51 protein-coding genes (2 of these 51 cut by a window edge) are annotated in these 57671 nt (G+C 64.6%); 36 read left to right on the top strand and 15 right to left on the bottom strand.

Features of this window, described 5'->3' with window-relative positions; translation table 11 throughout:
* Both O3299_RS11055 and O3299_RS11050 read left to right on the top strand, forming a co-directional pair.
* Nucleotides 1-2206, top strand: partial view of a hypothetical protein gene (locus O3299_RS11055; protein ID WP_305062327.1) — the 3' portion only. Its footprint begins 1100 nt before the window's first position; the window shows 2206 of its 3306 coding nt (coding positions 1101-3306); its start codon lies off the left edge, out of view; its stop codon occupies nucleotides 2204-2206.
* Between the two features lie 8 nt (nucleotides 2207-2214).
* Nucleotides 2215-3309, top strand: coding sequence for an OmpA family protein (locus tag O3299_RS11050; protein ID WP_305062326.1), 1095 nt, complete (start codon nucleotides 2215-2217; stop codon nucleotides 3307-3309).
* Between the two features lie 480 nt (nucleotides 3310-3789).
* Here O3299_RS11050 and O3299_RS11045 read toward each other — a convergent pair whose 3' ends face one another.
* Complete coding sequence (locus tag O3299_RS11045; RefSeq protein ID WP_305062325.1) at nucleotides 3790-6483, bottom strand: M1 family metallopeptidase; 2694 nt, start codon at nucleotides 6481-6483, stop codon at nucleotides 3790-3792.
* 252 nt (nucleotides 6484-6735) lie between these two features.
* On the opposite strand from O3299_RS11045, the gene O3299_RS11040 reads away from it, so the two are divergent.
* The gene (locus tag O3299_RS11040) at nucleotides 6736-7359 is read left to right on the top strand and encodes a glutathione S-transferase family protein (protein WP_305062324.1); all 624 of its coding nucleotides are present in this window, start codon (nucleotides 6736-6738) and stop codon (nucleotides 7357-7359) included.
* An 84-nt stretch (nucleotides 7360-7443) separates the two neighbouring features.
* On the opposite strand, the gene O3299_RS11035 is transcribed toward O3299_RS11040, so the two are convergent.
* The 4 genes from O3299_RS11035 to O3299_RS11020 all read right to left on the bottom strand — a co-directional run bounded on the left by O3299_RS11035 (nucleotide 7444) and on the right by O3299_RS11020 (nucleotide 11576).
* Nucleotides 7444-9549 (bottom strand): prolyl oligopeptidase family protein, encoded by a 2106-nt coding sequence (locus O3299_RS11035; RefSeq protein WP_305062323.1) that lies wholly within the window; start codon nucleotides 9547-9549, stop codon nucleotides 7444-7446.
* A gap of 179 nt (nucleotides 9550-9728) precedes the next feature.
* Nucleotides 9729-10388: a hypothetical protein gene (locus O3299_RS11030; protein WP_305062322.1), complete on the bottom strand. Its 660-nt coding sequence runs from the start codon at nucleotides 10386-10388 to the stop codon at nucleotides 9729-9731.
* A gap of 12 nt (nucleotides 10389-10400) precedes the next feature.
* Nucleotides 10401-11030 carry a DUF4304 domain-containing protein gene (locus O3299_RS11025; RefSeq protein ID WP_305062321.1) on the bottom strand — a complete coding sequence of 210 codons (630 nt, stop codon included), beginning with the start codon at nucleotides 11028-11030 and terminating at the stop codon, nucleotides 10401-10403.
* A 117-nt stretch (nucleotides 11031-11147) separates the two neighbouring features.
* Nucleotides 11148-11576, bottom strand: coding sequence for a RidA family protein (locus O3299_RS11020; RefSeq protein ID WP_305062965.1), 429 nt, complete (start codon nucleotides 11574-11576; stop codon nucleotides 11148-11150).
* 128 nt (nucleotides 11577-11704) lie between these two features.
* Between O3299_RS11020 and O3299_RS11015 the strand changes: the two genes are divergently transcribed.
* Nucleotides 11705-12643 carry a LysR family transcriptional regulator gene (locus O3299_RS11015; RefSeq protein WP_305062320.1) on the top strand — a complete coding sequence of 313 codons (939 nt, stop codon included), beginning with the start codon at nucleotides 11705-11707 and terminating at the stop codon, nucleotides 12641-12643.
* Here O3299_RS11015 and O3299_RS11010 read toward each other — a convergent pair.
* The gene (locus O3299_RS11010; RefSeq protein WP_305062319.1) at nucleotides 12627-14324 is read right to left on the bottom strand and encodes a CehA/McbA family metallohydrolase; all 1698 of its coding nucleotides are present in this window, start codon (nucleotides 14322-14324) and stop codon (nucleotides 12627-12629) included. The genes O3299_RS11015 and O3299_RS11010 overlap by 17 nt on opposite strands.
* Before the next feature lie 323 nt (nucleotides 14325-14647).
* On the opposite strand from O3299_RS11010, the gene O3299_RS11005 reads away from it, so the two are divergent.
* The 7 genes from O3299_RS11005 to O3299_RS10975 all read left to right on the top strand — a co-directional run bounded on the left by O3299_RS11005 (nucleotide 14648) and on the right by O3299_RS10975 (nucleotide 25419).
* On the top strand, nucleotides 14648-15958 hold the full coding sequence (locus O3299_RS11005; protein ID WP_305062318.1) for an MFS transporter: 1311 nt from the start codon (nucleotides 14648-14650) through the stop codon (nucleotides 15956-15958).
* Between the two features lie 10 nt (nucleotides 15959-15968).
* Nucleotides 15969-18533, top strand: a complete 2565-nt coding sequence (gene nirB, locus O3299_RS11000; protein ID WP_305062317.1) for a nitrite reductase large subunit NirB — start codon at nucleotides 15969-15971, stop codon at nucleotides 18531-18533.
* 12 nt (nucleotides 18534-18545) lie between these two features.
* Nucleotides 18546-18899 carry a nitrite reductase small subunit NirD gene (gene nirD / locus O3299_RS10995; protein ID WP_046684027.1) on the top strand — a complete coding sequence of 118 codons (354 nt, stop codon included), beginning with the start codon at nucleotides 18546-18548 and terminating at the stop codon, nucleotides 18897-18899.
* On the top strand, nucleotides 18896-20134 hold the full coding sequence (locus O3299_RS10990) for an NAD(P)/FAD-dependent oxidoreductase (RefSeq protein ID WP_305062316.1): 1239 nt from the start codon (nucleotides 18896-18898) through the stop codon (nucleotides 20132-20134). The genes nirD and O3299_RS10990 overlap by 4 nt, the downstream gene beginning before the upstream one ends.
* A 22-nt stretch (nucleotides 20135-20156) precedes the next feature.
* Entirely contained in the window at nucleotides 20157-22826 is a 2670-nt protein-coding gene (locus O3299_RS10985) for a nitrate reductase (protein ID WP_305062315.1), read from the top strand.
* A 62-nt stretch (nucleotides 22827-22888) separates the two neighbouring features.
* Nucleotides 22889-23419, top strand: a complete 531-nt coding sequence (cysC, locus tag O3299_RS10980) for an adenylyl-sulfate kinase (RefSeq protein WP_305062314.1) — start codon at nucleotides 22889-22891, stop codon at nucleotides 23417-23419.
* A complete protein-coding gene (locus tag O3299_RS10975) occupies nucleotides 23416-25419 on the top strand; it encodes a diguanylate cyclase domain-containing protein (protein ID WP_305062313.1) in 2004 nt (667 codons plus the stop codon). Before cysC ends, O3299_RS10975 begins: the two co-directional genes overlap by 4 nt.
* Nucleotides 25420-25426: 7 nt before the next feature.
* Here the strand turns inward: O3299_RS10975 and O3299_RS10970 are convergent, their stop codons facing one another.
* From O3299_RS10970 to O3299_RS10960, 3 genes are all read right to left on the bottom strand, one after another.
* Nucleotides 25427-26344, bottom strand: coding sequence for a pyridoxal-phosphate dependent enzyme (locus O3299_RS10970; protein WP_305062312.1), 918 nt, complete (start codon nucleotides 26342-26344; stop codon nucleotides 25427-25429).
* 84 nt (nucleotides 26345-26428) lie between these two features.
* On the bottom strand, nucleotides 26429-26932 hold the full coding sequence (locus tag O3299_RS10965) for a MarR family winged helix-turn-helix transcriptional regulator (RefSeq protein WP_077406479.1): 504 nt from the start codon (nucleotides 26930-26932) through the stop codon (nucleotides 26429-26431).
* Between the two features lie 355 nt (nucleotides 26933-27287).
* Nucleotides 27288-28046 (bottom strand): DeoR/GlpR family DNA-binding transcription regulator, encoded by a 759-nt coding sequence (locus tag O3299_RS10960; protein WP_180278743.1) that lies wholly within the window; start codon nucleotides 28044-28046, stop codon nucleotides 27288-27290.
* Nucleotides 28047-28271: 225 nt separating this feature from the next.
* Between O3299_RS10960 and glpD the strand changes: the two genes are divergently transcribed.
* The 8 genes from glpD to glpK all read left to right on the top strand — a co-directional run bounded on the left by glpD (nucleotide 28272) and on the right by glpK (nucleotide 37430).
* Nucleotides 28272-29795 carry a glycerol-3-phosphate dehydrogenase gene (glpD, locus tag O3299_RS10955; RefSeq protein WP_305052600.1) on the top strand — a complete coding sequence of 508 codons (1524 nt, stop codon included), beginning with the start codon at nucleotides 28272-28274 and terminating at the stop codon, nucleotides 29793-29795.
* 74 nt (nucleotides 29796-29869) lie between these two features.
* On the top strand, nucleotides 29870-30964 hold the full coding sequence (locus O3299_RS10950) for an ABC transporter ATP-binding protein (RefSeq protein WP_099667328.1): 1095 nt from the start codon (nucleotides 29870-29872) through the stop codon (nucleotides 30962-30964).
* Between the two features lies 1 nt (nucleotide 30965).
* Nucleotides 30966-32066 (top strand): ABC transporter ATP-binding protein, encoded by a 1101-nt coding sequence (locus O3299_RS10945; protein WP_305062311.1) that lies wholly within the window; start codon nucleotides 30966-30968, stop codon nucleotides 32064-32066.
* Complete coding sequence (locus tag O3299_RS10940) at nucleotides 32066-32950, top strand: carbohydrate ABC transporter permease (RefSeq protein ID WP_099667330.1); 885 nt, start codon at nucleotides 32066-32068, stop codon at nucleotides 32948-32950. Before O3299_RS10945 ends, O3299_RS10940 begins: the two co-directional genes overlap by 1 nt.
* On the top strand, nucleotides 32947-33753 hold the full coding sequence (locus O3299_RS10935) for a carbohydrate ABC transporter permease (RefSeq protein ID WP_099667331.1): 807 nt from the start codon (nucleotides 32947-32949) through the stop codon (nucleotides 33751-33753). The genes O3299_RS10940 and O3299_RS10935 overlap by 4 nt, the downstream gene beginning before the upstream one ends.
* A 1-nt stretch (nucleotide 33754) precedes the next feature.
* A complete protein-coding gene (locus tag O3299_RS10930) occupies nucleotides 33755-34057 on the top strand; it encodes a DUF2160 domain-containing protein (RefSeq protein ID WP_370385273.1) in 303 nt (100 codons plus the stop codon).
* Nucleotides 34058-34120: 63 nt separating this feature from the next.
* Nucleotides 34121-35848, top strand: a complete 1728-nt coding sequence (locus O3299_RS10925) for an ABC transporter substrate-binding protein (RefSeq protein ID WP_034779106.1) — start codon at nucleotides 34121-34123, stop codon at nucleotides 35846-35848.
* A gap of 88 nt (nucleotides 35849-35936) precedes the next feature.
* Nucleotides 35937-37430 (top strand): glycerol kinase GlpK, encoded by a 1494-nt coding sequence (gene glpK / locus O3299_RS10920; RefSeq protein ID WP_305062310.1) that lies wholly within the window; start codon nucleotides 35937-35939, stop codon nucleotides 37428-37430.
* Nucleotides 37431-37440: 10 nt separating this feature from the next.
* Here glpK and O3299_RS10915 read toward each other — a convergent pair whose 3' ends face one another.
* Nucleotides 37441-38001, bottom strand: a complete 561-nt coding sequence (locus O3299_RS10915) for a YdcF family protein (protein ID WP_305062309.1) — start codon at nucleotides 37999-38001, stop codon at nucleotides 37441-37443.
* 54 nt (nucleotides 38002-38055) lie between these two features.
* Nucleotides 38056-38700: a cysteine hydrolase family protein gene (locus tag O3299_RS10910; RefSeq protein WP_305062308.1), complete on the bottom strand. Its 645-nt coding sequence runs from the start codon at nucleotides 38698-38700 to the stop codon at nucleotides 38056-38058.
* Between the two features lie 112 nt (nucleotides 38701-38812).
* On the opposite strand from O3299_RS10910, the gene O3299_RS10905 reads away from it, so the two are divergent.
* A complete protein-coding gene (locus O3299_RS10905) occupies nucleotides 38813-39805 on the top strand; it encodes a GlxA family transcriptional regulator (protein WP_305062307.1) in 993 nt (330 codons plus the stop codon).
* Here O3299_RS10905 and O3299_RS10900 read toward each other — a convergent pair.
* The 4 genes from O3299_RS10900 to O3299_RS10885 form a co-directional block, all read right to left on the bottom strand.
* Complete coding sequence (locus O3299_RS10900) at nucleotides 39788-40669, bottom strand: tetratricopeptide repeat protein (protein WP_305062306.1); 882 nt, start codon at nucleotides 40667-40669, stop codon at nucleotides 39788-39790. The genes O3299_RS10905 and O3299_RS10900 overlap by 18 nt on opposite strands.
* A gap of 135 nt (nucleotides 40670-40804) precedes the next feature.
* Nucleotides 40805-41371: a carboxymuconolactone decarboxylase family protein gene (locus tag O3299_RS10895; RefSeq protein ID WP_289897335.1), complete on the bottom strand. Its 567-nt coding sequence runs from the start codon at nucleotides 41369-41371 to the stop codon at nucleotides 40805-40807.
* 108 nt (nucleotides 41372-41479) lie between these two features.
* A complete protein-coding gene (locus O3299_RS10890; protein ID WP_099667338.1) occupies nucleotides 41480-41827 on the bottom strand; it encodes a hypothetical protein in 348 nt (115 codons plus the stop codon).
* Between the two features lie 147 nt (nucleotides 41828-41974).
* Nucleotides 41975-42475 (bottom strand): Lrp/AsnC ligand binding domain-containing protein, encoded by a 501-nt coding sequence (locus O3299_RS10885; RefSeq protein ID WP_070222192.1) that lies wholly within the window; start codon nucleotides 42473-42475, stop codon nucleotides 41975-41977.
* Nucleotides 42476-42581: 106 nt separating this feature from the next.
* Between O3299_RS10885 and O3299_RS10880 the strand changes: the two genes are divergently transcribed.
* The 16 genes from O3299_RS10880 to O3299_RS10805 all read left to right on the top strand — a co-directional run.
* On the top strand, nucleotides 42582-43871 hold the full coding sequence (locus O3299_RS10880) for a D-amino acid dehydrogenase (RefSeq protein WP_305062305.1): 1290 nt from the start codon (nucleotides 42582-42584) through the stop codon (nucleotides 43869-43871).
* 13 nt (nucleotides 43872-43884) lie between these two features.
* Nucleotides 43885-45003 (top strand): alanine racemase, encoded by a 1119-nt coding sequence (gene alr / locus O3299_RS10875; protein WP_305062304.1) that lies wholly within the window; start codon nucleotides 43885-43887, stop codon nucleotides 45001-45003.
* Between the two features lie 88 nt (nucleotides 45004-45091).
* Nucleotides 45092-45649 carry an NADPH-dependent FMN reductase gene (locus tag O3299_RS10870; RefSeq protein WP_099667341.1) on the top strand — a complete coding sequence of 186 codons (558 nt, stop codon included), beginning with the start codon at nucleotides 45092-45094 and terminating at the stop codon, nucleotides 45647-45649.
* Nucleotides 45650-45801: 152 nt separating this feature from the next.
* Nucleotides 45802-47376: a sensor domain-containing diguanylate cyclase gene (locus O3299_RS10865; RefSeq protein ID WP_305062303.1), complete on the top strand. Its 1575-nt coding sequence runs from the start codon at nucleotides 45802-45804 to the stop codon at nucleotides 47374-47376.
* Nucleotides 47377-47530: 154 nt separating this feature from the next.
* On the top strand, nucleotides 47531-48964 hold the full coding sequence (locus O3299_RS10860) for a cytochrome ubiquinol oxidase subunit I (RefSeq protein ID WP_305062302.1): 1434 nt from the start codon (nucleotides 47531-47533) through the stop codon (nucleotides 48962-48964).
* Nucleotides 48954-49961, top strand: a complete 1008-nt coding sequence (gene cydB, locus O3299_RS10855) for a cytochrome d ubiquinol oxidase subunit II (protein WP_289904447.1) — start codon at nucleotides 48954-48956, stop codon at nucleotides 49959-49961. Before O3299_RS10860 ends, cydB begins: the two co-directional genes overlap by 11 nt.
* The gene (locus O3299_RS10850; protein WP_099667345.1) at nucleotides 49961-50098 is read left to right on the top strand and encodes a DUF2474 domain-containing protein; all 138 of its coding nucleotides are present in this window, start codon (nucleotides 49961-49963) and stop codon (nucleotides 50096-50098) included. The genes cydB and O3299_RS10850 overlap by 1 nt, the downstream gene beginning before the upstream one ends.
* Nucleotides 50098-50631 (top strand): hypothetical protein, encoded by a 534-nt coding sequence (locus O3299_RS10845; RefSeq protein WP_305062301.1) that lies wholly within the window; start codon nucleotides 50098-50100, stop codon nucleotides 50629-50631. Before O3299_RS10850 ends, O3299_RS10845 begins: the two co-directional genes overlap by 1 nt.
* A 45-nt stretch (nucleotides 50632-50676) precedes the next feature.
* Nucleotides 50677-51102, top strand: a complete 426-nt coding sequence (locus tag O3299_RS10840) for a hypothetical protein (RefSeq protein ID WP_305062300.1) — start codon at nucleotides 50677-50679, stop codon at nucleotides 51100-51102.
* 127 nt (nucleotides 51103-51229) lie between these two features.
* Nucleotides 51230-51571 carry a hypothetical protein gene (locus tag O3299_RS10835; RefSeq protein WP_305062299.1) on the top strand — a complete coding sequence of 114 codons (342 nt, stop codon included), beginning with the start codon at nucleotides 51230-51232 and terminating at the stop codon, nucleotides 51569-51571.
* A gap of 1 nt (nucleotide 51572) precedes the next feature.
* On the top strand, nucleotides 51573-52931 hold the full coding sequence (locus tag O3299_RS10830; protein WP_305062298.1) for a TolC family protein: 1359 nt from the start codon (nucleotides 51573-51575) through the stop codon (nucleotides 52929-52931).
* A gap of 2 nt (nucleotides 52932-52933) precedes the next feature.
* Nucleotides 52934-54316 carry a multicopper oxidase family protein gene (locus tag O3299_RS10825; protein ID WP_305052584.1) on the top strand — a complete coding sequence of 461 codons (1383 nt, stop codon included), beginning with the start codon at nucleotides 52934-52936 and terminating at the stop codon, nucleotides 54314-54316.
* 184 nt (nucleotides 54317-54500) lie between these two features.
* Nucleotides 54501-56156, top strand: coding sequence for a methyl-accepting chemotaxis protein (locus O3299_RS10820; protein ID WP_289914186.1), 1656 nt, complete (start codon nucleotides 54501-54503; stop codon nucleotides 56154-56156).
* A 78-nt stretch (nucleotides 56157-56234) separates the two neighbouring features.
* Nucleotides 56235-57008, top strand: a complete 774-nt coding sequence (locus tag O3299_RS10815) for a transporter (protein ID WP_289897345.1) — start codon at nucleotides 56235-56237, stop codon at nucleotides 57006-57008.
* A gap of 93 nt (nucleotides 57009-57101) precedes the next feature.
* A complete protein-coding gene (locus O3299_RS10810; RefSeq protein ID WP_305062297.1) occupies nucleotides 57102-57638 on the top strand; it encodes a hypothetical protein in 537 nt (178 codons plus the stop codon).
* A gap of 15 nt (nucleotides 57639-57653) precedes the next feature.
* On the top strand, nucleotides 57654-57671 hold the 5' end (the start) of the coding sequence (locus O3299_RS10805) for an NAD(P)/FAD-dependent oxidoreductase (RefSeq protein ID WP_251348150.1). 1281 nt of this gene lie beyond the right edge of the window; only the first 18 of its 1299 coding nucleotides appear in the window; its start codon is at nucleotides 57654-57656; its stop codon lies beyond the right edge, outside the window.

Below are 57671 nucleotides of genomic sequence, written 5' to 3'. Positions count from 1 at the left end.
CACGTCGGGGCCGTTCGCCGTGCGCAACAACAACGCCATCGAAAACTCGGAAAAGATCGAGATCGTCGTGCGCGACAAGAATCAGAACGGCAATATCGTGCAAGTGACGCAGCTGCGCCGCTTCGAGGATTACAGCTTCGAGCCGTTCAGCGGGCGCATCCTGTTCAAGCAGGCGATCCCCGCGCTGACGCCGAATGGCGACCCGCAATCGATACGCATCAGCTATGAGGTGGACCAGGGCGGCGAGAAATTCTGGACCGTGGGCGTGGATGGGCAAGTGCAGCTGGGCAAGATGGTGTCGCTCGGCGGCTCGGCCGTGGAAGACAGGAATCCCTTGTCGCCGTACAAATTGCATAGTGTCAATGCGGGTGTGCGCCTGGGCGAGCACAGCCTGCTGGTGGTCGAAGTGGCGCGCACCACGTCCACCGGCTACAGCGCGGGCGGCAGCATCTACACGACGCCGTCGGGCCAGGCGGGCGAGTTGCGCGATGAAGTCAGCGGCAATGCGGCGCGGATCGAGTTGCAGCACAAGGATGAGAAGCTGGAAGCGAAAGCCTTCTGGAGCCGTTCCGACCAGGATTTCAATAACACGGCGGCCGGCATCACGGGCGGGCGGGGCGAGGCGGGGCTGAAAGCGGGCTACAAGCTCAGTCCCTCCGTTACCGTGTATGGCGAGGCCATCCGTAGCGACGAGCGCAGCACGGATGCGCGCCGCGATGCGCAGCGCCTGGGCGTGGCGTGGAATGCCAGCGAGCGCTGGCTGCTCGACGTGTCCGTGCAGCACATGAAGGAGAGCGGCGGCATGCCGTCGACGGCCGGCATCGCGCCGAACACGTCGCCGCTGGGCACGGGCTTGAATCCCACGGGCGGCTTCTTCGGCAACGGCACGGCGAACACGGCCATCGACCCCGTCACGGGCGGCAGCATCACCACGTTTGCGCCGATCAATCCCGGCGTGGGCGCGGGCGCGACGGTGCCGCTGGACGCCACCACCGTGCGCCTGGGCGCGCAATACAAGGCCACGGACCGCTGGACCCTGAATGGCGACGTGGAAAAAAGCATAGCCGACGCGGACCAGCACCGCTACGGCCTGGGCGCGCAATACCAGCTGGCCGAACGCAGCCGGCTGTATGCGCGCTATGAAAACCAGACGGGGCTGGCGTCCGCGTATTCGCTCAATCCGGCCGACCGCAGCACCAGCTTTGTCGCCGGCGCCGATACGGGCTACATGCCGGGCGGCACCGTGTTCGGCGAGTACCGCATGCGCGACGCCATGGATTACAGCCTCAGCAACCAGCGCGACTTGCAGCTGGCGTCCGGCTTGCGCAACACGTGGAACCTGGGCGAAGGGCTGGCGGCGAACACGAATGTGGAATACCTGAAAGTCATGAACGGCCAGCAACAGCAAGCCGTGGCTGTGGCGGCAGGCTTCGACTATGCCGTCAATCCCCTGTGGCGCGGTTCCGTCAAGCTCGAGTACCGGCGCCTGTTCGACAGCGAGATCGCGCCGGGCAACCAGCGCCAGGATCAATGGCTCAATACCATCGCCTGGGCGCGCAAGCTGAGCCGCGACTGGACTTTGCTTGCACGCAACTACCTGCTGTACACGCGCAACAACGACGACGCCAGCGGCGCGCCCGTGGGCAACGTGCTGCAGGATAGGGCGCAACTGGGCTTTGCGTGGCGTCCCGTGGACGACAACCGTTTCAACGGCCTGGCCCGCTATGAGTACAAGACGGTGCGCGACCAGTCGCAGATCGATGGCGACAATTACCGTGCGCATATCGTTTCCACGCACCTCGATTACCACCCCAGCCGTCCGTGGTGGTTCACGGGCAGGGTTGCCGCCAAGCACAATAACGACAGGAACCTGCCCGCCGGGCAAGAGAAATACACGGCGTGGCTGTTTTCCGGGCGCACCGTGTACGACATCAGCAAGAACTGGGACATCGGCGTGCTGGCGGCCGTGATGGGCAGCCCGCAAGGGGGCAGCCGCCAGTGGGCCAACGGCGTCGAAGTGGGCTATCTGCTGGCGCAAAACCTGTGGCTGTCGGCCGGCCACAACTGGTCGGGCTTTTCCGACCGCGAACTGACGGGCGCCGACTACACGGCCCGCGGCCCCTATTTGCGCCTGCGCTTCAAGTTCGATGAAAACTTGTTCAAAGGCAAAGACGCCACCATCAACCGTACCCTGGCCCGGCCATGAAAGCTACCATGACTCCCTCACTGATACCGACGATGACACCGATGATGACCACGACGATGAAACTGCTGCCGCTGGCCGGCCTGTTGGCCATGGGCCTGGCCCAGGCGGCCACGCCGACCCTGCCGGCGGCGCCGCTGGCCATGCCCCAGCTGCGCATCAGCGACCAGGCCGTTTCTGCCGACCAGCAGGCGTACCGGCTGCTGCAGGAGCGCATCAAGAAGCTCAACGACGGCGGCGTGCGCGTGGGCGACTATTACCTGTCCAAGGCGCAATGCTGGCTCGACGTATCATTCCACGAATACACGCGCAACGACCGCTCGGACTTTCCCCTGCAGGCGCTGCAGGAATCGGCGAAGATTGTTGCCGCGCTGGAAGACGGCAGCACGCCCAATCCCGGCGATGCGACGCCGCTGGTGAACGACGCCACGCGCTTGCGCGACGACCTGTGGGCCGGCTTCGGCAAGTTGCGCGCCTCGCCGGGCTTTGCCTGCGCGGCGCAAAAGGTGGCGTGCGGCGAAGTGGAGCTGGCGCATGCGGGCAATGAATACAAGCAGCAGGGCTGGCGCCACGCGAACCCGTACGTGCAACTGGCCGAGGATGCGCAGGCGGCCGCCCAGTCCGCCGCGGCATCCTGTCCTGCCGACCAGCCGAAGCGGGTAACGCCGCCGGACATCTTGCCGCCGCGCATCGAGCATGAACGCATCACCCTGGACATGGACGCCCTGTTCCGCTTCGACAAGGCGGGCGCGGCGGACGTGCTGCCGCAGGGCATCGAGAAAATCCGCGACCTGGCGGCGCGCCTGAAGCAGGGTTATGTGCAGATCGATACGCTGTCCGTGACGGGGCATACTGACCGCCTGGGCTCGGACAGCTATAACCAGGCCTTGTCCGAGCGGCGCGCCTTGACGGTGAAACAGTTGCTGCGCGAACAGGGCATCGCCAATGTCATCAGCGCGTATGGCAAGGGCAAGGCGGAACCCGTCGCCGCTTGCGAGAAGGTGGCGCCGGGCGCGGCCCTGATCGCCTGTCTGCAGCCGAACCGCCGCGTGGAGATCGAGTTGACGGGCATCAAGAGTTCCGCAAAGGAGGGCGGCGCACCTTAGCGCTACGTCATAAGGCGGTCATATGCCGCTGTTATGATGCTTTTGTTGGCACACAGCATGCGGTGCGCAAATCACTACGTTCCGGGAGCGATAGGATGCAGGCATGACTCAACAGCTTAGCCGGTGAGCTCAACCATCGGCACCAGACAGGCCGGCGCAGCGTGAAATTGCTGCGATGGCAAGGCATGCAGGGTGAAAGCGGGAAAATGAAGGGGCTTTAATGAAGTCCTAAGCCTGACTTAGTGAAGGGCTGGCATAGTGGATACATGGCGCACGGAAACCCCGGGCGCAAGGTTGCCGGACACCTCAATGACCGGCACGATTTCCACTTTTTCATGTGTTTTCCGTTTTATCCCTGCGCTCTGAAACAGCGTTTCAACCGGCTGCCGCGACTTGCGAAGCCGGTTTTTTTTGCCCGGATTTTCGTGCAGGGCCGGAAAACGCCCGGCGCCGCCATACTGCGGCGCCGGGCGCGGGCGCTTAGCCCGTTTGCTTGGCCAGCCATGCATCGACGGCCGGCAGGCGCTCGGTACGCACCTTGATGCGGTACTTGATGCCGGCCACGGAACTGTCGGCGTCGCCGCGCGCGCTGGCCGGCAGGTTGGCCTGCGCATACGCTTCCAGCTTGGCGATCATTTCCGGCTGCGCCGAGCCGGCGGCCAGGCGGGGGAAGTAGCGGCTGCGCGAACTGGCGTCGATGCGCGCATTGACTTGCTCCAGGTGGGCCAGCGCGAAGTCGAACGCCAGTTCCGGATGCCTGCGCGACACGCGCGAAATCATGGCCGGGCTGTTGGTCACGCCAGGTTCATCCGTCAGCGCCAGCGCCAGCGCGCGCTGCGCCAGGGCCGCGTCGTCGGTCGAGGCCAGCAAGTCGTACAGCTGGTTCTTGACCAGCGGCGTCTTTTCCTGCTGCGCCCTGGCGTGCAGCTGTTCCCAGGTGGCGGCGTCCGCATGCTGGGCCACGACACCCAGGATGGTGCGGCGCAGCGGCGCGGGCATGGCGGACGGATCCTGTTCGCTGGCCGCGTAGCGGCGGCGCGCTTCCGCGATCACGCCGGGCTCGCCCATGTCGCCGAGGATGGCAATCAGGCGGCCGCGCAGGGTCGCCACGCTCGATGCTTCTCCCGCGCGCGCTTCCCAGCCCGTCTGCGCCATCATCGGCGCCAGGCGCGCCATGGCAAAGCGGCCGAAAGCCTGCTGGCGCGCCGTGTCGCCCGCATACTGTTCATACAGGCCGTTCAGCGCGCCGGCCACGCGGCCCAGCACTTGCGGGTCGGCCGACAGCGGCGTGGCCTTCACCAGTTCCAGGAAAGCGGCCGGGTCTTGCAAGCCCGCCATGCCCAGCGACTGGCTGTCCGCCAGCAAGCCCAGCTGGTCGATCGGCGCCAGGCGCGCGAAGCTGCCCGCCAGCGCGTGCGTGCCGGCCGGCGCATACAGGGTGCGGTAGTAGCCGCTCTGGCCCGCGTTCACCAGCAGGGCGCCGCAACCGGGCACGTTCAGGGTGGCCTTGCCATTCTTGACCAGCACGCGGGCCAGCTTGCCGTTGCCGACCGTCGACGCGATGACGGGCACTTTCCACGACAGCGGTTTCTTGTCCGGCTGGTCCTTGGAAAATTCCGTCTGCGTCAGGGTCACGCGCGTATTGCCCTTCCTGCACACGGCGTCGCCCACGGTGATCATGGGCACGCCCGGCTGCAGGGTGAAATCATGGGCGATGGCGCTGACAGGCTTGCCCGCGGCCGCGTCGACTTCGCGCCACAGGTCGTCGGATACCGTATTGCCATACGCATGCTTGCGCATGTAGCTGCGCACGGCCGTGCGCCACGTGTCGGCGCCCACGTACGCTTCGAGCATGCTGATCACGGCCTTGCCCTTCTGGTAGGTGATGCCGTCGAAGGCCTGGCTGGCCTGTTCCACGGTGGCGATGCGCTGCACCACCGGATGCGTGGTGCGCAGCGCATCCTGGCTCATGGCCGATTCGCGCCCGCCCACCTTGGACAGGGTCGTGTTCCATTCCGGGTGCAAACGCTCCGTGGTGCGGCTTTCCATCCACGAGGCAAAGCCTTCGTTGAGCCACAGGTCGTCCCACCAGCGCATGGTGACCAGGTCGCCGAACCACTGGTGCGCCATTTCATGCGACAAGGTGGTGTAGATGTTTTCCTTGTCCGACTGGGTCGAGATGGCCGGGTCGAGCAGCAAGCCGTATTCGAAGGTGAACACGGCGCCCCAGTTTTCCATGGCGCCGAAGAACTGGCTGCGGCCCGGCGCGGCGATGTTGTCGAGCTTGGGCAGCGGGTAGCGCACGCCGAAATAATCGTTGTATTCGCGCAGCAGGGCGGCCGACTCGTCGAGCGCGAAGCGGCTTTGCGCCAGCGCGCCCTTCTTCGTGATGACGCCCAGTTCCGTGCCGTCGGCCATCTTTGTCGCCCGCTCGAAGTCGCCCAGGCCGAAGAACAGCAAATACGTCGACATGCGCGGCGTGGTGGCGAAATACACGTGTTTCATGCCATTGCCCAGTTCTTCGCTGCTGGCGATCGGCATGTTGCCGACGGCCATCTGGCTGCTCGGGACGACCACGTCCAGCGCGAAGGTGGCCTTGTAGTCCGGTTCATCCCACGACGGCAGCATGCTGCGCGCGTCCGAATTCTCGAACTGCGTGTACAGCGCGCGCTGGCGTCCTTGCGGCGTGTCGTAGTCGAGCGAGAACAGTCCCGTGGCCTGCGTGCCGATCTTGCCGGTGTAGTCGATGCGCAACAGGTACTCACCCTTGGCCAGCGGCTCGGCGAAATGCACGGTGGCCGTCTGCTTGTCCGCGTCGATATCGATCTTGCGCGTCACCTGCTTGCTGTCGCCCGCGCCTTCGATGGCGGCGGCGGCAAACGCCAGGTTCAGGGCATTGAAAGTGATGCTGGCCGTCGGCGTGTCGACGGCCACCTTGATGGCGGCTGCGCCCTTGAAGGTGGAGGAGGCGGCGTCCGGCGTGATCGACAGGGTGTAGTGCAGGGGCGTGACGCCGCGCGGCAGCTGCGTGGTGGTGCCAGGGGAGTGGCTGGCCGAGGCGTATTTGGCGGCGGGTGCGGCGTGGCCCGGGGTAAAGGCCGTGACGGCGGCCAGGGCCAGGACGGCGGCGGCCAGTTGGCTGCGGCGGAAACGCGGAGTCGGTGTGCGATGCATGGTATGCCCTTCGTTCATGGGTAAAACGCCCGCCGGCCGGGTAGGCTGCGAGCGTTGATGGCGGTTGGGGGACATCGCTGGAACTGGAAGCCAGCGTTCCCGTACAGCAATCTAAGTGGAAACGGGGGCAAAGTCAACGCGCCAGGAGCGCCGCACCATCACGGTGCGCTGGTATGATGGGCGCCTGACCGCCTTGCCACAGGCCGGTGCCGCACCTGATTGTCAACCACCCTAACGAGACGAGACTTGCACATGAAACTGTATATCAGCCCCCGCACGCCGAATCCACGCCGTGTCACCATGTTCATCGCCGAAAAAGGCATCACCGGCATCGAGGAAGTGGCGCTCGACCTGATGGCGGGCCAGCACCGCGACCCCGCCTTCCTGGCGAAAAACCCGCTGGGCCGCGTGCCCGTGCTGGAATTGGCGGACGGACGCGTGCTGACCGAGACGCGCGCCATTTGCACTTACCTGGAAGGCTTGCAGCCGCAGCCGAACCTGATGGGCGAAGGTTTCGAGGAGCGCGCGTTCATCGAAATGGCCGACCGCCGCGTGGAACTGCATTTGTTCAGCGCCGCCGCCAACTGGGTGCGCCACGGCCATCCGGCCCTGGTGGCGCTGGAAAACCCGCAGTTTCCCGATTTCGCCACGGCGCAGGCGGGCAAGCTGCGCGAGACGGCGCAATGGCTGGACCAGGTGCTGGCGCAGCAGCCGTACGTCGCCGGCGAGCGCTTCACCATTGCCGACATCACGGCCTTCTGCGCGCTGGAGTTTGCGCGCGGCCTGATGAAATACCGTCCCGGCGCGGAAGGTTTGCAGCACCTGCAGGCCTACCGCGACCGCATCGCCGAACGCCCCAGCGCGCAGGCGAAGTAAGCGCCAAAAGCAGAACGCCTGCGCCGGAATCCGGTGCAGGCGTTTTGTCTTGCGGGGGCCGTCAGGCCGGGTTTATCGACTTCCTTACTTCAGCTGCTCCAGCAGGAAGGTGTAGGTCAGCGCCCACATCAGCGCCTGCTGGTCGTTATTGGCGGCACCCGCATGGCCGCCTTCCGTGTTTTCCCAGTACAGCACGTCGTGGCCTTGCTCTTCCATCTTCGCCACCATCTTGCGCGCATGGCCAGGGTGGACCCGGTCGTCGCGCGTCGAGGTGGTAAACAGCACGCGCGGATATTTCTTGTCCTTGAAGACGTTCTGGTACGGCGAGTACTTGCTGATGTACGCCCATTGTTCCTGCACGTCCGGGTCGCCGTACTCTCCCATCCACGAGGCGCCCGCCAGCATCTTGTTATAGCGGCGCATGTCGAGCAGCGGCACCTGGCTGACGACGGCGTTGAACAGGTCGGGACGCTGCACCAGCACGGCGCCCGTCAGCAGGCCGCCATTGCTGCCGCCCATGATGCCCAGGTGGCGCGGACTGGTGACCTTGCGCTGGATCAAATCCTGCGCCACCGAGATGAAATCGTCATACGCGCGCTGGCGGTTTTCCTTCAGCGCCGCCTGGTGCCAGCGGGGGCCGAATTCGCCGCCGCCGCGGATATTGGCCAGCACATACACGCCGCCTTTTTCCAGCCACGCGACGCCCGTGGTGCCGCTGTAGCTCGGTTTCAGCGACACTTCGAAGCCGCCGTAGCCATACAGCACGGTGGGGTTGCTGCCGTCGAACTTCGTCTTCTTGCCCATGATGGCGAAATACGGCACCTTCGTGCCATCCTTCGACGTCGATTCGAACTGCTCCACCTTGTACGGCGCCGCGTCGTAGTAGGCGGGCAGCGACTTGATCTTGCTCCGCTTGTCGCTCTGCGCCGTGGCCAGGTACAGGGTGGTGGGGTTGAGGAAGTCGGTCACCGTCAGGAAGTACTGGTCCGAGTCGACGGGATCGAGCGCGCTGACGGCCAGGGTGCCCAGCTTCGGCGCATCGACGGCGCGGCGCTGCCACTTGCCGTTCACGTGGCGCAGTTCCGTCAGGCGGTTCTTGACCTTGTCCAGGGTGGTGACGAGGATGGCCGATTTCGTCGCCGTGACATTGTCCAGCGACGACGTGGCCGTGGGCGCGTACAGCACTTCCAGCACCTGCTTGCCCTGCATGAAGGATTTGAAGTCGGTCGCCAGCAATGAGCCTTGCACATAGGTCTTGCCGTTGACTTTCCAGTCCGAGCGCAGGGTGATGACCAGCTGGTCGCGCACCGTGAAGGCCGTCGCATCGTCCGGTTTCGGCACCTTCTTCAAGTCGGCGCCGTCGCGCAGGAACATTTCGCCGCTGTAGAAATCGATTTGCCGCTCGATGAACTGGTGTTCGTGGCCGGGCGTGAAATCCTTGTAGGCGCCCGCGCTCAGGTCGTCGGCTTTGGCTTCATACAGCGTTTGCGCCTGCGCCAGCGGCGTGCCGCGCTGCCACTGCTTGATGATGCGCGGGTAGCCGGAGCTGGTCATCGAGCCGGGGCCGAAATCCGTGGAGACGAACAGGGTGTCCTGGTCGATCCAGCTGGCGCTGCCCTTCGCTTCGGGCAGGGTGAAGCCGCCGTCGACGAAGGCGCGCTTGGCCACATCGTATTCGCGCACCACCTTGGCGTCGCCGCCGCCGCGCGACAGGGAAATGAGGCAGCGTTCGCCCTTTGGATACAGGCAGGAAGCGCCGCCCCAGACCCAGTTTTCACTCTCGCCGGCGGCCAGCTGGTCGAGGTCGATCACGGTTTCCCACGCGGGTTCGGCCTGCTGGTACTGCGCCAGCGTGGTGCGGCGCCAGATGCCGCGCACGTGCTGGGCGTCGCGCCAGAAGTTGTAGTAATACTCGCCTTCCTTGCTGACGTAGGGAATGCGTTCCTTGGAATTGAGGATGGTTTTCAGGCGCGCCTGCAGGGCGGAAAATCCGGGCTGGGCTTCCAGTTCCTTGGTGGTGACGGCATTGTGCTGCTTGACCCAGGCCAGCGGCTTGTCGCCGAGGACGTCTTCCAGCCACAGGTGGGGATCGGTGTTGGCGGCGGCGGGCGCGGGGGCTTGTGCATGGGCAATGCCCGCTGCGGCCAGGCCGAGCAGCATGCTGCTGGCGAGAATGCGATATGACGACATGTAGGGTTCCTGGTTGGTCCGATGGAGGCCGCGTTGCAGGCAAAACGGCGCAGCCATGGTGCCATGGATTGCTGTGAGGAACCAGTGTCTATGGGCGACTACTTAAAAAATAGCATGCTTTTCCAATATTGTTTGCTGGAATGGACGCCGGCCGCAGAATCTGCGGCGTGTCGCGCCTTTCAGCATACGCCAGGCCCGATCAGCGAGGTCAAGGTGAGCCGCGTCGGTTCGACATCGCCGCCGTCGCAGTGATAGATCCACAATGCCTCTTTGTCGCGGCTGTCGATGAACAGGATGCGCGTATTTTCCTCGCCGATGGCCAGGCACGCCGCCAGTTCGGCAAGGCTGAACGGTGCTGCCTGCTTCGACCCGATTCCCGCCGCTTGCGCCAGGGCCTGCGCAAAGCCGGTCAGTTGCCTGACTGCCAGGTAGCTGGTTCCATCCACATCGACGTCCTGGCACAGCGCGTCCAGGCTGTACAAGGTGAAGGGCTCTTCGTCCTTGAAAATCGCCACGCCGGGTAGTGACTTTGCGCTACGGAGGTGCGCGAGATAGGCCCGGGGCACGGTCACTTGTTCCCTGGCCAGCAATTTGTCCAGCTGCTTGCCGCTTTTCTTCGCTACCCTGGCAGCTTTGGGTGCGGCGGCTTCGCAAGCCTGCGCTGTCCAGGCGACCGGATTGAACTGGAACATCCTTGCACATGCGGGGCAGTGCAGGAACATGAACGTCATTTTCTTGCCGATGGCCGTGTTTAAAAACGCAGCATCCGGGGCATCCATGGCGCTGCTGTCGAAGCGGCGCCCGCAGTCGCCGTCGTAGGGACAAGTAATCTCGGTCATGGCGTAGCGTGTTTAGGCATTGAAGTCTTTCTCCATCCGTAAAGCGATTGCTTCTTTTTCTTCGGGAAAAGAGGCGCCGGGATTTTTCTTCCAATAGGCAAGGCCCTCGTTCAGTGCCCACAGGGCTTTTTCCTGCTGGCCCGCCATCAGATAAAAATCGCAGGCCCTGGCATGCGCGTCTTGCGCTTCGACCAGGCTCAGGGCGGCATTTTCCCAATTGGACAGACGCTCAAGCCAGGGCAGGGCCAATGTGTGCAGATTGTGCCGCAGGCGGTGCATGACTGTCGCACTCCGGGCCGGATCGACGAGCTGGTGATGCGCTTCGCCGTCCACGCTCGCGCATTGCCAGTGCGGAATATTCCAGTCCGCCACGGCGCCAACGATGGGATTGGCAGGTTCATGACCGTAGCGCGCCTTGTGCCATGAGGCGTAGGATCTGGACGAAACCTGATAGTGGCTCCAGAATGCCACGCAGACATGCTCTTCATTATGGCGGTTGGCCTGGAAATGGATGGTCTGGACGAATTCGTTCCGCGCGCGCTTGAAGGTCAGCTGGCCTGGCGAGAACTTGAAGCCCGCTGCGGTCAGCGGTTCCAGCAAGAACGCTTCAATATTGGCGATGATCAGCGCTTTTGGCTTCATTCCGTTTCCTGCCATTCGTCGGTTGCGCCGCCTGCGGTCAAAACGGCGCTGCCATGTTGCCATAGATCAGCGCCAGCGCACCTTGCGGCGGGCAATCGTGCGAGGGAAAACCTGCCGCTATTTTTCCTGCACGCTTCCGGGGGCAGTGTGGAGGTCAGGCAGCCTGGCCACCACCTTGATCTCGAACTGGAAACCATACAGCCACGTTACGCCAACGGCCGTGACGGTGGGGTGGGGAGCTTCGCCCCAGTAACCGGCTTGCACGATATCCCAGATGCGCTGGAAGTTGGCCTGCGGGTCGACGATAAAGATGGTCACGTCCTGCACGTCGTCGAACGAGCAGCCGGCGGCATGCAAGATGGCATTCAGGTTGTCGAAGGCGCGCCGGACCTGGGCTTCGAGCCCGGGTTCGGGCGAACCGTCTTCGCGGCTGCCGACCTGTCCCGACACGAACAGCAGGCCGTTGGCGCGCACGGCGGGCGAATAGCGGTTCTGCTCATACAGGGCTTGGCGGCCCGGAGGGAATACGACGTCGCGTTTCATCAGCTTTCCTTTGTCGATGCAGCGAAGTTGCTGCCTGGAGAACACTTTATCTGCTGCCAGTCTGCTGATAAAGCGGCCAGTTTTGTCTGCACTATTTGTATAATCCAAACAATCGGGTGGCGGAGGTGTGGATGGACAAGTTGGATACGATGCGGGCATTCGTGCGGGTGGTCGAGACGGGCAGTTTTACGCGGGCGGCCGCGACCTTGCATATGAGCCGCACCACGGTGACGCAGCTGGTGCAGCAGCTCGAGGCACGGCTGCGCCTGAAGTTGCTGAACCGCACCACGCGCAAGGTCAATGTAACGGCCGATGGCGCCGTCTACTACGAGCGCATCGTGCAGGTGCTCGACACCCTGGAAGAAATCGAAACGAGCTTGCCGCATGCCGCTGCCTTGCCGCGGGGCCAGTTGCGCGTGGACGTGCCCAGTCCGCTCGCCGCCTTGCTGCTGGTGCCGGCGCTGCCCGGGTTTCATGCGCGGTATCCCGATATTGTGCTCGACATGGGCGCCAGCGACCGCATGGTCGACGTGATCGGCGACAATGTCGATTGCGTGATACGTGGCGGTGACATCACCGACCAGTCGCTGATGGCGCGCAAGCTGGCCGACTTGCCGCTGGGCGTGTATGCGGCGCCTGCCTACCTGCAACGGGTGGGCACGCCCTTGCATCCGCTTGAATTGCAGGGCAGCGCGCACCGCATCGTGCGCTTTCGCTGGGGACGCAGCGGCAACGGCTTTCCGTACGTGATGCACCGCGAGGGCAAGAGCGTGAAGATCCATGGCCAGTACGTGCTGTCGATCGACGATGGCAATGCCTACCTGGCGGCTGGGGTGGCGGGGCTGGGCGTGCTGTGGCTGCCCGATTATATGGCGCGGCCGCACGTGGCCAGGGGCGAGCTGCTGCCGCTGTTCCCTGCATGGACGGTCGACGCCATGCCGCTCTATCTCGCCTACCCGCCGAACCGTCATGTCAGCAAGAAACTGCGCGTCTTCATCGACTGGGTGGCCGAACTGATGGCCCGGCATTCCGCCCCCGCTGTCACCGTCGCCGTCACGGCAACTGATTGACCCACACGGGCGCCGACCAGACGATATTGCCGTCGTCCTGCGTCAGCCGCGCGTAATAGAAGTGGGGGCCGGGCGCCGGCGTAAGGGTGAGCTCGGCCTGGTCCGATACCTGTGTGACGGAGCCATTGCTTCCCGGCACGCCGTGGAAGATGGCGACGACGGCCGCTTGCCGCCCCGCGCTGTTGCTGAAGCTGATGGCCAGATGCAAGGGGCCGTGGTTGTCGAAGCGCTCGCCCATCAGCTTGCCGTTGGCCGTGAACAGCAGTTGCGCGTGCTTGTCCATGGTGGCAAACACGCGGCGCGCGCGCAGCGCTTCGAGGAAGCCGTCGCGTGACACGGGCGTGCCGGCGGCCGGGCTGGCCACCAGCACGGCCGTGCGGTTGCCGTAAGCCGCGCCCCAGTTGGCGCAGTGGTTGTCCTGGTTGCTGCTGAAGGCCACGTGGTAGCCGGCCGCCAGGGCCCGGTTGCAGGCCGCCTCGTAATTGCTGCGCCGCGTCTCCGTTTCCTCGTCGTTGGTGGAAAAAGCGGACGTGTTCATGACTTCGCACAATACCATGGCCGCGTCGCCATCCGGCGTGTAGCCCAGCGGCTGGCCATCGACGAGAAACTGGCCCGCATAGGCAGGGTGGTTGAACTGCCCGATCCAGCCCCGTTCGCGCATCAGCGCGTACAGGCCAGCGTAATCGCTTTTCGGCGTTTCCACGTCGGCCAGCAGCTCGCCCAGGGCATTCCTTTCCCAGCCCAGCAGCTGGTCGCTATTGAAGATGTTCAAGTGGCCGCCCTTGTTGATGACGCCCCATTCCATGCCGTACAGGGCCAGGAAGCCGGGATGGGCGGCCGTATACGCGGCCGCTTCGGCCAGCCCCGTCTGGTACAGGGCTGTCGCTTCGGCAGGGATGGCAGCGGCGTTGGTGCCATCGGAACCGTCATACATATGGTTGTGCTCGGATGTCAGCAGGGCGTCGAGTCCATGTTGCTGCGCATATTTGTAGGCATCGATGGGACCGAAGGGCGCCGTTTGCGGTTCCTGCGCGCCATGACAGGCATCGAGCGCCGCGCCGCCGTCGCTGTGGCGCGTCTGGCTGTGCAGGTTGGCGTAGACGATGCGGTACGCAAGCTGACCATCCAGGCTGGGCAGTTGCTGCAAGCCCGCCTGGAAGGCGGGTACCCTGGGCGGCGCGCCGGCCCCCCGCTGCACCTGGATGTGCCATTGCTGTTCCACCTGCGCTTCCTGCGGCGTGCCGGCATCGGCCACGGCCAGCAGGCGCAGTTCATATAAACCGTCCGGGACCGGCACGCGCCGTGCGCGCGCATCGGCGTCGGCGCGGCCATCCCAGGGCAGGGTGACGCTCTTGCCACCGGCCCCCACCTGTTCCGTGCCCGACCAGTGCCGCAGCACGGCGCCTTGCGGCCCCGGGCCGGACAGTGTCAAGGTCCAGCGCACCGCATGCGCGCGCCCCGCGTCGGGATAGGCGAGGCGGACCAGAAAGGTGCGCGCCTGCGTTGTCCGTGCACCGAGCGCGGCGCGGAAGGGTGCGACGACAGTGGCGTCGAGTTCGCTGTGTTCCTTCGGCTCTTGCGCGGCGGCACTGTTGCTCCACGTTATGAGCAACACGCCGGCGCACATGCAAGCGAGCCAGGGCGGCCAGGGCGGCCGCCAGCGGCGCAGTGTCTTGAACATCGTGGCCTCCCGCAACTGCTTCAGATGGTAAGTTAGACAAGAGTTGCCACGTGCCGGTTCCCGCATGCACCAGCAAGTGGCGTGCTTGCACCGTGATTGGCCATGATCTGGCGCAAAGCCAGTGCAAATGGTGCCGCGTACCCCTGCAAAAGCTGGCACGGCGCTTGCTACACAAGAGATACGGATCAACGGCGATCCCCTGAATAAACGCACAACGGTCCAACGACGGACCACATGGACAACGGCGTCCGCCCAGGCTGATTTTTTTGATCGGCGGGGCGGGCGCCGTTTTGTTTTATCAACGGGATACTTCGGGAACCATCATGGCCAGCCAAAAAGCAACGCGCATCGCGCTCTTCTCCCTCGCCACGCCGCCCATGCGCGCATTCCACCTGACGTGGATGGCATTTTTCGTGTGTTTCTTCGCCTGGTTCGCCTGCGCACCCCTGATGCCTGTCATCAAGGGCGAGTTCGGCCTTTCCTTGGCGCAAGTGGCAAATATCAATATCGCGGCCGTCGCCATCACCATCCTCGTGCGCCTGATCGTGGGGCCCTTGTGCGACCGCTACGGCCCGCGCAAGACCTACACGGGCTTGCTGCTGCTGGGCGCCATACCCGTGCTGGGCGTGGCCGCGTCGCAAAGCTATGAAAGCTTCCTGTTCTTCCGCCTGGGCATCGGCGCCGTCGGCGCCAGCTTTGTCATTACGCAATATCACACCTCCGTGATGTTTGCGCCCCGCGTGGTCGGCACGGCGAATGCGGCTGCCGCCGGCTGGGGCAATGCGGGCGGCGGCGCGGCGCAGGCGCTGATGCCGCTGTTGCTGGGCGCCGTGCTGATGCTGGGCGTGTCCGAATCGATGGGCTGGCGCATCGCGCTGCTGGTGCCAGGCGTGCTGATGCTGGTGATGGCCGCCCTCTACTGGCGCTTTACGCAGGATTGCCCGGAAGGCAATTACGCGGACTTGCGCAAGGCTGGCGTGGCTATCGAGGGTGGAAAGGCCGGACATGCTCCGGCCGGTGGCTGGGCCAGCTTCAAGGCCGCCAGCAGCAATTATCGCGTGTGGCTGCTGTTCGTCACCTACGGCGCCTGCTTCGGCATCGAAATCTTCATCCACAACATCGCCGCCGTGTACTACGTCGACCATTTCGGCCTGTCCTTGAAATCGGCCGGCCTGGCCGCCGGCAGCTTCGGCTTGCTGGCCCTGTTTGCCCGGGCTTTGGGGGGCTGGATGTCGGATAAATTGGCCCTGCGCGGCAATTTGAACAGCCGCGTGACCCTGCTGTTCATGCTGATGATCGGCGAAGGCGTGGGCTTGCTGTGGTTTGCCAAGGTCGACAGCGTCACGTACGCCGTCATCGCCATGCTGGTGTTCGGCCTGTTCACCCACATGGCGTGCGGCGCGACCTATGCGCTGGTGCCCTTTATCGACAGCCGCGCGCTGGGCGGCGTGGCCGGCATCATCGGCGCGGGCGGCAACGTGGGCGCCGTGGCGGCCGGTTTCCTGATGAAGGGCACGGGCGATATCCGCCAGACCTTGATCATCCTCAGCGCGCTGGTGGTGATCTCGGCCCTGTGCGCCATCGCCGTGCGCTTTACCCGCGAAGCGGCCGAACCGAACATGGCCGCGGCCTGAGGAGACAGCAATGAATCACCCCTTGAACATCGTCGTCCTTGGCCATGGCATGGTCGGGCATAAATTCCTCGAACGCCTGGCCCTGGAAAACGCGCCGCACCTGCACGTCACCGTACTGTGCGAAGAGCCGCGCCCCGCCTACGACAGGGTGCACCTGTCGGAATTTTTCAGCGGCAAATCGGCCGACGACCTCTCCTTGGTGGCGCCCGGCTTCTTCGACAAGGGCAACGTCGTGCTGAAGCTCAATGCGCGTGCCGTGTCCATCGACCGCGCGGCGAAAACCGTCACGGCCAGCACGGGCGAAGTCTTGATCTACGACAAACTCGTGTTCGCCACCGGCTCGACGCCGTTCGTGCCGCCGCTGCCGGGCAAGGAGCGCGACGGCTGCTTCGTCTACCGCACCATCGAAGACCTGGAAGCCATGCTGGCCTGGGGCGGCAAGTCCCGCACGGGCGTGGTGATCGGCGGCGGGCTGTTGGGCCTCGAATGCGCGAAGGCCTTGCGCGATCTGAAGCTGGACACCCACGTGGTGGAATTCGCGCCGCGCCTGATGGCCGTGCAGGTCGATGAAGGCGGCGCGCGCGTCCTGCGCCGCAAGATCGAGGAGCTGGGCGTGACCGTGCACACGCAAAAGAATACCCTGGCCATCGTCGACGGCGAAGCGGCCACGCACCGCATGCAGTTCGCCGACGGCAGCCACCTGGAAGCGGACATGATCGTCTTCTCGGCCGGCATCCGCCCCCGTGACGAGCTGGCGCGCGCCTGCGGCCTGGAGGTGGGGCCACGGGGCGGCATCGCCATCGACGACAGCTGCGTCACCTCCGACCCCGATATCTACGCCATCGGCGAATGTGCGCTGTGGGGCGGGCTGGTGTTCGGCCTGGTGGCGCCCGGCTATGAAATGGCGCGCATCGCGGCGCGCCACGTGCTGCAGGAGGAAGAAGGAGAAGCGGGCGAAGCATCGTTCAAGGGCGCCGACATGAGCACCAAGCTCAAATTGATGGGCGTGGACGTCGCCAGCCTGGGCGACCCGCACGGCAATGCGCCGGGCAGCCGCTCCTACCAGTTCATGGACGAGCGCAAGCAGATCTACAAGAAGATCGTCGTTTCCGATTGCGGCAAGTACCTGCTGGGCGGCGTGATGGTGGGCGACGCCAGCGAATACGGCACCTTGCTGCAGATGATGCTCAACAAGATAGAGCTGCCGGCATCGCCCGAATTCCTGATCCTGCCGCAGGCGGACGGCCAGCAAAAGGTGGGCCTGGGCGTGGACGCCTTGCCCGAATCGGCGCAAATCTGCTCGTGCAACGACGTGTCAAAGGGCGCGCTGTGCGCGGCCGTCGCCGGGGGCGCCACCAGCATCGGCGCTTTGAAAAGCTGCACGAAAGCGGGGACGGCTTGCGGCGGCTGCGTGCCGCTCGTGACGCAGATCATGAAGGCGGAAATGCAAAAGCAGGGCCTGGCAGTCAACAACCACGTGTGCGAACACTTTGCGTACTCGCGCCAGGAGCTGCACCACTTGGTGCGCGTGGGCAAGATCCGCAGCTTCGGCGCGCTCCTGGGCGCGCATGGCCAGGGTTTGGGGTGCGACGTGTGCAAGCCCGTGGCGGCGAATATCCTCGCCTCTTGCTGGAACGATTTCGTGCTCTCTCCTGTGCACGCCAGCTTGCAGGATAGTAACGATTATTTCCTTGGCAATATCCAGAAGGATGGCACGTATTCCGTCGTACCCCGCATGCCGGGCGGCGAAGTGACGGCCGACGGCTTGATCGCCGTGGGCATGGTGGCGAAAAAATACGGTCTCTACACGAAAATCACGGGCGGCCAGCGGGTCGACCTGTTCGGCGCGCGCGTCGACCAGTTGCCTGCCATCTGGGAAGAGCTGATCGCGGCCGGCTTCGAGTCGGGTCACGCCTACGGCAAATCCTTGCGCACGGTCAAATCGTGCGTCGGCTCCACCTGGTGCCGCTACGGCGTGGCCGACAGCGTGGGCTTTGCCATCCAGCTGGAAAACCGCTACAAGGGCTTGCGCACGCCGCACAAGATCAAGTTCGGCGTTTCCGGCTGCACGCGCGAATGCGCCGAGGCGCAAGGCAAGGATATCGGCCTGATCGCCACGGAAAAGGGCTGGAATCTGTACGTGTGCGGCAATGGCGGCATGAAACCGCGCCATGCGGAACTGCTGGCGTCCGATCTCGATGAAGCCACCCTGGTGCGCTACGTCGACCGCTTCCTGATGTTTTACGTGCGCACGGCCGACCGCCTGCAGCGCACCAGCGTGTGGCGCGACAACCTGGAAGGGGGCCTCGATTACCTGAAGTCCGTCGTCGTGGCCGACCGCCTGGGCATCGCCCACGAACTGGAGGCGGACATGCAGCACGTGGTCGACACCTATGCGTGCGAATGGAAAGCGGCCGTCACGGACCCCGCCGTGCGCCAGCGCTTCCGCCATTTCGTCAACAGCGAAAAGAACGATGAAAACGTGGTGTTTGTCGAAGAGCGGGGCCAGATCCGGCCCGCCACGCTTGACGAACGCCGCGGCACCGTGATCCCCATCCTTGCCGTGGAGGCTTGAGCCATGAATGCGATGAATGAACTTTCCGGCGCTACCGCCGACAACTGGGTGGCCATCTGCCCCTTGACCGACATCGTGCCCGACACGGGTGTGTGCGCGCTGCTCGGTGGGCGCCACGTGGCCGTGTTCCGCGTTGGCGATGCCGCGCCGCGCGTGTACGCCATCGACAATATCGACCCGAACGCGGGCGCTTCCGTGCTGTCGCGGGGCCTCGTGGGCAGTATCGGCGAGCGCGTCGTCGTCGCCTCGCCCATCTACAAGCAGCATTTCGACCTGGCCAGCGGCGAGTGCATCGAAGCGCCGGAACACTCGGTCGCCGCCTGGCCGGCGCGTGTGTTTGCGGACATGGTGTGGGTGGCCCTGTGAATCCGCCAGTCAGGGCCACTGCGCGTCCCTCGCTGGTCGTCGTCGGCAACGGCATGGCCGGCATGCGCACGGTCGAGGAACTCTTGAAACTCGCGCCGGACCTGTACGACATCACCGTGTTCGGCGCCGAGCCGCACGGCAATTACAACCGCATCCTGCTGTCGCCCGTGCTGGCCGGCGAAAAAACGGTGGACGACATCATGCTGCATACGCGCGACTGGTATGCGCACAACGGTATCACCCTGCACGCGGGCGACCCCGTCATGCGCATCGACCGCCAGGCGCGCACCGTGCAGTCGCTGTCCGGCATCACGGTTGCCTATGACCGCCTGCTGCTGGCCACCGGTTCCACGCCCTTCATCGTGCCCGTGCCGGGCCACCAGCTGCCCGGCGTGATCGGTTTTCGCGATATCAGCGACGTCGACACCATGCTGCAGGCGGCGCGCCGGCACCGCCACGCGGTGGTCATCGGCGGCGGCTTGCTGGGGCTGGAAGCGGCCAACGGCCTGCAGCGCCAGGGCATGGATGTGACGGTGGTGCACATGAGCGGCAGCCTGATGAACCAGCAGCTGGACGCCCCCGCCTCGCTGCTGCTGAAAACGGCGCTGGAAGCGCGCGGCCTGCGTTTCCTGATGCAGGCGCACACGGCGGAAATCACGGGCACGGACCGGGTGCAGGGCGTGCGCTTTGCGGATGGCAGCGTCATCCCCGCCGACCTGGTGGTGATGACGGCCGGCGTGCGGCCCAACATCGCCCTGGCGCAGGCGGCCGGCCTGCACTGCGAGCGCGCCATCGTCGTCGACGACTGCCTGCAAAGCTATGACCCGCGCGTGTACGCCGTGGGCGAATGCGTGCAGCACCGGCGCGCCACCTTCGGCCTGGTGGCGCCCATCTGGGAGCAGGCGCGCGTGTGCGGCGCCCACCTGGCGGGCGCGGGCCACCGGCGCTACGTGCAGCAGGCCAGCGCCACCAAGCTGAAAGTGACGGGCATCGACCTGTATTCGGCCGGCGACATCCTCGGCGGCGAGGGCAGCGAAGACCTGGTGCTGCGCGACCCGCGCCGCGGCGTCTACAAGCGCCTGGTGGTGCAGGGCAGCCGCCTGGTGGGCGCCGTGCTGTATGGCGAGGTGCAGGACGGCCCCTGGTATTTCGACCTGATCCAGCAGCGCCGCGACATCAGCGCGCTGCGTGCCCATTTATTGTTTGGCCAGGCCCTGTGCGGCCAGGCCGCCTGACAGCGACCGACAGGATACCCCCATGACGACTTGCACGCCCGTGAAAACCACCTGCCCATACTGCGGCGTCGGCTGCGGCGTGGAAGCGGCGCGCCTGCCCGACGGCGCCATCCGCATCGCCGGCGATGCCGCGCATCCGGCCAACCTGGGCAAGCTGTGCGTGAAAGGCTCGGCGCTGGGCGACACCCTGGGCCTCGACGACCGCCTGCTGCGGCCGCAGGTGCGCGTCGGCGGCGTGCTGCAGCCGTCCTCGTGGGACGCCGCGCTGGAAAAAGTGGCCGGCGGCTTGCGCGCCATCATAGCCGAGCACGGCCCCGACGCCGTGGCCCTGTATGTGTCGGGCCAGCTGCTGACGGAAGATTATTACATTGCCAATAAATTCATGAAGGGCTACGTGGGCAGCGCGAATATCGACACCAATTCGCGCCTGTGCATGTCGTCGGCCGTGGCGGGCCACAAGCGCGCGTTCGGCGAAGACATCGTGCCCGGCTGCTACGCAGACCTGGAACTGGCCGACATGATCGTGCTGGTCGGCTCGAACACGGCCTGGTGCCACCCGATCCTGTTCCAGCGCATCGCCCGCATCCGCGAAACCCGGCCGCACATGAAACTGGTGGTGATCGACCCGCGCCGCACGGCCACCTGCGAGCTGGCCGATTTGCACCTGCCCGTCAAACCGGGCACCGACGTGTGGCTGTTCAACGGCTTGCTGTGCTATCTGGCGCGGGAAGGCGCGATCGATGACGCTTTCGTCACGCAGCACAGTGCGGGCCTCGACGACGCGCTGGCGGCCGCCCACGTGGATTGCGGCGACCCCTTGCAGGTGGCGGCCATCTGCAAAGTCGACCCGCACGCCTTGCTGGCGTTTTACCAGGCGTTTGCCGCCACGCGCAAGGTCGTCACCGCGTTTTCCCAGGGCGTGAACCAGTCATCGAGCGGCACGGACAAGGTCAACAGCATCATCAACTGCCATCTGGCGACGGGACGCATCGGCCAGCCCGGCATGGGGCCGTTTTCCCTCACGGGCCAGCCGAACGCCATGGGCGGGCGCGAAGTGGGCGGCCTGGCCAACATGCTGGCGGCGCACCTGGAGCTGGACAAGCCGCTGCACCGCGAGGCCGTGCAAACCTTCTGGGGCTCGCCGCGCATGGCGAGCAAGCCTGGCCTGAAGGCCGTGGAACTGTTCCACGCGATCGAATCCGGGAAGGTCAAGGCCGTGTGGATCATCGCCACCAATCCGCTGGTCAGCATGCCGGACGCGGACCAGGTGCGCCGCGCGCTGGCCAAGTGCGAACTGGTGGTGGTGTCGGACATCAGCGCAGGCTCGGACACGAACGTCCATGCCGACGTGCTGCTGCCAGCCCTGGGCTGGGGTGAAAAGGATGGCACGGTGACCAATTCCGAGCGCCGCATCTCACGCCAGCGGGCGTTTCTGCCGGCGCCCGGCGAAGCGCGCGCCGACTGGGACGTGCTGTGCGACGTGGCGCGGCGCATGGGCCATGCCGGCTTCGATTTCGCGTCGCCGCAGGCCATTTTCGACGAACACGCGCGCCTGTCCGCCTTCCGCAACGAGGGGGAATTGGCGCGCCTGTTCAATCTGTCGCACCTGACGGCGCTGAGCGCCGCGCAATACGACGCGCTGGCGCCGCAGCAGTGGCCGCAGGGCCAGGCGCGCCTGTTCGGCGACGGCCGCTTCGCGCATGCGGACGGGCGCGCGCGTTTCGTGCCCACGGCGCCGCGCGCGCCGCGCAACATGCCCGACGAAGACTATCCGCTGATCCTGAACACGGGCCGGGTGCGCGACCAGTGGCATACGATGACGCGCACGGGCAAGGCGGCGAAACTGTCGGGGCACGTCGCCGAGGCCTTCATCGACCTCCACCCGCAGGATGCGCTGCTGTACAGCGTGCGCGAAGGCGAGCTGGCGCGCATTTCCAGCGCCTGGGGCGCGATGGTGGCGCGCGTCGTGCATGGCGGCGGCATCGCGCGCGGCCAGGTCTTCGTGCCCATCCACTGGAGCGACGCGAATGCGTCCGACGCGCGCGTGGGCGCCGTCGTCAACCCGGTCGTCGACCCCGTCTCGGGCGAACCGGAATTCAAGCACACGCCCGTGCGCATCGAGCAATTCCGCGTGCACTGGCATGCGTTTGTCCTGAGCCGCACGCCCTTGAACCTGGACGGCGTGGCGCACTGGACGCGCATCCAGGGCGAGCAATTCCTGCGCTACGAACTGGCCGGCCGCCAGCGCATCGAGGATCTCGGCGCCTGGGCGCGCGCGCTGCTGGGCGTGACGGACGAGAATGCCGACTGGCTCGATTATGCGGATGCCAGCGCGGGCGTATACCGCGCCGTGCACCTGGACGAGGGGCGCATCGCGCAATGCGTGTACGTGTCGCCCCGTCCCGACCTGCCGTCGCGCAGCTGGCTGGCTGGCCTGTTTGCGCACGCGCAAATGGATGCGCTTGATCGCGCCGGCGTGCTGCTGGGCCAGCCCATCGGCAAGGGCATGGACGCCGGCCCCACCGTGTGTTCGTGCTTTGGCGTGGGGCGCAATACCATTTGCGCGGCCATCGTGGAACAGAAGCTGACGACGACGGCGCAGGTGACGGCCTGCGTCAAGGCGGGCGGCAATTGCGGCTCCTGCGTACCGGAGATACGACAGTTGCTGCTTGAGGCGCGCAGCGCGGCCTGAAAATCTGTCCTTTCCGGCACGGCTTTGTTATATTGCCAGCTCTATAACAGAGAGGCAGTGTGATGACAGCAGTACAACACCCGACGGTCTGGCTGACGGGCTTGAGCGGCGCCGGCAAGACCAGCATCGCCCTGTCGCTGGCGCAGGCGCTGAAGGCGCAGGGCCGCGCCGTGGCTATGCTCGACGGCGACCAGCTGCGCCATGGCTTGAACCGCGACCTGGGTTTTACGCCCGAAGACCGGCATGAAAACATCCGCCGCGTGGCCGAAGTGGCGCGCCTGATGAACGGCGCGGGCCTGACCGTCATCGCTGCCTTCATTTCCCCCAGCCGCGCCGACCGGGCCATGGCCGCCGCCATCGTCGGCACGGCGCATTTCATCGAAGTCCACGTCAGCACCCCGCTGGCCGTGTGCGAGGCGCGCGACGTCAAGGGCCTGTACGCGAAGGCGCGCGCGGGGCAGATCGCCGAATTCACGGGCGTGTCCGCTCCCTACGAAGCGCCGCTGGCGGCCGCGCTGACCCTCGATACGGGCGCCCTGGCGCTGGAAGAGTCGGTCGAGCGTCTGTGCCGGCATTTGCAGCAGCTGCCGTGACGACCTGGCGCAAATGGCTGTGCCGGCACTTGCCCGCCAGCCTGAAGGCGCGCATGAGCGTGGTCGTCTTCCTGCTCGTGCTGGGCGCGGTCGCCTCGCTGGCGCTGGCCACCCTGGCCGTGGCCGAGCGCGGCATGCGCGACGTGACGGGGCGCCAGCAGTACGTATCGCTGTCCAGCGCCGCCGTCTTCATCGATGAAGAACTCGACGCGAAGCGCAATGTGCTGCGCGCGATGGCGGACAGCCTGGCGGCCGGCGGCGCGCACGACGGCGCCAGCCTGCAGCGCTTCCTGGCCGCGCAAACGGTGCTGAGCAAGGAGTTCTATTCGGCCGGCGTGGTCGGCATCGACGGCGTTGTCCTGGCCAGCGTGAGTCCCTTCAAGCCGCAGGCGGGGTTGAACGTCAAGGGCCGTCCTTACTTCGAACAGACGCTGGCGACGCGGCGCTCGGTGATTTCCGCGCCGCTCAACGGCAGCATTTCCGGCATGCCCATCGTCGTGGTGACCCAGCCCGTGTTCGACGCGCAGGGCGGCGTGCGCTATGTGCTGGCGGCCAGCGTGAACCTGCGCCAGCCCGATTTCCTGGGGCGCCTGGGCGCGCTCAAGCCGGGTCCGGGCGGCTACCTGTACATCATGACCAGCGCAGGCGTGATCGTCGAGCATCCCGACAAGTCGCGCATCATGCAGCATATCGAAGCGCATGGCCCCATCAGCGTACCGACGCGGCGCGCCATGCAGGGTTTCGAGGGCTGGCTGACGGGCACCACCTCGCAAGGCGTCGATGCCCTGTTTGCCTACCACCGCATCGCCTCGACGGACTGGATACTGGCCTCCGTCTATCCCATGAGCGACGCGTTCGCGCCGCTGCACGCCATCCGCAGCAAGATCCTGCTGGCCGCCGTGCTGCTGGCAGCGCTGGCGGGCCTGGCCGGCTGGCGCGTGGTGCTGCGCCTGTTGCAGCCTTTGGCGCGCTTGCGCCACCAGGTGCATGAGATCCGCCGTCATCGCCTGGGCATCGATGTGCTGCAAATCGAGCGGCGCGACGAGATCGGCGACTTGAGCCGCGACTTTTACTCGCTGGTGGCCGAGCGCGAAATCGCCGAGGCGCAGACGCGCGGCAGCGAGCGGCGCCTGAAACTGCTGACGGACCACGTGCCCGTGGTGATCGTGTATATCGACCGCGAGCACCGCTACCAGTTCATCAACGCCACGTTTGAAAAATGGTTCGGCAGGTCGCAGCGGGAAAGCCTGATGCAGTCGATCCGCGACGTGCTCGGCGAAGAGGCGTATCAATTGCGCGAAGCCTACCTGCGGCGCGCTTTCGCGGGCGAGGAGGTCGAATATGAATTTACCATCGGCGGCGAAGGGGAGGCCGGCCCGCGCGCCTTCCAGACCAGTTACGTGCCGGACGTGGGCGAGAGCGGCGCGGTGGAAGGCGTGTATGGCCTGATCCACGAAATCACCAAGACCAAGGCGGTGCACACTGCGCTGCAGTCTGCCGCCGCCACCGATACCCTGACGGGCATCGCCAACCGGCGCCGCTTCGACGAGCAGCTGGCGCAAAGCATGCAGCGCACGCGGGCCGCGCGCGCGCCGATGGCGCTGGCCTATCTCGATATCGACCGTTTCAAGGCCATCAACGACAGCCTGGGACACAAGGCGGGTGACGAGGTGCTGAAGGAATTCGCCGCGCGCCTGGTGCGCAGCGTGCGCGCCAGCGATCTGGTGGCGCGCCTGGCCGGCGATGAATTCGTGATCATTCTCGAAGGCGTGAACGGCGCGGCCGAAGTGCGCCAGGTCGGCGCCAAGATCATCGACGCCATCCGCCAGCCCTTCGCGCTGGCCAGCGGCCCGCTGCCGGTGACGACCAGCATCGGCATCGCCATCTTCCGCGAAGGCGCGCTGACGCCGGCGCAGTTGCTGGACCTGGCCGACCAGGCCCTGTATGCCGCCAAGGGGCAGGGCCGCGACGGCGTGGCGCTGCTCGAGGCGGCGCCGTAGGTTTTACTTACAGGGTGGCGCTCCAGTGGTCGAGCTGCTGCGTGGTGGCCGTCACGCCGCCGCAGACGATGACGAGCACCTTGCGGTAGGGCGCCAGTTCCGGCGCCTTGCCGTAGACGGCCGCCAGTGCGGCGCCGCAGGCCGGCTCCACCACCAGGCGCTGGTCGGTGATGAAGCGCTGGCAGGCGTCGACGGCGGCCCGGTCCGACACCACCACGCTGTGCAGCAGGCGCGTCTGGCTGATGGCAAACGCCTGCGCGCAGACCTGGCGCGCGGCCAGCGACGTGGCGATGCTGCTCACGGCCGGCAGGGCCACGTGTTCGCGCGCGGCCACGGCCGCCGCCAGCGAGGCCGCGCCTTGCGTTTCCACGGCCACCAGGGCCACGTCATCCCAGCCATTGCGCTGCAAGCCTTCGGCCACGCCGGCCAGCAAGCCGCCGCCGCCCACCGACAGCACCACGGCGTCCGGCTTCAGGCCCGCGCGAGCCACTTCATCGATCATGCCGGCGTGGCCCTGCCACAGCAGCGGGTCGTCGAACGGATGCAAAAAGGCGTCTTGCGGCGTGAGCATGGACTGCGCCAGCGCGTTTGCTTCCTGCCACGCGGCGCCGTGCACGATGACTTCGGCGCCTTCCTGCGCGATCAGGGCCTTGGCCCGTTCGCTGGTCGTTTCCGGCACGACGACGATGACGGGGATGCCCAGCTGGCGTCCCGCATAGGCGACGGCGATGCCGGCATTGCCGCCGGAAGAGGAGATGAAACGGCTGGCGCCGCGCCGCGCGTATTCTTCGCAGGCCAGGCCGATGCCGCGGATCTTGAAGGAGCCGGGCGGCTGCAAGGCTTCGAGCTTGAGCCAGATGGCGCGTTCGCTGTGCAGGCTCAGGGCGCGCGAGTTGAGCAAGGGAGTTTCGATGTGCAGGGCCATGCGGGTTCCTGGTAAACGGTCAGGCCAGCATCATAGCCGAAGCGCCCGCGCCACCGCGTCACCCTTGCTGATACATGACTGCTGCTAGTTCAGCGGGGCGTTCTTGAGCTGGTGCGTGCGCGCCACTTCCTTCATCGCTTCGAGCAGGTCGTCGCGCAGCTGGCGCGGCAGCTTGCCGAAGAATTCCTCGTCGTTCTGGTCGGCCATCCCGGCCAGCACGGGCACCAGCGCCTCGCCTTCCGTGGTCAGTTCGATCGAATGCTGGCGGCGGTCGGCCAGCAGGATCGATTTGCTGACCATGCCCTTGCTTTCCAGGCGGTCGATCAGTTTCGATACGGCGCCCTTGCTCATGCCGGACACTTGCGCCAGCACCGTGGGCGAGGTGCAGCCCAGGCGGAACATTTCGCGCAGCACCACCCATTCGGAGACCGTCACGCCATTGGCCTCGGCTTTTTTCTGGAAGCTGTGGGAAACGTGGTTGGAGACGAAACGCAGCCAGTAACCGAGATGGGCTTCCAGCTCGCTGACGGGGACGCTGTTGGGGTGGGCGGCTTGCGGCATGGCGGCCGTTTCAAAATTATGGCTCATTTCTTTTCCTTCACTGGGCGGCGTTGCCGGCATGGTTAAGGCCTTCACGCTTGCTGTCGAGTGGTTTGTTTGGGAACAATCATCGTGCTTGAGGTATTTCTAACACTGTTTTCACAGGAAATCACTTACCGGCAAAGAGTTTTTCCTTTTTTCTTGCTCTGGATAGATAAAAAACAATATCAAGCGAATAATCGTATTGCCAGAGAGGAAGATTAAAAAAATAACTCATGTTGCATCAATGGTAACAGGATTTTTGCCGAATTGATAAATATTTCATATCATTCCGTGTGCTTGCCCACATACGACGTATTGCCCACGCGACAGTGCGAGGTTTTGATGCAGAAATGCGGCCCGCTCAGGCCAGCACCACCTTCACGCCCGCTTCGCGCAGTACTTCGGCAAAGCGGGGGGGCGGCGGCGCATCCGTAAACAGGATATCGACTTGCGCCAGGTCGGCCAGCCGCACCAGCGCCTTGCGGCCGAATTTGTGCTGGTCGGCCACCAGCCACACTTCGCGCGACTGCTCGATGATGGCTTGCGCCACCTTCACTTCGCGCGCGTCGAAGTCGCGCAGGCTGCCATCCTCGTCGATGCTGGAAATGCCGATGATGCCGATGTCGACCTTGAACTGGCGGATGAAGTCGATGGTGGCTTCGCCGACGATGCCGCGGTCGCGCCCGCGCACCACGCCGCCGGCCACGATGACTTCGCAGGCGGCGTTGTCGGCCAGGATGGCGGCCACGTTCAGGTTGTTCGTCACCACGTGCAAGCCCGTGTGCCGCCCCAGCGCGCGCGCCACTTCCTCGGTCGTCGTGCCGATATTGATCAGGAGTGAGCAGCCGTGCGGCACTTGCGCGGCGACGGCGGCGGCGATGCGCCGCTTGGCCTCGCTGTTGAACACTTGCCGCTGGCTGTAATCGATGTTTTCCACGGACGAGGGCAAGCCGACCCCGCCGTGGTAGCGGGCCAGCAGGCGCGCTTCTTCCATCTGCTTGACGTCGCGGCGCACGGTTTGCGGCGTCACGCCCAACTGCTGGGCCAGCTCTTCGACGGACATGGTGACCTTCTGGCGCACCACTTCGAGCAGGCGGCGCTGGCGGGGATTCAAAATCATGGGCTTGTCTCTTTAAAAATCAAAAACGAACAGAAACGAACAAATAGTGATGAAAATATGTTGCTATGAGTTCGCATTCTGGCGTATCTTATTCATATTGCATGCGTATTACTAGATGGTGATCTTAACGACAGTCGCCGGCGATGCCTAGTCTTTCCTCGCCGCCCTTTCCCCGACAGACACGGAGTCCCGATGGCCGCAGCACAGCAAGGTGTGGAGACAGCGATGGCATACGACGTGCTGGTGGTGGGCGGCGGCATCAATGGCGCCGGCATCGCGCGCGACGCGGCCGGACGGGGCTTGTCGGTGCTGCTGTGCGAAAAGGACGACCTGGCCGCGCACACCTCGTCCGCGTCCACCAAACTGATACACGGCGGCCTGCGCTACCTCGAATACTATGAATTCGGCCTCGTGCGCAAGGCGCTGATCGAGCGCGAAGTGCTGCTGCGCTCGGCGCCGCACATCATGTGGCCGCTGCGCTTCGTCATGCCGCACGCCAAGGGCCAGCGCCCGGCCTGGCTGATACGCGCCGGCCTGTTCCTTTACGACATGCTGGCGAAGCGGGAAATCCTGCCGGCCTCCAGCGGCATCGACCTGACCCGCCACGCGACCGGCACACCGTTAAAACCCGAGTTCAAGCGGGGCTTTGTGTATTCCGACGGCTGGGTCGACGATGCGCGCCTGGTGGTCCTGAACGCCATCGACGCGGCGGACAAGGGCGCGCAGGTGCTGACGCAGACGCGCTGCATGGCCCTGTCACGCGACGGTGCGGGCGGGGACGCTGCCTGGCTGGCCACCTTGCAGCACGCCAGCGGGCGGCAGAGCACGGTGCGCGCGCGCAGCATCGTCAACGCGGCCGGGCCGTGGACGGCCGAGTTCCTGCAACAGGCCGCGCCCGGTGGGCAGGGCCGGCATTTGCGCCTGATCAAGGGTAGCCATATCGTCGTCAAGCGCCTGTTCGAGCATGATCATGCCTACATCTTCCAGCATCCGGACGGGCGCATCGTGTTTGCCATTCCGTATGAGCACGATTTCACCCTGATCGGCACTACTGACCTCGACTATCACGGCGACACGGGCAAGGTGGAAATCGATGACGAGGAAATTCGTTACTTGTGCGAGCTTTCCAGTTACTATTTCAGCAAGTCAATCTCGCCGGCCGACGTGGTCTGGACGTATGCGGGCGTGCGCCCGCTGGTGGAAGACGCGGCGGCCGACGCCAAGGCCGTCACGCGCGATTACCGCTTCGAGCTGGACCAGGAAGGTGCGCCGCTGCTCAGTGTTTTCGGCGGCAAGATCACCACCTTCCGCAAGTTGGCCGAGGAAGCCATGGACATGCTGGCGCCCTTGCTGGGCAATACGCTGCCGGCCTGGACAGCCAGCGCCTGCCTGCCCGGCGGCGACGTGTTCGGCATCACGCCGCAGAACCGGTCCGTGCGCGAGTTCGGCCAGTTCGTGCAAGGCTTGCAGCGCGAGTACGCGTGGCTGCCGGCGGCGCTGGTGGCGCGCTATGCACGCGCCTACGGCACGCGCATCCACGTGCTGCTCGCCGGGCGCAGGGATGTGGCGGCCATGGGCGAGGAAATCGCCGCCGGCCTGTACGCGGCGGAAGTCGATTATCTGCGGCGCCACGAATGGGCCGTCAGCGCGGCCGACATCCTGTGGCGGCGCTCCAAGCTGGGCCTGCACCTGCCGCGCGCGACGGCGGACACGCTCGATGCCTGGCTGTTGCAGCACCCTTTGCCGTAAGCAGCACACGTTGGCGACCGCGCCCCGCAGAGGGTGCGGCGAAGAACAAGAAACCATCACTGGAGGAGAAGCGCGTGCAACTGGTACTGGACAAGATCAGCAGGAAGCAGGGGGCTGACGACTTTTTATATCCGATGTCGCTGGCCCTCGTGCCGGGCGCCATCAACGTCTTGCTGGGCACCACGCGTGCCGGCAAGACGACCCTGATGCGCGTGATGGCGGGCCTGGACAAGCCCAGCGGGGGCACGGTGACGGCCGATGGCGTCGACGTGACGGGCGTGCCCGTCAGCAAACGCAACCTGGCCATGGTGTACCAGCAATTCATCAACTATCCGGCCTTCACCGTCTACGACAATATCGCTTCGCCTTTGCGCTTGCGCAAGGAACCCGAGGAACAGATCCGCACGAAAGTGCTGGCGCTGGCCGAGCGCCTGCACATCACGCCGTATCTGCAGCGCACGCCCGGAGAATTGTCCGGCGGCCAGCAGCAGCGCACGGCGCTGGGGCGCGCGCTGATCAAGGATGCGTCGCTGCTGCTGCTCGACGAGCCGCTCGTCAACCTCGACTATAAATTGCGCGAGGAATTGCGCCGCGAATTGACGGAACTGTTTTCCGGCGGCAGCACGACGGTCGTGTACGCCACCACGGAACCGCTGGAAGCGCTGCAGCTGGGCGGCCACGTGGCCGTGCTGCACGAGGGACGCCTGCTGCAGCAGGGACCGACCCTGGACGTCTTCAACGCCCCCAATTCCATCGACGTGGCGCGCACCTTCAGCGATCCGCCCATCAACCTGATCCCCGCGCGCGTGGATGCGCACGGCGTGGCGCAGGCGGCCGACGGCCTGGCCATCCACCTGAGCGGCGCGCAGCGCGCCCGCCTGGGCGACAGCACGGAGGTGATCCTCGGCGTGCGCGCGCACAGCCTGCATCTGTCTCCCCAGTCCGATGGCGACGTGCCCATCGCGGCGCAGGTGGACCTGGCGGAAATCAGCGGCTCGGAAACCTATGTGCATGCGCGCCGCGGCGAGCTGGCCCTGGTGGCGCAGCTGGGCGGCGTGCACAACCTGGAGATCGGCAGCGCCTGCACCGTGTATTGCCAGCCGCACGCCTTGCTGATCTTCGCGCAAGACGGCGGGCTGCTGTTTGCTCCAGAACAAGGAGGAGCTTGACATGGCGCGCATCGAACTGGTCGACCTGGCCCACGCCTACAAACCGAACCCGACGGCGCCAAGCGACTATGCGCTGCGGCCCATGAGCATGGAATGGCATGACGGCGGCGCGTATGCCTTGCTGGGGCCGTCCGGCTGCGGTAAGACGACCTTGCTCAATATCATCTCCGGCCTCGTGAAACCGTCGCATGGCAAGGTGCTGTTCGACGGCAAGGATGTGACGCAGCTGCCCACGGAAGCACGCAACATCGCGCAAGTGTTCCAGTTTCCCGTCATCTACGACACCATGACCGTGCACGACAACCTGGCGTTTCCGTTGCGCAATCGCGGCTGGAAAGAGACGGAAGTCAAGAAGCGCGTGCAGCAGGTGGCGCAGATGCTGGAATTGACGGGCGACTTGAAATTGCGCGCCAGCGGCTTGTCCGTGGACGCCAAGCAAAAGATTTCGCTGGGCCGGGGTCTCGTGCGCCCGGACGTGGCGGCCGTGCTGTTCGACGAACCGCTGACGGTGATCGATCCGCATTTGAAATGGCTGCTGCGCCGAAAGTTGAAGGAAATCCACCACGAACTGAAATTGTCATTGATCTACGTCACGCACGACCAGGTGGAAGCGCTGACCTTTGCCGACCAGGTGGTCGTCATGACGCAGGGCGAAGTGGTGCAGACGGGTAGCGCGCAAGCGCTGTTCGAGGAACCGGAACACACGTTTGTCGGCTATTTCATCGGTAATCCGGGCATGAATTTGCTCGATTGCACCCTGGACGATGGCGGCTTGCGCGTGGCGGGACAAGTGCTGGCCGTGTCCGCCGCCGCGCGCGCGGCGCTTTCCGGGGCACAAGGGAAAATCACGGTGGGCGTGCGGCCCGAATTCGTCGAGTGCGTCAAGGCGTATCCGGGAGAAGAGGGGGGCGACCATTGCCTGGACGCCACGGTCACGGCCGTGCGCAACATGGGTACGCATTACCTGGCGGAATTCCAGCTGGGCGGTGCGACGGTGGCGGCCAAGCTGCGCGCCATCGACGCGGTGGCCGGGAATGCCGTGCGGCTGCGCTTCCCGCCGCAACGCACCCTTTTCTATGTCAACGATAAGCGGGTGGCCTGATGATACATAACGGTAAAACCGATAACAACCGCCGCGCCTGGCTATTGATCTTGCCCGTGCTGCTGTGCGTGGCCTTTTCCGCCATCCTGCCGCTGATGACGGTGGTGAACTATTCCGTGCAGGATATTCTGAGCCCCACGCAAAAGGTCTTCGTGGGCACGGAGTGGTTCCGCATGGTCATGCTGGACGGCGACTTGCACAGCGCCTTGCTGCGCCAGCTGCTGTTTTCCGGCTCCGTGCTGGCGATCCAGATTCCGCTGGGTATCTTGATCGCCCTGTGCATGCCGGCCGATGGCTGGAAGGCGTCGCTGGCGCTGGTGCTGATCGCGCTGCCCTTGCTGATTCCCTGGAACGTGGTGGGCACCATCTGGCAAATCTTTGGCCGCGGCGACATCGGCCTGATGGGCTATAGCTTGAATCAATTGGGCTTTGACTACAATTACAACGGCAATTCGCTCGACGCGTGGCTGACGGTGATGGTGATGGATATCTGGCACTGGACGCCGCTGGTCGTGCTGCTGTGCTATGCGGGCTTGCGCGCCATTCCCGACGCGTATTACCAGGCGGCGCGCATCGACGGCGCTTCGCGTCTGGCCGTGTTCCGCTACATCCAGCTGCCGAAACTGCGCAATGTGCTGATGATCGCCGTCTTGCTGCGCTTCATGGACAGTTTCATGATCTACACGGAACCGTTCGTGCTGACGGGCGGCGGTCCCGGCAATGCGACGACCTTCTTGTCGCAATACCTGACGCAAAAGGCCGTGGGCCAGTTCGACCTGGGGCCGGCGTCCGCGTTTTCCCTGATCTATTTCCTCATCATCCTGCTGTTCTGCTTTGTGCTGTACACGTGGATGCAGAGAGTCGGCACGGGAGACCAGAAATGATGCACAAGAAAATGAGCAGCGCCATCCTGATCGTATTCCTGCTGGGCTCCTTGCTGCCCATCTACTGGATGCTCAATATGTCGCTCAAGACCAACGAGGAAATCGTCGGCGTGCTGAGCCTGTGGCCCCAGCAATTGACGTTCGCCAACTATCACACGATTTTTACGGACCGTTCCTGGTACAGCGGCTACATCAATTCCATGATTTACGTGGCCTTGAACATGGTCATGTCCGTCACGGTTGCCTTGCCGGCAGCGTATGCTTTCTCGCGCTACAACTTCGTGGGCGACAAGCATTTGTTCTTCTGGCTCTTGACCAACCGCATGACGCCGCCCGCCGTCTTCCTCGTGCCGTTCTTCCAGCTGTATTCGACGGTGGGCCTGATGGATACGCATCTGGCCGTGGCGCTGGCGCACATGGTCTTCAACGTGCCCTTGGCCGTGTGGATACTGGAAGGTTTCATGTCCGGCGTGCCGAAGGAAATCGACGAGACGGCGTACATCGACGGCTACAGCTTCCCCCGTTTCTTTATCCGCATCTTCTTGCCGATGATCAAGTCTGGCGTGGGCGTGACGGCGTTCTTCTGCTTCATGTTCAGCTGGGTGGAATTGTTATTGGCGCGCACCTTGACGTCCGTCAATGCCAAGCCCATTGCCGCCACCATGACGCGCACCGTGTCGGCGGCCGGCATGGACTGGGGCGTGCTGGCGGCGGCGGGCGTGCTGACCATCGTGCCCGGCGCGCTGGTGATCTGGTTCGTGCGGCATTACATAGCCAAGGGTTTTGCGATGGGGAGGGTGTGACATGGAAAATACCGATAGCACGGCCAGCCTGTTCGGCTGGATGGCCTGGACGCCGGAAGTGGCCGTCTTCTTCATTTGCATCGGCCTGATGCTGGCCGGCATGACGGTGTGGCAAATCCATTCGCCCAGCATCGAACGCAAGGGTTTCCTGCCCATGCCCACCACGCGTGGCGACCGCCTGTTCATCGGGCTGTTGACGGCCGCCTACGTGAACCTGGCGTGGGCGGGGTTCACGGAAATGCAGCAGGCCATCGGGGCTGGCATCAGTTTTGTAGTGTTGTTGGTGGTAATGCGTTGGGGATAAGTCGTAGATGAGAATACCGGCCCGCCACCGCAGGCCGGATGACAACTAAAAAGGAGATTCACGATGAAATTGAAGTTCACGGTCTTCGCGGCTGCGGCCATGCTCGTGTCGAATGCGGCCCTGGCGGACGCCAAGCAGGCGCAAACCTGGATCGACAAGGAATTCCAGCCATCCAGCCTGAGCAAGCAGCAGCAGCTTGCTGAAATGAAATGGTTCATCGATGCGGCGGCCAAGCTGAAAGCCAAGGGCATCAAGGAAATTTCCGTTGTCTCGGAAACCATCGACACCCACGTCTACGAATCGAAGACCCTGGCCAAGGCCTTCGAGGAAATCACGGGCATCAAGGTGCGCCACGACATCATCCAGGAAGGCGACGTGGTGGAAAAGCTGCAAACGTCCATGCAGTCCGGCAAGAGCATCTATGACGGCTGGATTTCTGATTCCGACCTGATCGGCACCCATTACCGCTATGGCGCCGTGGAACCCCTGTCCGACTACATGGCCGCCAAGGGCAAGGAATTCACGAATCCGGGCCTGGACTTGAAAGATTTTATCGGCATCAGCTTTACGACGGCGCCGGACGGCAAGGTGTATCAATTGCCCGACCAGCAATTCGCCAACCTGTACTGGTTCCGCGCCGACTGGTTCGCGCGCAAGGATTTGCAAGCCAAGTTCAAGGCCAAGTATGGCTACGAGCTGGGCGTGCCGCAAAACTGGTCCGCGTACGAAGACATCGCCGATTTCTTCACGAATGACGTGAAGGAACTTGATGGCAAGAAAGTCTATGGCCACATGGATTACGGCAAGAAAGATCCGTCGCTGGGCTGGCGCTTCACCGATGCGTGGCTGTCGATGGCTGGCGCGGCCGACAAGGGCATTCCGAACGGCATGCCGGTCGACGAGTGGGGCATCAAGGTAGCGGCCGACAAGTGCACGCCGGTGGGCGCGTCGATGTCGCGCGGCGGCGCCACCAATTCGCCGGCGGCCGTGTTTGCGCTGACGAAATACATCGACTGGATGAAGAAATACGCACCGCCGCAGGCGAACGGCATGAATTTCTCGGAATCGGGCCCCGTGCCGGCGCAGGGCGAAATCGCCCAGCAAATCTTCTGGTACACGGCGTTTACGGCCGGCATGACGAAACCGGGCTTGCCGGTGGTGAACAAGGACGGCACGCCGAAATGGCGCATGGCGCCGTCGCCGCACGGCCCGTACTGGAAAGAGGGCATGCAGAACGGCTACCAGGACGTCGGTTCCTGGTTCCTGTTCAAGTCCACGCCGGACGACCGCAAGGCCGCCGCCTGGCTGTATGCGCAATTCGTCACCTCGAAAACCGTGTCGCTGAAGAAATCCATCGTCGGCCTGACGTTTATTCGCGATTCCGACATCCGCCACGATTATTTTACAAAGCACGCGAACGAGTACGGCGGCTTGATCGAGTTTTACCGCAGCCCCGCCCGCGTGGCGTGGACGCCGACCGGCAACAACGTGCCCGACTATCCGAAGCTGGCGCAGTTGTGGTGGAAGAACGTGGCCACGGCGATTACGGCGGAAAAAACGCCGCAAGCCGCCATGGATAACCTGGCCGAGGAAATGGACCAGGTCATGGCGCGATTGCAGCGGGCCGGCATGAAGGCGTGCGCGCCCAAGCTCAATCCGAAGGTCGATCCGAACCAGTATCTGTCGGACCAGCATGCCCCATGGAAAAAGCTGGCAAATGAAAAGCCGAAGGGTGAAACGATTGCATACGATAAATTATTGCAGGCTTGGAAAGAAGGCAAGGTAAGGTAGTCGTGTAAGCTTCTGCCGGGGCTGTCCCGAGGGCACGGAGCGAATCGGCTCCGTGCCTGTTTTTACCCGATTTTCGCACCACCAGACAATGACCAAATACATACTTGCTTTAGATCAGGGCACCACCAGTTCGCGCGCCATTTTGTTCGACCATGCGGGTCGGCCGCACGCCAGCGCGCAGCGCGAGTTTCGCCAGATTTTTCCCCAGCCGGGCTGGGTCGAGCATGACGCGAACGACATCTGGGCCTCGCAAGAGAGCGTGCTGCAGCAGGTGTTGCGCGACAGCGGCGTGGCGGCATCCGACGTGGCCGCCATCGGCGTGACCAACCAGCGCGAAACGACGGTGCTGTGGGACCGCGCCACGGGCGCGCCCGTCGCCAACGCCATCGTCTGGCAAGACCGCAGAAATGCCGCTTACTGCGAGCAACTGGTCGAGCAGGGCAAGGCGGACGTGATCCAGCGCAAGACGGGACTCGTGCTGGACGCCTATTTTTCCGCCACCAAGCTCAAATGGCTGCTCGACAACGTTCCCGGCGCCCGCGCGCGCGCCGAGCGGGGAGAGCTGGCCTTCGGCACCGTCGACAGCTGGCTGATCTACAAGATGAGCGGCGCCCACTTGACGGACACGAGCAACGCGGCGCGCACCATGCTGTTCAATATCCATACCTTGCAGTGGGATACGGACCTGCTGGCGCTGCTCGACATTCCCGCCTCCCTGCTGCCCGACGTCGTGCCATCGAGCGGCGTGGCGGCGCACACGCATGCCAACTTGCTGGGCGTGTCCGTGCCGATTGCCGGCATCGCGGGCGACCAGCAGGCGGCCACCTTCGGCCAGGCGTGCCTGAAACCTGGCATGGCAAAGAATACTTACGGTACCGGTTGCTTCATGCTGATGAACGTGGGCAAGCGCCCCTTGCCATCGAAAAACCGGCTGTTGACGACGGTGGGCTGGAGCCTGGGCGCGGGCAGCGACCAGACCGATTATTTGCTGGAAGGCAGCGCCTTTATCGCGGGCGCAGCCGTGCAATGGATGCGCGACGGCATCGGCATCATCCGCGACTCGTCCGAAGTGGAAGCCTTGGCCACCAGCGTGCCCGATTCGGGCGGCCTCGTCTTCGTGCCCGCGTTCGCGGGCCTGGGCGCGCCGTACTGGGACCCGTATGCGCGCGGCACCCTGATCGGCATCACGCGCGGCACGGGCAAGGCGCACATCGCGCGCGCGGCATTGGAGGGTGTGGCGTACCAGAACGTGGATGTGCTGTCCGCCATGCAGGACGACGCGGGCATCGCGCTATCCGAGCTGCGCGTCGACGGCGGCGCGGCCCGCAACGACATGCTGATGCAGTTCCAGGCCGACATCTTGAATGTGCCCGTGGTGCGTCCCGTGGTGACGGAAACGACGGCCCTGGGCGCCGCCTACCTGGCGGGCCTGGCCGTGGGTTTCTGGGACTCGCAGGAAGAAATCGCCGCCCAGTGGCAGGTGGGACGCCGCTTCGAACCGGCCATGGCGGCCGACGAGCGCCTGACGCGCTTGCATAAATGGCAGCGCGCTGTCGAACGGTCGCGCGACTGGAGCGAGTGAAAACGCGTGCTCAGTGGCGCATGAAATACACGGCATAGCCCACCGTTTCGCGCGGCACTGAATACAGGTCGCGCAGTTCAAAATAAGGGGCGTGCACCTGGCCGCTGACGACGATGCCGCTGCGCTCCAACGCCAGCTTGAAGCGGGGCACGTGGAAATATTGTGTGGCGACCATGGCCGTCGTCCAGCCGTGCTCGTGCATCAGGGCCGCCGCATTGCGGGCCGTGGCCTCCGTGGTCCAGCCTTGATTATCCTCAAGGATGGCGCTGGACGGCACGCCGCGCGACTGCAGGTAGCGGGCCATCGATGCGGCCTCGTCAAAACCTTCCTTGCCCGTGGCCCCGCTGACGAGGATGCGCGGCGCCCGGTGTGCCTGGAATTGCTTGAGCGCCACGTCGAGCCGTGCCTGCAGGCGGGGGCTGGGCGTGCCGTCGGGCAAGATCGTATTGCCGGGCACGACGATCACGTCGGCGGGCGCCAGCTTGTCGTTGAGTCCGGCCAGTACCAGGGCGGCGGTTGCCAGCAGGAACACGCCAACAGCGCTTGAACCAAGCACAGTTATTTTTCGCATAGAGCATCATCAAGTAAGGAATGGACGCATGATACCCGTCCATTCCCGCCAGCGTCAGTTCGCCTGCGCCTTGCGCGCGCGCTGGTTCGACAGATAAATATTGTCCTTTTCCAGCGGCTTGCCTTCGCGCACGGCAGCGAGCCAGTCCTGCGTGCTGACGACGGCGGCGAAATTCGAGTGGAACACGGCGCTGAAGACGCGGTGGATTTCCTCGGCGCTGGCCGTGCCGCCCGTGTTGCTATACGGCAGGGTGCCCGTGGCGTCCTGCAGGAATTCGACTTGCAAGCCGTCGTGCGCGGCGTGGAAGATCGTGGCGGCATCGCAATTGTGCGTCATGTAGCCGACCACCGTCAGGGTGTCGATGCCGTGGCTGCCCAGCCAGGCCTGCAAGTCCGTGCCCGCGAAGGCGCTGCCCATGACCTTGTTGATGCGGTGGTTGGCGGTAAAGGCGGCCACTTGCGGATGCAGCTGCCAGCCGTCGCTGCCCTTGGCAAAGATGGGAGAGGCTTCCGGCGCATCGTGCTGGACGACGATGACGGGCACGCCGGCGGCGCGCGCGGCGGCCATGGCGGTGACGATGTTGGGCAGGGAAATATCGACGGATGGATATTCGATGGGCATGTCGCCCGTAAAGTATTCATTTTGCACGTCGATGACGAGCAGGGCGCGGCGTGGGGCGGTGGAAGCGTGGGTGGACATGGTTTCTCCTGGAACGGTTGAAAGAGGATGGACTTCCTCGATAGCGCCATTTTCAAGCTGCGCGCCGCAAATAAAAAGTGGCCCGAAGGCCGATGTGCGATAAAATCGGGCCATGTCTACCGTTCCTGCACCTTCCTCCCCCTTGAGCGTGGCCGTGATCGCCTTCGACGGCATGACGCCCTTCCACTTGTCCGTGCCTTGCCTCGTGTTTGGCGCCCAGACGGACGAGGCCGACCTGCCGCCTTTCCACGTGCGCGTGTGCGCCGCCGATCCCGTGCCCTTGCGCACGGCGGCCGGCTTCGGCATCACGCCCGAGTTCGGCCTGGAAGGGCTGGATGGGGCCGATATCGTCATCATGCCGGCCTGGCACGACGATTGCCGCGATGCGCCGCCGCCCCTGGTCGCGGCGTTGCAGGCCGCCAGCCGGCGCGGCGCGCGCATGGTGGGGCTGTGCCTGGGTGCGTTTCCCCTGGCGCAGGCGGGTTTGTTGGATGGCAAGAGCGCAGCCACGCACTGGGGCATGGCGGAGCGGCTGGCGGCCCGCTATCCCATAGTCAGGGTAGACCGGGAAGTGCTGTACGTGGACGATGGCGGCGTGCTGACGTCGGCCGGCGTGGCGGCCGGCCTCGATTGCTGCCTGTATCTGCTGCGCCAGCTGGCGGGCGCCGAGGTGGCCAACCGGGTGGCGCGCCGGCTGCTGGTGGCGCCGCACCGCCAGGGCGGGCAGGCGCAATTCATCGAGCGCCCGCTGCCCGTGTCCGGCAGCGAAGGGCGCTTCGCCGAGGTGCTGGCTTGCGTGACGGCCAATCTGGGCATACCCCACAGCATCGATGCGCTGGCCGAACGGGCCGCCATGAGCCGGCGCAACTTCACGCGCCATTTCCGCCAGGCGACGGGAACGTCGTTCAAGCAGTGGCTGCTGAACCAGCGTCTTGCGCATGCGCAAGGCTTGCTGGAAAAGAGCGGGGCCTCGATCGACGTCGTGGCGCAGGAGGCCGGCTTCGGCACGGCCCTGTCCCTGCGCCAGCATTTTCGCGCGAACCTGCAGACGTCGCCCTCGGCGTACCGCAAGCTGTTCCGCCAGCAGCTAGGCCAGCTCGCTTGACCAGAGCAGCGCCGGGTCGCGGCTGCCCTGGGGCAGCATTACGCTGACGGCGAGTTGCCGCGCGATGAAGGCGGCCGGCTCGAAGGCATGGCGTTCCTGGAAGGAGACGGTTTCCGCGCTCATCAGTTCCGCGTAGGTTTGCATCAGGGTCGAGGCGCAGCGGTAATTGCCTTGCTCAAGATACGTGTCGATAGCGGCCAGCAGCACGGGGTAATCCGCATTGTCCTTGCTGCCGCCAAAGTTGAACGACAGCTGCCCGCAGGCGCGCCAGATGGGGTCGATTTCCCCGTCCGGCACCGGCTGCGTGCGCAGCCATTGCAAGGCTTTCAAGGGCGGGCCGCCGAACGAGGGGGGCGAGATGATGGCCTGGATCGCCACCTTGACGGCCTCATCGATTCTTCCCGCGCGCACATACTGGCCGTGCAGCAGCACCAGCGCATCCGTGTATTCGGGCAGGAGGGCCAGCGCCGCTTCCAGCAGCGCGATGGCCGCGTCCGGGTTGCGCTGGGCGATATGCTCCTTGGCCGCCAGGAAGGCGGCGCGCGGCGAGGCGGGGTCGTCGGCCAAGGTGGGCGGCGCCACGTAGCCTACTTCGTCTTCGTCTTCAGCATCGCCGGCTGCCGCGTGGGCGCGCAGGAAAGCGGCTAGGCTGGAAAAATTCGGCTGGAGGCGCCACTCGTCATGCCACGTTTCGACGACGATCGGTTCGGACGCTTCGCGGCCGATGGGCCAGTACAGGCCGAACGTGTCGCCATTGCCCAGCGCGCCTTCGGAAAACGGGGTGAAGCCGAGCGGTGGATACGCTGTCGTGTGTTGCCAGTCTTGTTCCGCCGAAATGTGGGTGAGGCTTGCGGGTAGTTGCATGGAGGCACCGGAGAATAAAACGCCAGTGTAAAACAAGAGGGCGCGGCGGGCGCGCACCGTCGAACCGCGCGGCGGCACGCCAGGCCAGGCGGACCGCCGCGCCGAAGCGGCATGAGCAGTGCAGGGCCAGGCCCTTCAGTCGCGTTCCGGCACCGGCACGTTGAAGCCGTTCAGCGTCGTCGATACCAGTGCGTACAGGCCCACGAGGTAGATCAGCTCGTTGATGCCATGCTGGCCGAAGGTGGCCAGCGCCAGGCGGTACAGCGGCTCCGGCAGCGTGCCGCCACGGCTGAGCGCGTAGGCCAGGTCGTAGGCCACGCTTTCCTGCTTGTCCAGGTCGAGCGGCTTGACGTCCGCTACCAGCGTGGCCAGGCGCTCGGCAGGCATGCCTTCGCGCTCCGCGACGGCGATGTGGGCGTAGATTTCATAGGCGGCGTTGTAGCGCGCGCCAACCACCAGGATGGCAATCTGGCGCACCTTGTCGGGCAGCGTGGCGTTGGCCGTCATGGCCAGGGTCAGGTTCCAGATCGCCTTGCCGATGGCCGGTTCGTGCAGCCACGGATTCCACGGCCCCATCAGGGCGCCATCTTCGCGTACGGCGATGAAATCGTTGAAATTGCTGGTGATGCCTTTGCGCATATCGTCGTACAGCGGCTGTTGTTCTTGTGTCAGGTCTTTCGGAGCGATCAGGGGCAGGCGCATGGAAACTCCTTGCAGGGTAGGTGGGCGGTGGGCGGCGGGAGCCAGCAGCCAGTATAGCCATCTGGCTGGCGGCTGCCTTACGCTGTCGCACACGTGCGCGGCCTGCGCCTACCTGCGCGGCTCGTGGATGCGGAACTTCTTGACGATGCCGGCCTGGTCGAACATGACGGCCACTTCGCGCGTGCCTTTTTCGCCCAGCAGGGGGATCAGCCGCGTCACGCTGGGCGTCTTCAGCTGGTTCTTGTAGACCCAGACTTCATAGCCGGGATCGAAGCTGACGACGGTGGCGTTGCCCAGGGCCGCGTCGAGGTCGAGGCGGGTGGTCTTGCCGACCTTGATGTTTTGATAGATGGCGCCATTGTCCGGCGCACGGTTGACCTTGTATTCACTGGCGGTGCACATGGCCACGGCCAGGCCCGCGAGGCAGGAAGCTGCCAGTTTTATCAATGTGTTCATATGGACTCCCAGTGTGCATCACTGCTTCCAATCTCAGAGGGGACGGGCGTGATGTCAGGAGGGAGTGTGCTTGTGTCGCCGCGAATGTGCTACAAGATTATACAAAGGTGCAAAATTTGATGCTGTCGGTACCGGCAGGCGGTACCTTCAGCGATTTTGCAGCACGTCGGTCGACAGCGCCAGGGTTTCCTTGATTTCTTCCATCACCACATAGCTCTTCGATTGCGCGGCGCCCGGCAACTGCAGCAGCATGTCGCCCAGCAGCTTGCGGTACTCGGCCATTTCATGGATGCGCGCCTTGATCAGGTAATCGAAGTCGCCCGACACCAGGTGGCATTCCTGTACTTCGGGAATCTGCAGCACTTCGCGGCGGAATTGCTCGAAGGCGGACGCGGATTTTTGATTCAGCGTAATCTCTACAAAGACGAGCAGCTTGGCGCCCAGCGCGGCCGGGTTCACCTTGGCGTGGTAGCCCGTGATGACGCCGTCGCGCTCCATGCGCTTGACCCGTTCGATGCAGGGCGTGATGGACAATCCCACCTGTTCGCCCAGGTCTTTCATCGAGATGCGGCCATCCTGTTGCAGGATGCGCAGGATGTGGCGATCCAGCTTGTCGAGGCCACGTGCCGATTCTTTAAGGATTCTCATGATTTATTGCTGAATATCTCGATTTATACGTGAACAAATACTGGCTCTTTCCCAATATGATAGCGGTTAATCTGGCGTCAGCCTAAAAAAATATAATGAGGAAACTATGCGTATTGTGATTCTGGGTAGCGGCGTCATCGGCGTCACCAGTGCTTACTATCTGGCCAAGGCAGGACATGAGGTGACCGTCATCGACCGCCAGCCGGGCCCGGCACTGGAAACCAGCTTCGCGAATGCGGGGCAAATCTCGCCCGGCTACGCTTCGCCATGGGCTGCGCCCGGCATTCCCCTGAAGGCCGTGAAGTGGATGATGCAGCGCCACGCGCCCCTGGCCATCTCGCTCGACGGCAGCGCCGCCCAGCTCAAATGGATGTGGCAGATGTTGCGTAATTGCACACCGGAAGCGTATGCCGTGAACAAGGAGCGCATGGTGCGCCTGGCTGAATACAGCCGCGATTGCTTCAAGGTGCTGCGCGCCGAGGCCGGCATCACGTATGAAGGCCGCCAGCAAGGCACGATGCAATTGTTCCGTACCGAAAAACAATACAACGACGCCGCCAAGGATATCGAAGTATTGAAAGACGCGGGCGTGCCGTACGAAGTGCTGCAGCGCAACGAACTGTCGCGCGCCGAGCCGGCCCTGGAAGCGGTCAAGGATAAACTGTTCGGCGGCTTGCGCCTGCCTAACGATGAAACGGGCGATTGCCAGCTGTTTACCACCCGCCTGTCCGAGATGGCCGAGGCGCTGGGCGTGAAGTTCCGTTATGGCGTGTCCATCGATGCCTTGCTGACACAGGGCGATGAAATTGCTGGCGTGCAATGTGGCGCGGAAATCGTCAAGGCCGATTCCTATGTCGTGGCGCTCGGTTCCTACTCGACGGGCTTCATGAAGCCGCTGCTGGACATTCCCGTGTATCCATTGAAGGGCTATTCGATCACCGTGCCTATCGTCAACGCGGCCAAGGCGCCCTTGTCGACCATCCTCGATGAAACCTACAAGATCGCCGTCACGCGTTTCGACGACCGCATCCGCGTGGGCGGCATGGCGGAAATCGCCGGCTACAACCTGAACCTGAACCCGCGCCGCCGCGAAACGCTGGAAATGGTCGTCAACGACCTGTTCCCCGGCGGCGGCAACACGGCCGAGGCTACCTTCTGGACGGGCTTGCGTCCGATGACGCCGGACGGCACGCCGATCGTCGGCCGCACGCCGCTGCGCAATCTGTTCCTGAACACGGGCCACGGCACCCTGGGCTGGACCATGTCCTGCGGTTCCGCGCAATTGCTGGCCGACCTGATGTCGTCGAAAAAGCCGGCCATCCTGGCCGACGACCTGTCCGTCAGCCGCTACAGCGGCGCGCAGGGCAATGGCAAACTGCAGCACGCGGTGGCTTGAGATGGGGGCCAGCATGCCTCCCAAGGAACGTAGCGGCGCCATCCTGACGGTGGACCTCGATGCCGTGCGCGCCAACTACCGCTTGCTGCGCGACAAGGCGCACCCGGCCGCCTGTTCGGCCGTCGTCAAATCCGACGCGTATGGCCTGGGCGCCGCGCAAGTGGGCGCGGCCCTGTATGAAGAAGGTTGCCGCCATTTCTTCGTGGCCCACCTGGAAGAGGGCATCAGCCTGCGCCCCCACGTGGCGCCGGACGCGTCCATCTTCGTGCTGCACGGCCCGCCCGTCGGCACGGAAGGCGAATTCACGGCCCATGGCTTGACGCCCGTACTCAACAGCGAGCCGCAGGTGGCGGGCTGGCGCGCGCATGCAAAAGCGCTGGGCAGCACCCTGGACGCCATCGTGCAGGTCGATACGGGCATGTCGCGCATGGGCTTGTCGCCGCAGGAAATCGACGCCTGGCTGCTGGACCCGCACTTTCTTGACGGCATCAAGGTGCGTTACCTGATGAGCCACCTGGCCTGCGCCGACGAGCGGAGCAACCCCATGAATGGCGAGCAGCTGGCCCGTTTCATCGCCATCCGCGCCCGTTTGCCGCAGTACCGCGCCAGCCTGGCCAATTCCTCGGGCATCTTTTTGTCGCCCGATTATCACTTCGACCTGGTGCGCCCGGGCGCGGCCCTGTACGGCATCGGGCCGCAGGGCGGCGAACCGAATCCCCTGCGCTCGGTCGTGCGCCTGCAAGGCAAGGTCTTGCAAACGCGCACGATTGCCGCCGGCGACCACGTGGGCTACAGCCGCCGCTACACGGCCAGCGAGCCGCGCCAGGTGGCGACGGTGTCCGTCGGCTACGCCGATGGCTGGCTGCGCAGCATGAGCAACCAGGGCCTGGCCATCGTCGACGGCGTGAAAGTGCCGCAGATCGGCGCCATCTCGATGGATTCCATCACCCTCGACGTGAGCGCCATCGCCGGCGACCGCGTCGCACCGGGCAGCCTGGTCGACCTGATCTGCGCCGAACACCCGGTCGACGCCGTGGCGGCCATGGCCAATACCATCGGCTACGAGGTGCTGACGAACCTGGGCGGGCGCTATTACCGCGAGTATCAAGGCCTCGCGCAAGCCGCACGCTAAGCAGCGCAAACCCCATGATTGTGTGGCAAGATAGTCCTGCAGTGAAGTTCACTCCAGGGCTATTTTTTCACCATCATCGGGGATATATATGAGTCAATATAACGTTGCTATCATCGTCGGCAGCCTGCGCAAGGATTCCTTCAACCGCAAGCTGGCCGACGCCATCATCAAGCTGGCGCCGCCCGAGTTTTCCTTCAAGCACATCGAAATCGGCGACTTGCCGCTGTACGACCAGGATGACGATGGCGCGCAGTCCGAGCAAGTGCTGCGCCTGAAATCGGAAATTTCCGCATCGCAAGCCTTGCTGTTTCTCACCCCCGAATACAACCGCTCGATTCCCGGCGTGCTGAAAAACGCCCTCGACCAGGGCTCGCGCCCGTACGGCCAGAGCGTGTGGGGCGGCAAGCCGGGCGCCGTGCTCGGCGTTTCCGTCGGCGCCACGGGCACGGCCCTGGCGCAGCAGCATTTGCGCAATGTGCTCGCCTACCTGGACGTGCCGCTGCTGGGGCAGCCAGAAATGTTTATCCAGGCCAAGGAAGGCCTGTTCGACGAGCATGGCGGCATCGGCCCGGCCAGCCTCGGTTTCTTCCAGGGCTGGATGCAGCGCTACGTAGACTGGGTCCGCAAACACGCCATCCACGCTTGATGCATGTCAAGGCGGCAACGCTCGGCGTTGCCGCTTGTACACATTCTTTGACCATTGATGCCAAGATTTCAATATTGGCACGGGTGTCTCGGTATAATGCGCCCTTTCTTTAGCGCAATACTTTCCCGACCATCCCATTTCTTGTCGACCCCATGTGGACCAAACCTGTTCTGCGCATGAATTTGCGCCGCTTGATCGTGCTCGTGGCCTTTACCAGCGCCCTGGTGTCCCTGGCCAATACCTTCTACGCCAGCTACAGCGTGCAGCGCCAGCTGCTGATCGATACCACCCTGGAAGCGAATCACGCCTACGCCAGCAAGCTGGCCAGCACGGCCGAGGATTTCCTGCAGTCGGCGCGCCAGCAGCTGGCCTACAGCGCGGGCGGCCTGCCTTCGCGCATGGGCGACGAGCAATGGCTGACGGACGAGGCGCAACGCCTGCGCCTGCAAACGAACAGTTTCAATTCCGTGCTCATCGTCGATGCCCAGGGCAAGGTGCTGGGCGTGTCGCCGGAAACCCTGGCCCTGAAAAACCGCACGCTCGATTCGGTCGGCGCCATCCAGGCGCTGCGCGAGCGGCGCCCGCTGGTGACGCAGCCGTACGTGTCGTCGGCCGGCAACCTGGTCGTGTTCATTTCGCATCCCATCCTGGGCAAGGATGGCCGCTACCTGGGCTACGTGGGCGGCAGCATTTACCTGAAACAGAAAAACATCCTGTACACCATGCTGGGCCAGCATTACTACCGCGACGGCTCCTACCTGTACGTGGTCGACCAGAACCGGCGCCTGCTGTACCACCCGGACCCCGACCGCCTGGGCGACGTGGCCGGCAGCAATGACGTCATCGACGCCATCATCGCGCAGCAGGGCGGCGGCAACCGGCGCATGAACAACAGCCTGGGCGTGGACATGCTGGCCGGCTACGCCATCATGCCGTCGACGGGCTGGGGCATCGTGGCGCAGCGCCCGACGGCCATGACCCTGGCCCCGCTGAACCAGCTGATGGCGAACACGGTATGGCACTCGCTGCCCATCGCCTTGCTGAGCCTGCCATTCATCTGGTGGCTGGCCAGCCTGATTTCGCGGCCCCTGGTGCAGCTGGCCGAAGGCGCGCGGCGCATGGATGCGCCCGGAACGGCCGAGCACATCGCCGCCATCCGCTCGTGGTATGTGGAGGCGGCGCAAATCAAGAAAGCCTTGCTGAAAGGCTTGGCATTGTTGCAGAACAAGATCGGCAAGTTGAAGACCGATGTGCAGACGGACCCGCTGACGGGCCTGTCGAACCGGCGCGGCATGGCGGCGGCGCTGGAAGCGTGGCAGGCGCAGGCGCGGCCGTTTTCCGTCATCGCCATCGACATCGACCATTTCAAGCAAGTCAACGACCGCTGGGGCCATGCCGTGGGCGACGAAGTCATCCTGCGACTGGCGCAGCTGATGCGCGCCTGTTCGCGCGATGCCGACGTGCTGTGCCGCAATGGCGGCGATGAATTCATCATGCTGCTGCCCGATGCCGACCTCGACGTGGCCATGCAGGTGGCCGAGCGCTTGCGCGCCAAGGTGGCCGCCGCCGTGATTCCCGGCGCGGGCCTGGTCACGATATCGCTGGGCGTCGTGTCGTCGGAACAGGAAGCGGCCAGCACGGACGCCGTGCTGCTCGCCGCCGATGCGGCCCTGTACGTGGCCAAGGAAAACGGCCGCAATTGCGTGGGCATCTCGGAACCCGCCTGAGGCGGTTTTCCGTTGGACCGGTTTGATCTTGTCATTCGGAAAACATCAAACTGATCCTATGTTTTCTCCCGTTTCTGAGTCTGTTATGTTTTACCCGGAAAGCCTAGAGTGGAGGCCTGGGTAAAACAGACGTCACACGTCGGGAAGGCAACACATGTTAGGGCTTACGGCACTGGAACTGGCGCGCGTCCAGTTCGGCTTCACCATCTCGTTCCACATCATTTTTCCTGCAATCACGATCGGCCTGGCCAGTTACCTGACGGTGCTGGAAGCGGCGTGGCTGCGCACGCAGGATGGCGTGTACCGCGACCTGTACCATTTCTGGTCGAAGATTTTCGCCGTCAACTTCGGCATGGGCGTCGTTTCCGGCCTCGTCATGGCGTACCAGTTCGGCACCAACTGGAGTTTCTTTTCCGATTACGCGGGCAGCATCACGGGGCCGCTGCTGGCCTATGAAGTGCTGACGGCCTTCTTCCTGGAAGCGGGCTTCCTCGGCGTGATGCTGTTCGGCTGGCACCGCGTGGGGCCCGGCCTGCACATGTTCGCCACGGCCATGGTGGCGCTGGGCACCCTGATCTCGGCCACGTGGATCATCGCCTCGAACAGCTGGATGCAGACGCCGCAGGGCCATGAAATCATCGATGGGCGCGTCGTGCCCGTGGATTGGCTGGCCGTCATCTTCAATCCCTCGTTCCCGTACCGGCTGCTGCACATGAGCGTGGCCGCCTTCCTCGCCACGGCCTTGCTGGTGGTGGCGTCGGCCGCCTGGCATTTGCTGCGAGGCAACGACAATGCGGCCATCCGCAAGATGATGACCATGGGCTTGTCCATGCTGCTGGTCGTCGCGCCCATCCAGGCCGTCATCGGCGACGTGCACGGCTTGAATACCCTCGAGCACCAGCCGGCGAAGATCGCCGCCATGGAAGGCCACTGGGAAAACACGGGCAACGAAGGCACGCCGCTGATCCTGTTCGGCTGGCCCGACATGGCGCGCGAAGAAACCCTGTACAAGGTGGAAATCCCCCGCTTGGGCGGCCTGATCCTCGCACACGACTGGAATGGCACGATTCCCGCCCTGAAGGAATTCGCGCCGCGCGACCGGCCCCCTTCCGCCGTCGTATTCTGGTCGTTCCGCCTGATGGCGGGGCTGGGCATGCTGATGATCGCGCTGGGCATCTGGAGCGCATGGTTGCGCTGGCGCAATACCTTGTGGCGCTCGCGCCTGTTCCTGCGCTGCGCCCTGTGGATGGGACCGAGCGGGCTGGTGGCCATGCTGGCCGGCTGGTACACGACGGAAATCGGCCGCCAGCCGTGGACCGTGTACGGCTTGCTGCGCACGGAGGATGCCGTCTCGGCCCACGGCGCCACTCAGCTGGGCATCACCTTGCTGTTGTTCATCGTCATCTATTTTGCCGTGTTCGGCACGGGCATCGGCTACCTGCTGCGCCTGATCCGGGTGGGGCCGCAGCCGCACGAGGGGGAGAGCGTCGAGCATGGCGGCCCCGGCCAGGAACGTACGCCTGCACGGCCGATGTCGGCCGCGCATCTGGAAGAGCAAGCGCAAGGAGGACATTCGCATGGGCATTGATCTGCCGCTACTGTGGGCCATTATTATCCTGTTCAGCATCATGATGTACGTGGTGATGGATGGCTTCGACCTGGGCATCGGCATCCTGTATCCGTTTTTCCAGGACAAGAGCGAGCGCGACGTGATGATGAATACGGTGGCGCCCGTCTGGGATGGCAATGAAACCTGGCTGGTGCTGGGCGGCGCCGGCATGCTGGCGGCCTTTCCGCTCGCGTATTCCGTCGTGCTCAGCGCCTGTTATCTGCCGCTCAGCTTCATGCTGATGGGCCTGATCTTCCGCGGCGTGGCCTTCGAATTCCGCTTCAAGGCGCGCGAACACGAGCGCCACGTGTGGGACAAGGCCTTCATCGCCGGCTCGGTGGCGGCAGCCTTCTTCCAGGGCGTGACCCTGGGCGCCTATATCCAGGGCATGCCGGTGCTCAACCGCAGCTATGCGGGCGGCGCGCTGGACTGGCTCACGCCGTTTTCCCTGTTCACGGGCGCCGGGCTGGTGGCGGCGTATGCCTTGCTGGGCAGCACCTGGCTGATCATGAAGACGCAGGGCGGCCTGCAGGCGCGCGCCGTGCGTCTGACGCGCGTGCTCGTGTGGCTGCTGCTGGGCGTGATCGCCGTCATCAGCGTCTGGACGCCGCTGGTCGACCCGGCCATCGCCGCGCGCTGGTTTGCGCTGCCGCAATTGTTCTGGTTTTTGCCCGTGCCGCTGCTGGTGCTGGGCGCGGGCTGGCTGCTGCTGCGCTCCCTGCGGCAGGGGCGGCAGGCGGCGCCGTTCCTGTGCACGCTGGCGCTCGTCTTTCTCGGCTATACGGGCCTGGGCATCAGCGTGTGGCCGCACATCATCCCGCCATCGGTCTCGATCTGGGAAGCGTCGTCGCCGCCGCAAAGCCAGGGCTTTACGCTGGTGGGCGCACTGTTCATCATTCCCGTGATCCTGATGTATACGGTGTGGTCATATTATGTGTTTCGTGGCAAAGTCCTGCCGGAAGATGGCTATCACTGATGCAAGGACAAGGACAACAGACATGGTGGAAACGACTGGCCTGGATGGCCGGCCTCTGGCTGGCCAGCGTGGCGACCCTGGGCTTGGCGGCCTGGGCGATGCGCCTGTTGATGCGGGCAGCGGGGATGGGCAGCTGATGGCGGACGGGCAAGCATCCGGCATCCGCTGCGAGGTCGGCGGCCGGCGCCATCCGCTGGCCTTCCTCGGCTGCCGCGGACTCAATTACGGCCAGCACAGCGCGCTGCCGCTGCATCCATTTCGCCTGAGCGTGCCGGAAACGGCGCTGGCCGGCCTGCTCGACGAGCCGTTCAACAGTTTTCTCCAGACTTGCCGCGAAGACGATTTGCAGTACGAGGAAAGCGACTTGCCCGAGCTGATGCATGCCGGCTATCCCGACATCACGGCCATGCTGGCGGGCCACCGGCCGCTGCTGGCCGGGATGCTGCTCGACTTCATGATCGGCGATGTGATGGATGCGATCGGGCGCGCCAGCGGCTACCGGCCCCTGCACGCACGCTACTGGGGCGATGTCGAGGCGGCGGACGGCCGCGCGTATTTCACCGTGAATCAAGTGCAGACCGTGTCGTTTGCCGATGGCCAGGTCATCTTCGAAGGGCTGGGCTACTACGGCGTGTACGTAATCTGGCTGACGCATGGGCAGCGAGCGTGAATAGGGACTTGACCTTCCTCATGTGGGAAGGTTTATAGTGGCGCCATGAACCGTGCCTTTTCCCGCTTTCTCGCCCGCTCGCTGCTCTGGCTGCTGGCCGTCACGCTGCCCATGCAGGGCTTTGCGTCGGCCATGCGCAGCTGCTGCGTGGACGAGCTGGCGGCGGTGGTCACGGTCGCCGTCGAGGCGCTGCCAACGCCCCAGTGCCACAGTATGGCCGACATGGCCGACATGCGGATGGCGGACCAGCCGATGAAAATGGCCATGGACGATGGCGGCGCCATGCACCATGGCCACGATTGCAGCAACCATGGCGCTTGCACCGTGGGCGCTGCGGCGCCGCCCGGCATGCCGCCCCTGCATGCCTTGACCCTGCGCGCGCCGCCCCCGGCGCTGGCCCCCGATTCCCTGTTCGCCGGGCATATCCCGTCCGGTCCCGAACGTCCTCCGAGAAGCACGCGCTCCGCCTGACCGCCCGTTGAACCTGGCGGTGCCGCCGTCGCACGTCCCTGCAGCTTGTATCGTGCACCGTGTTCCGGCCGCGCCAGCGTTCCAGTCGCGCGCCCGCCGCGCCATACCCTGCTCTTCAAGGAATACCATGAAATACCTGTTCAGCTTTGCGCTGGCTGTGCTGCCGCTGGCCGCCGCAGCGCAGTCACAGCCCGCCCCGCAAGAGGCGCAAGCCTCCGTGCCGGCCACCACTTACCGCTCCGCCTTCGCCGGCTACCGTCCCGCCGCCGAGGAAGACGCCACGCCCGACCAGGCCTGGCGCGCCGTCAACGACAAGGTCGGCAAGGCTGGCGGCCACATGGGCATGATGAAGATGGAAGGCCACAAGATGGAAGGCCATGCCATGAAGGGCCACACGATGCCGATGGATAAGCCCAGCCCCAAGCCGGCTGCCCAGCCGGCCCCGCAACATCAGCACGAAGGACACTGACATGCCACGTTTCACCAAATCAACTTGCCTCACGCCGCTGGCGCTGGCGGCCGTCCTGCTGCTCAGCGGCTGCGCCAGCTTCAGCGCCGATGGCGGCATGCAGGCCGTGTCCGCGCTGGCCGACGCCCGCACGGGCGCGCCCGAGGCGCTGGCCGACAAGGGCGGCGGGGAAAAACTGGCGACCTTGCTGGCCCAGCCCCTGGACGCGGACGGCGCCGTGCGCATCGCCCTGATGAACAACCACGGCATGAAAGTGGCGCTGGCCGAGCTGGGCGCGTCCGAGGCGGACCTGGTGCAGGCGGGGCGCTTGCGCAATCCCGGCCTGTCGTTCGGCCGTTCGCATGGCAGTCACGGCAATGAAATCGACCGCGGCGTCAGCTTCGATCTGGCCGGCTTGCTGACCATGCCGATGCGCGTGAACATCGAACGGGGCCGTTTTGAACAGGCCAAGCTGCAAGCGGCCGGCAGCGCCGTGCAACTGGCGTCGGATACGCGCCGCGCCTACTTCAACGCGGTGGCTGCCGTGCAGACGGAACAGTTCATGCAGCGGGCGCTGCTGTCGGCCGAGGCGGGCGCTGAACTGGCCACGCGCTTGCAGCAGGCGGGCAACTGGAGCCGCCTCGACCAGGCGCGCCAGCAAGTGTTTTACGCGGACGCCGTCGGCGACCTGGCCCGCGCGCGCCACCAGGCCACGGCCACGCGCGAGCACCTGACGCGCTTGCTGGGCCTGTGGGGCAAGCAGACGGCGTTCACTTTGCCGTCGCGCTTGCCCGATTTGCCGGCCAAGCCAGCCGAGGCGGGCAATATCGAGGCGCAAGCCATGGAGCAGCGCCTCGACGTGCAGATGAGTAAACTCGACGCGCATGCGACGGCCAGCGCGCTGGGCCTGTCCAAGGTGACGGGTTTCATCAACGTGCTCGACGTGGGCTACACCAACAAGAGCACGAGCGAGGCGCCGCGCGAAAACGGCTACGAAGTGTCGCTGGAGCTGCCCCTGTTCGACTGGGGCTCGGCGCGCAATGCGAAGGCGCAAGCCTTGTATGAGCAGTCGCTGCAGCGCACGGCGGGCACGGCCGTACGGGCCCGCTCGGAAGTGCGCGAGGCGTATTCCAGCTACCGCACGGCCTACGACCTGGCGCGCCACTACCGCGATGAAGTCGTGCCGCTGCGCAAGACGATTTCGCATGAAGTATTGCTGCGTTACAACGGCATGCTGGCCAGCGTCTTCGAACTGCTGGCCGATGCGCGCGAGCAAGTTGCCAGCGTCAACGGCGCCATCGACACCCAGCGCGATTTCTGGATTGCGCAAACTGAATTGCAAGGCGCCATCAATGGCAGCGGCCCTGCCAACAAGGAATAATGATGATTACACGTAGAAACTTTTTCATGAATGCGGGCGCGGTCGCCCTGAGTGCGGCAGCGGTGAGCCGCGTGGGCGCGGCATCGTTGCCGGAAGCCGTCAGCATGGCTGGCGCGGAGACGAAGGCGCCGCCACCGCCGCCGAACGGACGGCCGTACAACCCCGTCATCACCCTGAATGGCTGGTCCTTGCCCTGGCGCATGAACAACAACGTCAAGGAATTCCACCTCGTGGCCGAACCCGTCGTGCGCGAACTGGCGCCCGGCATGATGGCCAATCTATGGGGCTACAACGGCCAGTCGCCCGGTCCCACCATCGAAGTGGTGGAGGGCGACCGGGTGCGTATTTTCGTCACCAACAAGTTGCCCGAACACACGAGCGTGCACTGGCATGGCCAGCGTTTGCCCAACGGCATGGATGGCGTCACGGGCCTGACCCAGCCGGGCATTCCTCCCGGCAAGACCTTCGTCTATGAATTCGTCGCCAAGCGGCCCGGCACCTTCATGTACCACCCGCACGCGGATGAAATGACGCAGATGGCCATGGGCATGATGGGTTTCTGGGTGACGCACCCGAAAGACCCGAATTTCATGAAGGTGGACCGCGATTTCGTCTTCTTGCTGAGCAACTACGACATCGACCCCGGCAGCTACACGCCGAAGATCATGACCATGACGGATTTCAATCTGTTCACGTTCAATAGCCGCGTCTTCCCCGGCATCGACCCGATGGTCGTGCGCCAGGGCGACAAGGTGCGCGTGCGCGTGGGCAATCTGACCATGACGAACCACCCGATCCACATGCATGGCCATGAATTCGAGGTGACGGGCACGGATGGCGGCTGGACGCGCCCCGAATCGCGCTGGCCCGAAGTGACGACGGACGTGGCCGTGGGCCAGATGCGCGCCGTCGAGTTTACTGCCACGGACCTCGGCGACTGGGCTTTCCACTGCCACAAGTCGCACCACACGATGAATGCCATGGGGCACGACGTGCCCACCATGATCGGCGTCGACCACCAGGGCGTGGCGGCGAAGATCAATCAATTGGTGCCCGGCTACATGGTGATGGGCGAGCGGGGCATGGCCGACATGGGCGAGATGCAGATGCCGATCCCCGACAATACCTTGCCGATGATGGCGGGCGACGGCCCCTTCGGCGCCATCGGCATGGGCGGCATGTTTACCACGGTCAAGGTGCGCAAGGATCAAAAAACCGGCGATTACCGCGATCCGGGCTGGTACAAGCACCCGGCCGGCAGCGTGGCCTATGAATGGACGGGTGCCTTGCCGGAACCCGTGCGCGGCCAAGGCACGGGCAAGCTGCCGGCCAAGGGCAGCGTCGAGATGACGGTGCGCAAGCCGGCCAGCCATAGCGGACATTAATTGTCGGCATTTCCGAGATGACAGCGAACGGCTTGCCTAGCATGGCAAGCCGTTTTGCATGTTGCTATAAATCAAGGAATTGTTGTTTGGTGACAATCCGAGCATTTTTTTCCGTGTTTTTTCTTTATATTCAAGCCAGTACGCTCCAGTTGCATCGAGTATCGGCCAGTCTATGGGAGAAATCATGTTGAACCGGATGAAGGTGGGAACGCGCTTGCTGGCGGCATTCTTTTGCGTCGCGCTGATGGGGGCCATCGTGGCCGGCATCGGCATCTTCAACATGGGCAAGATCGATACCATGGCGGGGCAGATGTACAACCATGAACTGTTGGGCTTGTCGTACATCAAGGAAGCCAACATCGCCTTGATCAAGGTGGGCCGCGCGCGCAGCAACTTCTTGCTGGCCACGACCGCAGAGGAGCGCGCCACGCGCCAGGCCGATATCGCCAAATTCCTCGACTTGAATAAAAGCTATTTGGCCAAGGCGGAACCGCTGTTCGTCACGCCGGCCGCCAAGGAACTGTTTGCCCGCTTCGCCGCCGTCGAAGCGGAATATATCGCCACCATGCAGCAGGCGCTGACCCTGGCCGCGGCCGAGCCGCTGGCCCAGCGCAGCGCGCAACTGACTGAACTGCTCAACAAGACGCGCCAGCATGCCGATGAACTCGACGGCGTGCTGGACAAGCTGTCGCAGCAGAAGGAAGAGCGCGCCAAGGCCGCTTCCGAGCAGGCGTCCGGCGTGTACCAGGCCAGCCGCAGCTTCATGATTGCGCTGGTGCTGGGCAGCGTGGCGGCGGGCCTGGCGTTGGGGGCGCTGATCACGCGCGGACTGACGCGCCAGCTCGGTGGCGAACCGGCGTATGCCGTCAAGATCGCCGGCGCCATCGCCGAGGGCGACCTCACCGTCGATATCCGCACGGCCAGCCACGACAGCGCCAGCCTGCTGTTTGCCATGAAAACCATGCGCGACAAGCTGGTGGGCATCGTCAGCCAGGTGCGCTCGGGTACGGACACCATCAACACGGCCTCGGGCGAAATTGCCCAGGGTAACCTCGACTTGTCGTCCCGCACGGAAGAGCAGGCCAGTTCGCTGGAAGAAACGGCGTCGTCGATGGAAGAGCTGACGTCGGCCGTGCGGCAGAATGCGGACAATGCGCGCCAGGCCAATGCGCTGGCCGGCGCCGCGTCCGACGTGGCGGGCAAGGGCGGCGCCGTGGTGGGGCAGGTGGTGCAGACGATGGAATCGATCAACGCGTCGTCGCGCAAGATCGTCGACATCATCAGCGTCATCGACAGCATCGCCTTCCAGACGAACATCCTGGCCTTGAACGCGGCCGTGGAAGCGGCCAGGGCGGGCGAGGAGGGGCGCGGATTTGCCGTCGTCGCGTCCGAAGTGCGCAACCTGGCGCAACGCTCGGCCAGTGCCGCCAAGGAAATCAAGATTCTGATCGGCGACTCCGTCGAGCAGGTGGAAATCGGCTCCAGACTCGTGCATGACGCGGGCAAGACGATGGATGAAGTGGTCACCAGCGTGCGCCAGGTGGCCGACATCATGCAGGAAATCACGGCCGCCAGCGCCGAGCAAAGCGCCGGCATCGAGCAAGTCAACCAGGCCGTGCTGCAGATGGATCAGGTGACGCAGCAAAACGCGGCCCTGGTGGAAGAGGCGGCCGCCGCCGCCGAATCGCTGCAGGACCAGGCGCAGACCCTGACGGAACTGGTGGGCGTGTTCCGCCTGCATGCCCAGGCGCAACAGATGGCCGTGCCGGCGTCCAGCAATGTCACGCCGCTGCGCCGGCCGGTGCCGGCCGCCAGGCAGGGCGTGCGGCGCCTGGCCTGAAATGGGGCGGGTCCGGGCGCAATCGGCGCGGCAGTGGTAGGCTGTCGTTATTGCGCGTTTGCCACTTCCGGGTTTCCCATGCCGTCTTCTTCCCTGCCGCTGTTGTGTTTCTCCGTGTTATTGCTCTCCCTGCCGCCGCTGGCGCAGGCGCAGGAGGGCGATCCCGTGCTGCCGTACCGGCCTTCCGTGGCCAGTCCCGCCCAGCTGCCTGTGCCGGGCCAGCTGGAATTCGAGGCGGGCGGCCTGCTGTCGAAAACGGACGACACGCGCCGCGCCAGCCTGCCGTACACGTTCAAACTGGCGTTCAGCCCGGAATGGGGCGTGTTGCTCGAAGGCGAGGGCTTCGTGCGCGCGCGCGACGACACGGGGCGCCGCGAAACGGGCGTGGGCGACACGACGGTCGTGCTCAAGCGCGCCTTTTTGCTCGACAGCGCGACGGCGCTGGGCCTGGAACTGGGCTGGAAGTTGCCCACGGCCAAGGACAGCATCGGCAGCGGCAAGAGCGACGTGTCGCTGAACGGCATTTTCAGCCGCGACCTGGGCGCCGTGCACATGGACGCCAACCTGAACGCCACGCGCCTGGGCGCAGCCGACCCGCATACCGGCAGGGTGCAAACGGGCTGGGCGACCTCCTTTTCCACGCCCGTCAGCGAGCGCTGGGGCGCCACGGCGGAAGTGTCGGGCACGCGCTTGCGCGGCGCGCCGGCAACGGCGCAGCTCTTGCTGGCCGCCACCTACAGTCCCACGCCGCGGCTGGCCATCGATATCGGCATGGCGCGCGGCTTGACGGCGGCGTCGCCGGACTGGTCGCTGTTCAGCGGCGTGGTCGTGCCTTTAGGCAAGCTGTGGTGAGATTGCCACGGCAATCCTTATGTGTCCTTGCGAACAAACAGTTGGTTGCACAAGGTCTACAATTGCGGCATAACTGATAAAAGGAGTGTCCCCATGAAAACCCTGATTCTTGCCGCCGTCTTGCTGTCGGCCGCTACCGCTGCCGTCGCCCAGGTGGGCGTCTCCGTCACCGTCGGCCAGCCGGGCTTTTACGGACGCATCGACATAGGCGACTATCCCGCGCCGCAATTGATCTATGCCCAGCCCGTCATCGTGCAGCGCCCGCAATACTATTCGGCGCCCCCCATCTATTTGCGCGTGCCGCCCGGCCATGCGAAACACTGGTCCAAGCACTGCCGCAAGTATAATGCCTGTAACCAAGAGGTATATTTCGTCCAAGATAGTTGGTATAACAACCAATATGTGCCCCGTTACCGCCAGCAGCATGGCGACCATGGCCGTCCCGATTACCGGGACCATGACCGTGATCGTGGCCATTACGACAAGCATGATGACAAGCGCGATAAACATGAAGGCAAGCGCGACAAGCATGATGACAAGCCAGGCAAGGGCCATGGCAATGGCAACGGCAATGGCAATGGCAATGGCAATGGCAATGGCAATGGCAATGGCAACGGGCACAGGGATTAACAAGCAGGAGGATCTTTGCATAGTAAAATCGTT

The organism is Janthinobacterium sp. SUN176, assembly GCF_030587335.1.
In the GTDB taxonomy this organism is placed as follows: Bacteria; Pseudomonadota; Gammaproteobacteria; order Burkholderiales; family Burkholderiaceae_D; genus Janthinobacterium; species Janthinobacterium kumbetense.
This window is presented reverse-complemented; position numbering and strand designations above follow the sequence as displayed.

Coding starts and splice junctions, on each gene's coding strand:
- nirD (WP_046684027.1), top strand. CDS start 18,546: ATGAATGAACTTTCCGGCGCTACCGCCGACAACTGGGTGGCCATCTGC.
- O3299_RS10935 (WP_099667331.1), top strand. CDS start 32,947: ATGATGCACAAGAAAATGAGCAGCGCCATCCTGATCGTATTCCTGCTG.
- O3299_RS10925 (WP_034779106.1), top strand. CDS start 34,121: ATGAAATTGAAGTTCACGGTCTTCGCGGCTGCGGCCATGCTCGTGTCG.
- O3299_RS10830 (WP_305062298.1), top strand. CDS start 51,573: ATGCCACGTTTCACCAAATCAACTTGCCTCACGCCGCTGGCGCTGGCG.
- cydB (WP_289904447.1), top strand. CDS start 48,954: ATGGGCATTGATCTGCCGCTACTGTGGGCCATTATTATCCTGTTCAGC.
- O3299_RS11025 (WP_305062321.1), bottom strand. CDS start 11,030: ATGAAGCCAAAAGCGCTGATCATCGCCAATATTGAAGCGTTCTTGCTG.
- O3299_RS11050 (WP_305062326.1), top strand. CDS start 2,215: ATGACTCCCTCACTGATACCGACGATGACACCGATGATGACCACGACG.
- O3299_RS10865 (WP_305062303.1), top strand. CDS start 45,802: ATGTGGACCAAACCTGTTCTGCGCATGAATTTGCGCCGCTTGATCGTG.
- O3299_RS10895 (WP_289897335.1), bottom strand. CDS start 41,371: ATGCGCCTGCCCCTGATCGCTCCGAAAGACCTGACACAAGAACAACAG.
- O3299_RS10940 (WP_099667330.1), top strand. CDS start 32,066: ATGATACATAACGGTAAAACCGATAACAACCGCCGCGCCTGGCTATTG.
- nirB (WP_305062317.1), top strand. CDS start 15,969: ATGAATCACCCCTTGAACATCGTCGTCCTTGGCCATGGCATGGTCGGG.
- O3299_RS10825 (WP_305052584.1), top strand. CDS start 52,934: ATGATTACACGTAGAAACTTTTTCATGAATGCGGGCGCGGTCGCCCTG.
- alr (WP_305062304.1), top strand. CDS start 43,885: ATGCCTCCCAAGGAACGTAGCGGCGCCATCCTGACGGTGGACCTCGAT.
- O3299_RS10870 (WP_099667341.1), top strand. CDS start 45,092: ATGAGTCAATATAACGTTGCTATCATCGTCGGCAGCCTGCGCAAGGAT.
- O3299_RS10815 (WP_289897345.1), top strand. CDS start 56,235: ATGCCGTCTTCTTCCCTGCCGCTGTTGTGTTTCTCCGTGTTATTGCTC.
- cysC (WP_305062314.1), top strand. CDS start 22,889: ATGACAGCAGTACAACACCCGACGGTCTGGCTGACGGGCTTGAGCGGC.
- O3299_RS10900 (WP_305062306.1), bottom strand. CDS start 40,669: ATGCAACTACCCGCAAGCCTCACCCACATTTCGGCGGAACAAGACTGG.
- O3299_RS11045 (WP_305062325.1), bottom strand. CDS start 6,483: ATGCATCGCACACCGACTCCGCGTTTCCGCCGCAGCCAACTGGCCGCC.
- O3299_RS10880 (WP_305062305.1), top strand. CDS start 42,582: ATGCGTATTGTGATTCTGGGTAGCGGCGTCATCGGCGTCACCAGTGCT.
- O3299_RS10890 (WP_099667338.1), bottom strand. CDS start 41,827: ATGAACACATTGATAAAACTGGCAGCTTCCTGCCTCGCGGGCCTGGCC.
- O3299_RS11005 (WP_305062318.1), top strand. CDS start 14,648: ATGGCCAGCCAAAAAGCAACGCGCATCGCGCTCTTCTCCCTCGCCACG.
- O3299_RS10970 (WP_305062312.1), bottom strand. CDS start 26,344: ATGGCCCTGCACATCGAAACTCCCTTGCTCAACTCGCGCGCCCTGAGC.
- O3299_RS11040 (WP_305062324.1), top strand. CDS start 6,736: ATGAAACTGTATATCAGCCCCCGCACGCCGAATCCACGCCGTGTCACC.
- O3299_RS10960 (WP_180278743.1), bottom strand. CDS start 28,046: ATGATTTTGAATCCCCGCCAGCGCCGCCTGCTCGAAGTGGTGCGCCAG.
- O3299_RS10835 (WP_305062299.1), top strand. CDS start 51,230: ATGAAATACCTGTTCAGCTTTGCGCTGGCTGTGCTGCCGCTGGCCGCC.
- glpK (WP_305062310.1), top strand. CDS start 35,937: ATGACCAAATACATACTTGCTTTAGATCAGGGCACCACCAGTTCGCGC.
- O3299_RS10930 (WP_370385273.1), top strand. CDS start 33,755: ATGGAAAATACCGATAGCACGGCCAGCCTGTTCGGCTGGATGGCCTGG.
- O3299_RS10840 (WP_305062300.1), top strand. CDS start 50,677: ATGAACCGTGCCTTTTCCCGCTTTCTCGCCCGCTCGCTGCTCTGGCTG.
- O3299_RS10965 (WP_077406479.1), bottom strand. CDS start 26,932: ATGAGCCATAATTTTGAAACGGCCGCCATGCCGCAAGCCGCCCACCCC.
- O3299_RS10945 (WP_305062311.1), top strand. CDS start 30,966: ATGGCGCGCATCGAACTGGTCGACCTGGCCCACGCCTACAAACCGAAC.
- O3299_RS11010 (WP_305062319.1), bottom strand. CDS start 14,324: ATGTTCAAGACACTGCGCCGCTGGCGGCCGCCCTGGCCGCCCTGGCTC.
- O3299_RS10845 (WP_305062301.1), top strand. CDS start 50,098: ATGGCGGACGGGCAAGCATCCGGCATCCGCTGCGAGGTCGGCGGCCGG.
- O3299_RS10885 (WP_070222192.1), bottom strand. CDS start 42,475: ATGAGAATCCTTAAAGAATCGGCACGTGGCCTCGACAAGCTGGATCGC.
- glpD (WP_305052600.1), top strand. CDS start 28,272: ATGGCATACGACGTGCTGGTGGTGGGCGGCGGCATCAATGGCGCCGGC.
- O3299_RS10860 (WP_305062302.1), top strand. CDS start 47,531: ATGTTAGGGCTTACGGCACTGGAACTGGCGCGCGTCCAGTTCGGCTTC.
- O3299_RS11035 (WP_305062323.1), bottom strand. CDS start 9,549: ATGTCGTCATATCGCATTCTCGCCAGCAGCATGCTGCTCGGCCTGGCC.
- O3299_RS10820 (WP_289914186.1), top strand. CDS start 54,501: ATGTTGAACCGGATGAAGGTGGGAACGCGCTTGCTGGCGGCATTCTTT.
- O3299_RS10915 (WP_305062309.1), bottom strand. CDS start 38,001: ATGCGAAAAATAACTGTGCTTGGTTCAAGCGCTGTTGGCGTGTTCCTG.
- O3299_RS10985 (WP_305062315.1), top strand. CDS start 20,157: ATGACGACTTGCACGCCCGTGAAAACCACCTGCCCATACTGCGGCGTC.
- O3299_RS11015 (WP_305062320.1), top strand. CDS start 11,705: ATGGACAAGTTGGATACGATGCGGGCATTCGTGCGGGTGGTCGAGACG.
- O3299_RS10910 (WP_305062308.1), bottom strand. CDS start 38,700: ATGTCCACCCACGCTTCCACCGCCCCACGCCGCGCCCTGCTCGTCATC.
- O3299_RS10905 (WP_305062307.1), top strand. CDS start 38,813: ATGTCTACCGTTCCTGCACCTTCCTCCCCCTTGAGCGTGGCCGTGATC.
- O3299_RS11030 (WP_305062322.1), bottom strand. CDS start 10,388: ATGACCGAGATTACTTGTCCCTACGACGGCGACTGCGGGCGCCGCTTC.
- O3299_RS10810 (WP_305062297.1), top strand. CDS start 57,102: ATGAAAACCCTGATTCTTGCCGCCGTCTTGCTGTCGGCCGCTACCGCT.
- O3299_RS10850 (WP_099667345.1), top strand. CDS start 49,961: ATGCAAGGACAAGGACAACAGACATGGTGGAAACGACTGGCCTGGATG.